The following is a 57671-nucleotide window of genomic DNA, read 5'->3' as shown; positions in this document are numbered from 1 at the left end:
ACAGGATTAAGATATAGTTGAGGTGGTATTATATGATTAAAGTATTGTTTATTTGTTTAGGAAATATTTGCAGATCTCCAATGGCCGAAGCGGTATTTCGTCATATTGTCAAGGAAAAGGGAGTAGAGGACCAGTTTGTAATTGATTCAGCAGGGTTAGGTGATTGGCATATAGGTAATCCTCCACATCAAGGAACAAGAGCAAAACTAGATGAATTAAATATTTCGTATCATGGACAAAAAGCGAGACAAATTCAAGCAAATGATATAGAAGACTTTGATTATGTCATTGCAATGGATCAGCAAAACATGGATGATTTATCACAATTTTCGTATCAAGCATCTGGTGTGACTGTGAAAAAATTGATGGACTTTGTGGATCAGCCCAAAGAACAAAATGTACCTGATCCATATTTTACAAAGAACTTTGATTACACGTATGAGTTAGTGAAAGAAGGCTGTGAGCAATTATTTACCTGCATTTCCAATAAACATAATTTAGACATCAAGTGAGGCATCCATAGTAGTGAGCGATGAAAAACTAAGATCAGAAGGGTTGAGAGGTCATGGGAAAAGAAAGGTTACTTAAAGGTATACTTGCAGGAGCAATTGTTGGAGGACTTATTACATTAAGTGATCGCGAAACACGATCATATGTGACAAGGAAGCTACAGGTTTGTGGCAACAAGACAAGCTATTATGCTAAAAATCCAGCAGATGCCATCCATCAATTAAACTCAAATTATGCCAGATGGTCCGAACAGCTTGCTACAGGACTAACCTCTGCATTAAATATGCTCCATCAATTACAAGAACTGACAGAAAAAATAGACAAACGAGATGACAATGGTTAAGAATCCATTTGTAAATAATCGTTTAGTTCGTTTTATCAAGCAATTGATAGAGCGAATAACGAGAGACGATGTACCGGGCTTAGCGGCGCAATTGTCTTATTTTTTTCTGCTATCGTTATTTCCTTTTATGATTTTCCTCATAACATTAGTTGGTTACTTACCATTTGATGAAATTAATGTCATGAATTTTGTTGCCACGTATGCACCAGAGGAAATTGTAACCATGTTAAATGATAATCTCGGACAAATCATGAACAACCGTAATGGTGGCTTATTATCAATTGGGATAATTGGTACTCTTTGGTCTGCTTCGAATGGGATTAACGCATTAGTGCGCTCGTTTAACAAGGCTTATAATATTGAGGAAGAACGTTCTTTTATAGTAATGAGAGGGATATCGATTATCTTAACAATCGCGATGTTACTTGTCATAGTTGTCGCCTTTTTATTACCGATTTTCGGAAAAATGATCGGAGTGTATCTCTTTTCATTTTTCGGATTATCACAAGGTTTCCTGGATATGTGGAATACCTTAAGATGGGTCATTTCCTCGATTATCTTCTTTATAGTTTTAACGATGTTATACCGAATGGCGCCTAGTAAGCGTGTCTATTTTAAACATGTCTGCATCGGAGCCATATTTGCTACTATTTGTTGGCAACTGACATCACTCGCATTTTCTTACTACGTAACATCGATGGGCAACTATTCAGCTACATATGGTAGCCTTGGGGGAGTTATTATTCTGATGATCTGGTTCTACCTCTCAGGAATGATTATCATCGTTGGAGGCGAAATCAACGCCCAAATTGAAAAGAGGGAAAGGAACAGATAAATCAAAATTAAATATCCATTGTTGAAAAATGGGACTGTTTCACACGAGTTCGTTTATTGATTCCAATTGTTGAATCGTGAACTGACAGTGTGACAGTCCTATTTGTTTTTTTAGAATATTGTTCAAGAAAAAAATGGAATATAACAGTAATATAAAAATATATGAAACAGATAGTAAAAACATTGAAATAATAAAAATAAACTGTTATCTTTTAATAGAGAAAAATAATATAACAAAAAAACAAAGGGGTTGCGTTTTAAGATGAGGAATTTATTGCTGTTATTCAGTTTACTCACTTTTATTAGTTTGTTTGTAGCGTGTGGGGAAGGTGACGAGAATCAGACAGCTTCAGATGACACGAACGCTACAGAAGAACTCAAGTCAGAAAAATGGGATGAGATTCAGGAGAAAGGTGAGATTGTAGCAGGCACATCAGGTACTTTAATTGGTGCTTCTACATATGACGAAAATGATAACTTAACAGGTTATGATGTCGAGGTTATGAGAGAAATAGCAGAGCGTCTCGACTTAGAGGTTAGTTTTGAAATAATGGGAATTGACAGTATGTTACCAGCGGTGGAAAGTGGTAGAATTGATGTAGCTGTTAATGATATTGAAGCAACAGATAATCGAAAAAAACAGTTTACTTTTTCAGAACCATATAAATATTCTTATTCGACTATGGTAGTACGAGAAGAAGATAATTCAGGAATAGAAAGCTTGGAAGACTTAGAAGGTAAACGTGCTGGTGGTGGAGCGACAACGATTTACAGTCAGATCGCTGAACATTTTGGTGCAGAAGTGGTTACTTATGGAAATGCACCAAATGAAGCCTATTTACGAGATGTGAATAATGGACAAACTGACGTAATTGTCAATGATTATTATTTATCTAAATTTGGTGTAGGAGGCTTTCCTGAATTTGATATTCATCTGCATCCGAATTTAAAGTTCCACCCAACAGAACAAGCTGTAGTGATGGATTTAGACGCAGAAACATTACAGCAAAAAATTAATGAAACATTAGCAGAAATGAGAGAAGACGGAACTTTAACTGAATTAGCGATAGAGTTTTATCAAGAAGATGCTTCACAAAAACCAGAGGGCGAGATTGAAGAAATAGAAGGTCTTGACCTATAAGGTGTGATATCATGGGTGATTTTTTTGATGTGAAATTAGCGATAGAGAATTTACCACTGATTTTAAGTGGCTTACCGATGACATTGGTTGTATCGTTTGCAAGTATGGGATTAGGGCTCGTGTTAGGATTATTTATATCTTTGGGACGAAGCTCAGATTTGGTACTTTTACGTTATCCTGCCAGAGTGTATATATCGTTCATGCGCGGGACACCAATTTTAGTTTTTTTATTTATTTTATATTATGGCTTACCAATGATAGACATCAAAATGCCAGCAATCATGGCCGCAATTTTAGGTTTTGGTTTGAACAGTGCCGCCTACATTGCAGAAGTTATTCGGTCATCTATTAATAGTGTGCCCAAAGGCCAATGGGAATCTGCTAAGGCGTTAGGTTTTGGCTATTGGCAATCACTAATGAAAATTATCTTGCCTCAAAGTACAAGAATTGCGTTACCACCATTGACAAATGTCTTTTTAGATTTAGTTAAGGCAACATCTTTAGCGGCAGTCATCACCGTGCCAGAGCTTTTCCAAAAGGCGCAAATTGCCGGTGGTCGCACCTTCGATTCATTGACCATGTATGTGTTAGTCGCACTTATTTATTGGCCGGTTTGTATCCTAATATCGGTTTTTCAAGAACGGTTAGAAAACAAATTCAGCAAATTTATGAAGTCAAATCCGTAGAGAAACTAATTCTCTACGGATTTTTTCTGGAAAGGTAAGAAAGTATATAAACATTGGTATCACAACTTTTATAAGCAAGTATGATAGGAAAAGGTGATTCATCACGTATATTTTAAGAAGCAAGAATAGCTATACATATGGAGTTGCCATTTTGAAAGCTAGCTTGTGCAAGGCAACCGCTCCGGCTGCCCGCTTCCCTTTCCGTGGGGTTATACCTTCAGCTAACTTTTCCAAGCAAAAACCGCTTGAAAAAGTGGATCTTCAGGTAAAACAGTTCCCACAGGAGTTGAAGCGGGCGGCCTCCGCTATAAAGCAGCTCTACAACGTATGTGACAGCTAACTTTTTTAGGTTTTATACACTGTGAAATAAAAGACGTAATGTCGTACGTTAAAACAATGTAGAACGTTATTCAGCGTAGGCGTCCACTGTGACTCCTGTGGGATCAGCGTGATCTTCTTTACCAAAGTTAGCTGAAGACACGCTCTACGGATAGCGAAGTGAGCAAACCGCAGCGGTTGTTACGTTTATTATTCATGTCAAAATAACTACTTTGGGCTTTCCCAGTTTTTCTTGTAAGATTAAGAAAGTATAAATTTTGCGCAGATGTCTAGCTCCGAGCGCCCAGAAACTAGGCGACTTCACGAATTGCCCTACGATAAGTCATCATCGGTTCGTAAACTCACCGTGCTTCCTTTATCTCAGTTAATTCGTTCCAGTCGCTACGTTTCTAAGCGGGCGCTCTGCGCTTTTCTTAGAATTGACCATGAAATATATATTCAGTGAACACTTCGGTAATTGAACAATGCAATATATGTCTTCGAGAGCCACGCCTACGAGGACTGACTTTAGCTAGAAATGAAAGAGATGCTAAGTTATCTTCTTATAACGTAAAAATAGTAAAAATCATGTAAAAATTCTGAATAACCTTCAACATTATTTAAAGACAATGTTAATATGAATATTATAGGATTTTTATTTTAAATGTTATAGAAGAGAAGGTGGGAGAAGAATGAAGATTATTGTGGCAGGAGGAGATGGCTTCTGTGGATGGCCAACTGCTCTCTATTTATCCAAACAAGGACATGAAGTTTCTATTATTGATAACTATGTAAGAAGAAAAATCGACAATGAGCTGCACTCTAATTCATTAACACCTATTGCTTCATTAGAAGAGCGAGTAGCAAAGTGGAAAGAATTAACTGGTAAACAAATTAATTTATATGAAGGTGATTTAACACATTACGACTTTTTAAAAGAAGTGTTAAAACAAGAACTACCAGATGCATTTGTTCATTTTGCTGAACAACGCTCTGCTCCCTATTCGATGATTGACAGGGAACATGCGGTCTACACGCAGGAAAATAATGTGACGGGGACATTAAATGTACTGTTTGGTATAAAAGAAATCGTCCCGGATTGTCATTTAATCAAATTAGGTACACTAGGGGAATATGGAACACCAAATATTCCAATTGAGGAAGGTTACCTTGAAATAGAACATAAAGGTAGAAAGGATACCCTACCATTTCCGAAACAGCCAGGTTCTTTCTATCATTTATCTAAAGTTCATGATAGTCATAATGTTATGTTTGCTTGTAAAATCTGGGGTATTCGAGCAACTGATTTGAATCAAGGTATTGTGTACGGGTTAGAAACGGACGAAACGAAATTAGATCCAGTTCTTACTAACCGTTTAGATTATGACGGTGTATTCGGTACTGCTTTAAATCGCTTCATTATTCAGGCAACTGTTGGACAAGATTTAACAGTGTATGGAAAAGGCGGGCAAACGAGAGGATTTCTAAACATTAAGGATACCGTTCGCTGTATTGAGATAGCAGCGGAAAATCCGGCAGACCATGGTGAATTCCGTGTATTCAATCAATTTACTGAACAGTTCTCGGTAGGAGATCTAGCAGAAAAAGTACAAAAAGTTGCTCAAGAAGAAGGTTTTGATACAAACATAGCACATTTAGAAAACCCACGTGTTGAGTTAGAAGAACATTTTTTTGAAGCAGCTAATACAAAATTAAAAGATCTTGGATTAGAACCTTATCTTCTTGACGAAAATGTAATAAGAGAAATTCTACGAACGGTAATAACATATAAAGATCGAGTTATAGAAAATAATATCTTACCACAAGTGAAATGGAAATAATTGAACTAGAAGAATAAGGGTGATCTAGCAATGCACATACTCATCATCACGGAAACATTTCTACCCTCTACAGATGGTGTGGTAACAAGGTTAACAAACAGTATTCGCTATTTCTTAAAAAACGGACATCAGGTGACAGTAATTGCGCCGGATTTAGGTTTAAATGAATTCGAAGGGGCAAAAGTAATCGGGTTAACAGCTCGTAAATTGCCGTTTTATCGCTCGAAAGCTTTTGCCTTACCTAGCCAACGCGTGAAAAAGCTAATCATGCAATGTGATCCAGATGTTGTTCACGTAGTCAATCCGGCGCTACTTGGCGCCACAGGTGTTCACTTTGCCAAAAAACTTGGCTATCCGTTAATAGCGTCATATCACACACAGGTCCCCAAGTATGCTGAGTATTATCATTTATCGATATTTAAAGGGATTCTCTGGTGGTATTTTCGCAAATTACATAATAAGGCTTCGATTAACCTCTGTACATCAAATGTCGTAAAACAAGAATTAGACCAACAGCAGTTCCATAATGTACATGTATGGAAACGAGGTGTAGATACGAACCTTTTTCATCCAGATAAGTCGGACTCAGATATGCGAACTCGATTAACAAATGGAATCGATGATAAAAAGCTATTATTATATGTTGGCAGACTTGCGCCAGAAAAAGAAATAGAAAAGATCCGAACAGTTTTAGAACAATCCGACCAATTCGTATTAGCGATTGTAGGTGATGGACCTCACCGAGCAGAATTGGAACAACATTTTCAAGGGACAAATACGGTATTTACCGGATTTATGCATGGGGAAGAGTTGGCGCAAGCCTATGCTTCTAGTGATGTGTTTGTATTTCCCTCTACAACCGAAACATTAGGTTTAGTACTAATGGAAGCAATGGCATCAGGTTTACCAATTGTTGCGGCTGACAGCGGACCAACACGTGAACAAATCGAACATGAAAAACACGGCTTATTATATAACTCTGAACGACTAGAAGGCTTTAAAGACACTGTATTACGATTAGAAGATGAAGCATTGCGTAATAAACTTGCGGAAAAAGCTTGGCAGGACATTCATGAAATGGGATGGGATGATCAGTCCAAACAAGCGTTAGCTTTTTATCAGCAAGTGATTGATTCACACCATATAGACTTCGATAAGAAGGAATGTTCATGAAACGAAAAAGTGGTCACTTTCAATTTTTTCAATTTAGTATTATTGGCGTCAGTAACGCACTGATTGATATTGGTGTGCTTAACTTACTGTTATTGCTATTCCATACTGAAAAGTCTGCTATGCTTCTTTTATACAATAGTATCTCCTATTGCCTGGCAATTTTAAATAGTTACATCTGGAATGCTTCCATTACCTTTAATCGCACTTCTAAAGGTAGTTCTTATCAACGTATTGCTTTTTTTGTCCAAGCTTTGATTAGTTTAGGAATTAGTAACCTCGTTTTCTTGGGGGCTAATTCCTTATTTGCTATACTAGAAATACCAAATTGGTGGCGATATAATCTTTCCAAAGCCTTAGCTATGGGGTTATCCTCTTTCGCAAGTTTTTTCATGATCAAGTTTATGGTATTTAAAGATTACAAAAAATGAATACTACACTAAAGGAGGAATTGAGATGGACTTTAATTTATCAGAAGGTGGCGTTCGGACCATTTTACCATTCGGAGAATTAGACATATCAGGAAATGAAGAATTGGGCTACCGCCCATTCCAATTAATGGTCGCTTCTATTGCAGGGTGCAGTGCTTCGGTATTTCGCAAAGTACTGGATAAAAAAAGAATTACGATTGATGATTTAAAGATATCAGCAGAGACCGAAAGATCACCAGATGAAGCAAACAAGATTACATCAATTCATCTTCGGTTTGTTGTAAAAGGTGTGGGTCTGAAAAAAGATCAAATCGAAAAAAGTTTAGAAATTGCACGAAAGAATTGTTCGATGATTCGAACGATTGAAGATAGTGTGAAAATTACAGAAACTCTTGAAATCGTGAATTTAAGTAATTAGTACGCATAGTTTTCGTTTCTTTTGTAACACTAAGGAAAAAAGGAGCGAAAACAAATAATGGAGAAACTCGGTCTTTCTGTCATTTTATGTTTAATGATGCTAACTATCCCGCTAATTGCAGAGTCCAAAGAGGACAAGCAAGAAGATCTCAAATCAATCGAAAATGAAAACACCTATAAACAAATGTCGGAAGAAGATACGTCGATTGAACCGAGTAAATTAGTAAAGGAACTCTTAGAGGATGTAAATGTGGAGGTAGATAATCCACTGTTAATCAAATCGTTGAATGAATCGACCATTAACCCGTCACCAATTGCTTTTGGCTATCGTGCCAATGTATATCTCGGACATTGGCCCTTATCGTATCAGTCAGAATCCTCTGAGATCAATTGGGACTTTCAAACGGTTAATACGAATGAAGTAAATAATGTCAATGGTGAGAAGAATGAGGAGATTTTTTATTATCAAATAGAGGAAAAACACGTGGAAGGTGCACTGACAGCAAAAGTGGACCAAACTGATCAGATTAAACAAATGATTTTACAAAAAGCAAGAGATCAACATGACCTTCCTCTAACCTTTCATGCGGTGGTTGGAAAAGAAACAAAGCTTAGTAAGACATATACTGTTCCAACTTCAAAAATCGGGATTTTAAAAGCCAACATGCCGGTGGTAAAAGATGAAGGAAAAGTCATACTCGGTGAAGTATACCTAGAATTAAAAGGCTCAAAAAAGAATCTCGTCATTAAAAATGTTACTAAACAGGAAATAGGGGCGTATATTCCGATTGCAAATCATCTCACTTTTACATTTGAGACGAAATAACGTATGATGCATGCATTTCTCATAATAAAAAGAGGGATGCATGCATTTCTATTTGTAATAAAGTAAAAAATATATATCCCTAGCCATTATCGTAAAATGTGCACTAACTTTGATGTGGTAATTTTGAAATGCTGATTTAGTAAATACCACCACTCCGGCTGCCCACTTCCCTTTCCGTGGGGTTTTCCCTTCAGCTAACTTTTTCGAGCAAAAACCGCTCGAAAAAGTGGATCTTCAGGGAAAACGGTCCCACAGGAGTTGAAGTGGGCGGCCTCCGTTAGATATTCACTCTATAACTTCAGTATCAAGTAACATGCGGGCTTTTTATTTATATCAATCATTATTGCATTGTTAAATAAGACAAAAAAACATCATGCTAACTGTAAAAAGCGCTGTAGAACAAATCTAAATCGGAGGAAAAATGTGGAGACTCCTACTGGAATAGCATTAGCTGAAGCCATGCCAGTGGAAAGCGAAACATTTATCTGGAGCTTCTCCTAGCAGTCACAAACTTTCAGAATGATTGCTCGGACTAACAGATAGTACCTTATGTGTACTACTTAGGATTTAGACTACTTAGGGAGAGGAAGTATAAAATTCGGGTGTTTGTCTAGCTCCGAGCGCCCTACGCTTTTCTTATTAGGAAAGTGCTAGACATGTTTGTTTTTTTCAATTAGGATGAGTAGGGGAAGTTGGAAAGGGGTGTTGTTGTGAGCAACGGAGAGAAAATAAAAGAGCTTCGCATGCAGCTCGAGCAGTTTATGGAACGTTTAGATCATTTGGATCCGGAACAGACGTCAATTGAAGATGTTGATCAGCTCATTCAGATGATCGAGAAAATAGAAAAAGATCTTGGTTAAAGAAAAGAGGGAGAGGGGAACAGTATGGAATGGATAGTTGTCGTTTCAGTTATTGTCATGCTTGCCCTAAGTTTGTTAAGAGTTCATGTTATTTTTGCGATTATTATTGCTGCGATAGTAGCTGGGCTGATGGCAGGTATGAATATTCAGGATACGGTTGACATGTTAATCAAAGGTATGGGTGAACAGGCGGAAACGGCATTAAGTTATATTTTGCTAGGTGTATTCGCGACTATGATCAGTTATACCGGGATAACTTCCATATTAGTACAATCGTTAATTAAAGTACTTACAGGTAAGAAAACCATGCTTGTGTTAGTTCTCGCAGGAATTGCATCATTTTCTCAAAATATTGTACCGGTACATATCGCATTTATTCCGATTTTAATACCACCTTTATTGAAATTGTTTGATCAAATGAAATTGGACAGACGTGCAGTGGCAACTGCTTTAACATTCGGTCTTAAAGCACCTTACCTTATGATTCCGGTAGGTTTTGGGCTTGTTTTCCATCAAACTCTACAAAAAGGAATGAGCAGTAATGGTGTAGATATTACGATTAAGGAAAGTGCCCTATCTATGTTATTACCTGGTATTGGTATGGCTATTGGTTTATTGATCGCTGTCTTTATTACCTATCGCAAGCCTCGCGAACCAAAGAAATGGTTAGCATTTGAAAGTGTAACAAGTGATATTCAAGAAAAAGTAACATTTAATTATAAACACGCTTTAACACTAGTTGCGATATTTGCGGCATTAATTGCACAAATTATCACCGAAAGCCTTGTGATTGGCGCATTGACAGGTATTATTGTAATGGTGTTACTATTTGCTGTACCATTACGTGAGGGTGATACATTTGTACAGCAAGGAGTCAGTATGATGGGGACTATTGCGTTTGTTATGCTTGTTTCAGCAGGATTTGGAGAGACTCTCAAAAATACTGGTGCAGTTGACGCGTTGGTAACATCTTCCTCTGATATGTTAGCCAGTAATCAAGCCATTATCGCCTTTATTTTATTGTTAGTTGGATTAGTCATTACATTAGGAATAGGTTCTTCCTTTGGTACGATACCGATTATCGCAGCACTCTATGTTCCGATTTGTATGGCAGCAGGATTCTCGCCAATGGCTATAGCCGTATTGATTGGTACTGCCGGTGCACTAGGGGATGCTGGTAGCCCTGCCAGTGATAGTACATTAGGTCCGACATCCGGATTGAGTGCTGATGGGAAACACCACCACATCTGGGATACATGTGTACCAACCTTTTTACACTTTAATATTCCATTGTTTTTATTTGGATGGATTGCCAGCATTATTTTATAAAATCATAGGATATGACCACCATTTTTACTTAAACTAAAAATAAAAAAGGTGATCATATGAAGAAAATAGTTGTAATGGTGATGTTATTCTTGCTGGTTATCCCTATGGAGGCTGGAGCAGTCAGCTATGGTTGGGGATATAAAAAAGGTACGAATCAACAACCACCGGACGTAGGGTTGTACAAGCAAATATTAGAAAAGCATCAAAGCTATTACATGGATCCATCTGGTGACAAACATGTTTATTTAACATTTGATAATGGTTATGAAGCTGGTTTCACCGAGCAAATTTTAGATGTATTGAAAGAAAAAGAAGTACCAGCAACCTTTTTCTTAACTGGTCATTATGTCAATGATCAACCGGAATTAGTTCGCCGTATGTTGGCGGATGGTCATATCGTTGGAAATCACTCTGACGGTCATCTCGATTTTACCGAGATATCAAAAGAAAGGTTTGCGAAAGATGTCACCGACTTAACAAATAAAATTAAGAAATTAGATGATTCAGCAGTAGTTCAATATATCCGCCCTCCTAGTGGGACTTTTAATGAAGATTCTCTTAGCTGGGCAAATGAACTAGGATATACCCATATTTTTTGGTCATTAGCATTTGTAGATTGGAATAAAGGATCAGAAAAAGGCTGGAAACATGCTTATGAACAAGTGATGAATCAGATTCACCCTGGTGCAATCATCTTAATGCATACTGTTTCAAAGGATAATGCTGATGCATTGGAACATTTGATTGAAGATTTAAGTGAACAAGGCTATCAATTCAAAAGCTTAGACGATCTCATGTTAAAACAGATGCTTCCTGAGGAACTAATCGGATTCACTAAAAGTGCCCGATAAAGAGGAAAAAGTGCCCGATAACCGTTCAAAAGTGCCCGATAACAATCAAAAAGTGCCCGATTAAAACGAAACCCCGTTTGATTTATGCAAACGGGGTTTCGTTTATTCCTCATCTTCTAATACATTATAGGCCATATCGAATAACATTAGTTGGCTATCCAGTAAAGTACCACTTGTTTGATATCTAACACGTGAATAGCTGCCATCTTGTGCCTGGACTCTTGTTTTGGCAGTGTCCTTAAGTGTAATGTCAAGAATGGAAAGAATTCTTGATTTGATTCTCCCTTCAAAAATCGGGAACATTAATTCTACACGCTTGACCATGTTCCTTGTCATTAAATCAGCAGAAGATAAGAAGATTTTCTCTTCTCCATTATGATGGAAATAGTAAATACGACTATGTTCTAAAAACCTGCCGACAACACTTTGGACCTCGATATTATCACTGACACCAGAGATTCCCGGACGTAAACAGCAAATTCCTCGTATGATCAGATTGATTTTTATTCCAGCCTGAGACGCTTGATAAAATTTTTGAATCAATGGTTTATCCGTTAATGAATTCATCTTCACAATAATCCGACCATTTCCATGACGTTTATGAAATTCAATTTCCTTGTCAATGTAATTCATGATGTCGCTGCGGATATTAAAAGGTGACATCGATAGATGATGGTAAGTCGGTTTTTCAGTATAACCACTTAAATAATTGAAAAAATTAGTCGCATCTACACCGAATTTCCGTTTAGTCGTGAGATAGGACATATCAGTATAAAACTTTGCTGTTTGGTCGTTGTAATTACCTGTTCCTAGATGAACGACGCGTTCAATTCCTCGTGCCGTCTTACGGACAATAAGTGTGATTTTGCTGTGTGTTTTTAATGAAATCATACCATAAATAACATGACAGCCTGCTTTTTCTAATTCCTTTGCCCACTGGACATTATTCTCTTCATCAAATCGTGCCTTTAATTCGACTAGAACGGTAACTTGTTTACCGTTTTCTGCCGCTCGCTTTAATCCTGCTATGATCGGGGAACCACCACTGACACGATACAATGTTTGCTTAATCGCTAATACTTCTGGGTCATCCGTGGCATCACGAATTAAGTCTACGACTGGTTCAAACGATTCATATGGATGATGTAAAAATAAATCCCTTTTTTTCACTGCCTCAAGGACATCTTCATCCTCATGAATATCCTGAGCAGGTTGAGGGATTAATGTTTCGTATATTAAATGCTCGTATTCTTTTTTTACATGACCATAGAAATCCTGTAAAAACGTCAGATCGAGCGGTCCATTGATAATGTATAAATCTTTTTTATGAATTTCAAGCACATGGAGTAGAAATTCAACCATATCGGGGTTATTTTCGCGTGCATCTACCTCAAGGCGGACAGCAGCTCCCCATTTTCTTTTCTTTAACTCTTTCTCAATTTCTTTCAAAAGGTCACGTGCACCCTCTTCATGAATGGTCATATCAGCATTTCGAGTGATACGAAAGGTGGTGGTAGACAGCACATGGTAACCAGTAAAAAATTTATGGATGAAATAACGAATCAAATCTTCCAACAATATATACTGTTGATTATCCCCAATTGCAATGAATCGATCTAGTAAAGCGGGAACTTGTACAATCGCTGTTTTTACTTGCTGATGTTCCAAATCGTAGACATCTTCAAGTTGTACGGCGAGATTTATTGATTTATTTAATAGCATCGGGAAAGCTCGATATGCATCAATCGCCATTGGAGTTAGTACTGGGAATATTTCTTCTTCAAAGTAATTCTCCAATTTATTGATTTCTTGGGGGGGTAAGTCCTCCATATCTACAATGTAAATCTGTTCCTTCTTTAGCTGTGGTAATAGCTCTTTATATAAATCATATTGTTGTTCAACAAGTTCATGGTTAAAGCTAGAAATTCTCGATAATTGTTGTTTCGGCGTTAATCCAGATTTATTATCTGGCCGGTTGAACCCAGCTTTCACTTGGTCTTTTAAACCTGCAACTCGTACCATGAAAAATTCATCTAAATTAGAAGAAAAGATGGAAAGGAAACGTAACCTCTCTAATAAAGGATTCGTTTCATCATCGGCCTCTTCAAGTACTCGTTTATTAAAGGAGAGCCAACTTAACTCACGATTGTTGTAATAAGCTGGTAGTTCTAAATTCCTTTCTTGTTTGACAGTTGACATCAATCATCATCCTTTTTCGACAATCTCTACCATTATCATAACGTTTCACAACCATTATTTTGTTAATGAAATGTAAATTTTTTGTAAATTCATCTTTTACAATACAAATTTCAACTCAACATCTTTTTTAATCGCCTTCTCGACATGTTTCTTTTGTTTCTCAGATTGATACTCTTCGGGCTTGGCATCACCATCACAATGTAATGTTATCGTCAAGGTATCATTATCGTTGTCACAAGTTATTTGTTTAACTACCTGACGCCTGGTGGCATCTAAACAATAACTAAATTTTAATAGTGCCCCTAAATGACGCAGCTTTTTTCGTTCTTCCTTTAGAAACCATTTTTTATAAGGTTTGATAAATTGTTTAAATACCGTTTTGTTTTTGTAGGAAGCAATTAATGCCAGTTGTAGGCGGTCCTTGTGCATTAACCCATCGATAGTTCGATTAGCTAGTAAGTAAAAGGTGTGCTGTGCGCTTGATTCGGCATCGATATATTCACCGAGATGGCATAAATAACTTGCTTTTTTTAATAATGTCCAATCTTTATTCGTTAAATGCAGAAGACCATTATCTTTTAAATAATCAAAAAGGATACGTGTAAGATATTGAACATGCAAAATTTGTTTTGGATCTAGGTCAAAATCATTGATCAGCTCTTGAATACTATCCTCTAACACATTAGGAAAAAGGATAGATCCCATCTCCTTTGATAGTTGCTCATAGAAGACACCATCACGAAGACCTTTTCGACTTAAAATAAAACAGTCTGCCTGAATCATTTTATATAAATTGTGGAACACTTCAATAGCAGGTATAATAATGTCTGCCCGGTCTTTTGATAATCCTTCAACTTTTGGTAACTTATCCGGCTTAAGCGATGTTAAATAGTTACTAACCTGGATAATGTCCGTATCATACATTTTATATTGATGGAGACCAGCCAGCGGGTATTCTTTCAAGTTTTGATCAATTTGCACTAGGTTCCGGGCACTTCCCCCGATCGCTATTAGCGGGACCTCGCGATTACGTAACCAAGGTAATGTGGCAAATTGTTCTGTTAAATAATTTCGCAATGCTTGCAATTCATGGTTAGTAGGGATTTCTTTAGCAAAGAATTCTTTTAAGGTTAAAGCTCCGAAAGGAAAACTATGTGACTCAATTAATTCTCGATTTTCAAAATAGGTAACCTCTGTACTGCCACCACCAATATCAACGGTGATGCCTGTTTCGATAGAGGTGGAATTGACAACTGCCAAATAGCCGTAATAGGCTTCCTCTTCTTCTGATAAGATCCTGATTGTCAGGCTTGTTTGTTTTTCTACTTGGATCAAAATTTCCTCTTGATTCTCTGCCTGTCTGATCGTCGCAGTCGCGACACAAACGACCTCCTGCAATTCATATGTTGCTAATACATCTTGAAAGCTCTGAAGTGTTGCAATTAATCGTTGGATACCAGCCGAATTCAACGTATTATCTGATTCTAAAAATGTACGTAGTCTGGCAACTGCTTTGACGTTTTCTACTTCTTTTAATCTGCCGCCTTTTTCTCTTAAATAGATTACTAGTCGCATTGTGTTAGAACCTATGTCGATGATGGCGTAATATTGTTTTTGCATGTTATCACCCTATTATTGTTGTGAATTTTTCTATATTGTACCATAATAGAGTGAAAACTCTGAAATATTGGAAGGAGTTATGCTAGTGTGGCAAGATAAAATAGAACTTGCAATGCCTTATGATTTCGATTATTTACTATTTCGGTTAGAAATGGATAAATTGAATTATGTCGATTTCAAGAAGCGATCCGTGTTAGTACCATTAAGAATTGGTCAGGAAAAACATGTCGTAACCGTGACAGCAACTGGTACAACAGCAAATCCCAGTTTTTTAATAGAAGGACAAGACAAAGCACGAAAGAAAGAGCTACTTGTCCAAATAGCTGATATATTTGCTTGGGATCAGGATTTGCGAGTGATTCAGCAGTTTTTCGCCGAAACAGATTTAGCGGGCTTGTTTGAAGCCTATCCAGCAACACCATTGATTCGAGAATTTGATCCGTTTAGTAATTTGGTTAAAACGATTATTCATCAGCAACTAAATATGGCGTTTGCCCAAACGTTAACCGCAAGATTTGTGACAACCTATGGCGAGCAAGTTGACGGTGTTTGGTTTTATCCGACAGCTGATAAGGTAGCAACCATTCCTTATCAGGAACTGCAAGATATGCAATTTAGTAGGCGAAAAGCAGAATATGTTATTGATACCGCGAAGAAAATTGTTGCAAAAGAGCTCAATCTAACTTCATTTTATGACAAAAGTGATCAAGAAGTGATGCAACAATTAACTAAAATTCGCGGAATTGGCGCATGGACCGTCCAAAATTGGCTGATGTTCTCACTGGGTAGACAAGACCTTTTTCCATCGAGTGATATCGGCATTCAAAACGCATTAAAACTTCATTTTGGCCTGGAAACTAAACCAACTGCAGCCAAACTTGACGAATGGAATCAAGCATGGAAACCTTACCGATCTTATGCGGCCATGACGTTATGGCGCAGTATTGAAGAAGGTTAAGAAGGTATGTTGACCATTAATTGTTTATATGTGTTTGCTTGTTCCTTATCTCCCTTTGCTAAATAGCTTTTGTAAAGGTATTGAATCGGAGCAGGATCTTTGGGCGCTAATTCCATTTCCCATTCAAAACAAGCAATTGCTTGGTCATACTGTTCGAGATCAAAGTAGATTTCACCTAAGGCAAATTGCTGGTCTGGATTATCTGTTAATTTTTCCATTTTCCTTAACTTCTGTATGATTGGTAGCTCTGTATCTTGTAGTGATGTGATGATTTCGTTTAAAGGGAGATGCTGCAATAACTTTTTGATCGTTAAATGGAGAACTCTTTCCAGCTGTGCAGTATCCTCTTTGTATAAGGTCAGTAAAGTTTCTAATAAGGGCTGATAATCCTTTGCTAATTGCTCGGTAGAAACAGCGTCAAGTGCCTTCTCGAACAGTTTTCGATCTTCAATTGCTTCGTCATGGTGAACATAGTACCGTAATATGGCTTGATAACCATCCAGCTTTACGAGCTTTTCAATGATTTCTTTTGGTTCAGGATATTCAACTAATAGTTGTTCCCATAAGCTAATTTGCTCTTGTTTAGCAAGCTGTTCTTGGGCTAACTCATCGATTTTTTCTATAGCCTTTAAGGATGAACAATTCGTGTATAGGAGGCAAAGTTGATCAAATTTTCGATTATCTATATGATATTGTTGGATCATAGAATTTATGACAGTGTTAGGGAAATTTTGCTCGAAATAAACAGATTCTAAATAGAGAGGGTCTGACCATTCGATTGAAAGTTGATCAATGTTTTGGTATTGGTCTTTATATTTTTGGAAGTCAAAATGATGTAGCATATCTTTGGCAAACGTGTCGTGTGGACGTACTTGCCCATAGTTGACAAGAATTCGGAATGCTTTCTTTAGCTGACCGTTTCTTCGGTAGTTGTAAAATGTCTTCTTGCAAAGGGCCTGGATCTTCTTTTCATTGACATAGTTATCGAACATCGCCAGTACATAGAGCATTTCTATTTCGTTATATTTGTTAGTTAGTTTTTGTACCATTTGATTATTGGAAGTAAGGCGATATGCATGGTCTTCATTAAGCAGTGCTTTAGTTAATGGATGATCAGCAGAAAATGTATGGCCGTGTTGGAGAGCATTTTTTAGAAAGGATTGCAATCGTATAGAAGTCGTTTTTTTTGCGTTAATATAGCGGTCTTTGTAAAAAAATAAATAATAAGATTGATTTTTTTGACCGGTAGCTTCTACAATTTTTGCTTGTTTATATATGGTCAATTGTACTACATCAAAACGCATTGTCTTTTTATTATGCATTAGCTCGATGGTTGTCATCAATGAAACAACTCCTTTTTATTACGGATTAATTCTAGTGTAGCATAAATCATCTGATGGCAAAAGAATGTTGTGAATGTAAATTCTTTGTAATGATTTCTTGCAAAGTATAAGCAGTTGTCTCGTAGTATGATATGATGAACGAAAAGCTCACTAGGAGGATCTCTGTGATAAAAGAAATTTTATGGTCGATACTCTTAGCCATATTGCTTGTGTTTATTCCTTTCGGTACTGTGATATAAAAAAATATAGAAGAAGCGTACAATCTACTTTTGTGGGTTGTTTTTTTATTTGTTAACAATTTTTTTGAGCAAAGATCTTGAAAGTCAAAAAAGGTCAGATTATAATAATAGACAAGTAAAGGTCAAATATAGTCAAAGTCAAAATTGACCTTAATAAAAAATTGAAGGAGGAATAACAAATGAAATGCCAACAATGTGGTATTCATCAAGCAACGATAAATGTAAACCTTCGATTTAATGATCAAACCGAATCTTTACATGTTTGTGAATCATGCTTTCAAGATATAAAAAATCAAATGAAAAATCCATCTGGTATGTTTGGGGGACAAGACTTTGAAAACTTCTTTGCCGGAGGAGCAAATGGCTCCAACCAAGCACAAGCCAAAACACATACAAGACAAGGCAGAAAAGGTAATGGTCTTTTAGATCAATTAGGTAAAAACCTGACAGATGCAGCAAGAGCAGGACTAATTGACCCAGTCATTGGACGTGACCAAGAAGTTAAACGTGTGATTGAAACGTTAAACCGTCGTAACAAAAACAACCCGGTCTTAATCGGGGAACCTGGTGTTGGTAAAACGGCAATCGCAGAAGGATTAGCCCTAAAAGTAACAGAAGGAAACGTGCCAACAAAACTATTGGACAAAGAAATTTATATTCTGGATGTGGCGTCATTAGTCGCGAATACCGGAATTCGTGGCCAATTCGAAGAGCGTATGAAACAATTAGTATCCGAACTTCAAGAACGTCAAAACGTCATTCTTTTTGTTGATGAAATTCACTTGCTTGTAGGTGCTGGAACGACAGAAGGTTCTCAAATGGATGCCGGAAACATCTTAAAACCAGCATTGGCACGAGGCGAATTACAATTAATCGGTGCAACGACATTAAAAGAGTACCGTCAAATTGAAAAAGATGCAGCATTAGAGCGTCGTTTCCAGCCTATTATGGTAAAAGAGCCATCATTAGATGAAGCAGAGCAAATTTTGCAAGGCTTGAAAGAACGCTATGAAAAATATCATCAAGTAAGTTATTCTGATGAAGTATTACATGCTGCCGTTACGTTGTCTAAACGTTATATCCAAGACCGCTTCTTACCAGATAAAGCTATTGATTTAATTGATGAAGCAGGTGCACGTCTCAACCTTGATGTAAGTGAGTCAGATCACGAAGCATTGCAGAAACGTCTTGACGAAATCGGCCAAGAAAAAATGGAAGCAGCTGAAAAAGAAGACTATGAACGTGCAGCTAACTTAAGACATCAAGAAATCAAACTAGAGAAAAAATTAGCAGAAACAAAAGAAGCACCAAAGGCAGAAGTAACAGTCGAAGATATTCAATTAATCATTGAAGAGAAAACCGGAATCCCAGTTCGCAAAATCCAGGCAGACGAACAATCTAAAATGAAAAACTTAGCGGGCAACTTAAGCCAGAAAGTAATTGGCCAACAAGTTGCAGTTGATAAAGTAGCCAAAGCAGTTCGCCGCAGTCGTGCTGGTTTGAAATCTAAACATCGTCCAATTGGTTCCTTCCTATTTGTTGGACCAACTGGTGTAGGTAAAACAGAATTAACAAAAGCATTAGCTGAGGAACTGTTTGGTACAAAAGATGCGATGATTCGCCTTGATATGAGTGAATATATGGAAAAACATACCGTATCAAAAATTATCGGTTCACCACCAGGCTATGTAGGACATGAAGAAGCAGGACAATTAACAGAAAAAGTTCGTCACAATCCGTACAGCTTGATTCTGTTAGATGAAATCGAAAAAGCACACCCAGATGTACAGAACATGTTCCTGCAAATCATGGAAGATGGTCAGCTAACTGATAGTCATGGCAGAACGGTAAGTTTTAAAGATACCGTAATTATTATGACAAGTAATGCCGGTACCGGGGTGAAGAAAATTACGGTTGGCTTCAACAGTGACAACAATGAAGCTGTTTCAACACTAGAAAACTTAAGCAGCTATTTCAAGCCAGAATTCTTGAACCGTTTTGATGCGATTATTCCATTCAATGAATTAGAACAAGAAGATCTACTGGAAATTGTAGACCTTATGATCGCAGAATTAAGCGAGCAATTAGAAGAAGCTGATCTTACCATTACCGTAAGTGATGAGGCGAAGAAATTCCTAGCTGATAAAGGCTATGACCCTCGCTTTGGTGCACGTCCACTACGTCGTGTCATCCAAGATAAAGTAGAAGACGGCATCACAGATCTTGTCTTGGAAGAAGAGGAAGTAAAACAAATAGAGATCGTGTTTGAAAACGAAGATATCGTTGTGAAGAAAAGCGCTAGCTAGTATTTAGCTAGTGCTTTTTCTTTAAAATAAGAAAGTATATAATCAGCTCAATGACCGTGTTTAACGAAGTAGTTATTTTGACATATTTTATTTGTGGTTGACAACGCTCCGACTAATTACTTCGCTTTCCGCGGGCACGGCCTCAACTAACTTTGCAAAGAAAAACACTTTGCAAAGTGGATTTTCGGCTCGCGCTATTCCCGCAGGAGTCTACGTAATTAGTCTCCGCTATAAGAGATGCAACAACTATTGTGATAAGTAATAGGTTGCTTTTTTTACAATGGACCGGCGGGGGTTCCCGTTTTTCTTACTAGGAAAGAAAGTATAAAATTGGTTGCCTGTCTAGCTCCGAGCGCCCAGAAACTAGGCGACTTCACGAATCGCCCTACGATAAGTCATCATCGGTTCGTAAACTCACCGTGATTCCTTTATCTCAGTTGATTCGTTCCAGCCGCTACGTTTCTAGACGGGCGCTCTGCGCTTTTCTTACGTAAAGTTTTGATGAAATTATTTAAAAATGTATTGCTTCTCTTTTACAAAAGATTCATACTAGGCCTAAAGTTACACGTGTGGGGGGAAAGAGTTGAATAGAGAGATTCGAACTGCAGAAAAGTTGCTAGTCTTAGGCTTGAGTTTAATTCTTATTTTTATGATTGTTCAGGATTTAGTTCCGCTTGGTCCACTTAATGATGTTGATGCTATTTCGGCGGATCGTAGTTTCAATGAAATATTGACTGTTACTTTAATAGGTGCTGTCCAAATTTTAATCTTACTAAGTATTGTACTAATATTTATCGGCAAGAGGTACCCGATTTGGATTAGGCTCTGGTTAATTATTCATCAATCTTTTATTTTTGTCGGAGCACTATTGGATTGGTGGATTCCATATTTTTTTGGTTATGGAGCAGAGGAGAGAGTAGATAGGTACCAGCAAATGTTAGGAGATACACACTCATTTTTGCCGGAAATCAATGGAATTGTTCCGAATACACTTCATGTTATCTTTCATTCGCTTTTATTGCTTTGTATTATCATAACAATCTATATTAGCTTCACAACTAAGAAAAAAAATCATCTCGCATAAATGTGGGGTGATTTTTTTGTTTACATAATTGGAAAGTGGCCATAAAACCATGAAAAAGTGGCCATAAAAATCTAATCCATCCAAACTTTTTGTACTTCTCTGCGTCTAATAGATAAGATAGAGAAAGAAAAGGGGGCAGTGTAATGACTGATGTCACCAAAAAGGATTTTCGCAAAAACAATGATGCGTTCGTGTACATCATCACTATATACCGTGCAGATTTGTTTCGCACTGCGATGGCCTTTTTGAAAAATAAAGAAGAAGCATTAGAAGCGATACAGGAAGTAACTTTCCGTGCTTATAAGAAACGTAAGCAGCTAAGAGACATTCGTTATGTCAAAACATGGTTGATTCGGATCATGATTAATTACTGTAATGATGTCTTGAAAAAATCCAAGCGACTAACAGATGACCGCATGCTTGAACACAAAGCCTCCGTAGACAATTCTAAGAGTATTTGGCTAGAAGATGCGATTCATCATTTGAAAAAGGCAGATCAAGAACTGATTTATTTAAAGTATTTCCATGGTATGACATTTCCAGAATTGGCTGAGCAATTAAAGATACCAGAAAGTACTGTAAAAACTAGAATTTACAGTGCATTAGAAAAGTTAAAACGTCAATTGGCAGACGAAGGAGGGGAGCTATGATGAAAAAGAAACTGGACGAGTGGAAAAAGCAATATGATGTTTTAGAAGTAAGAGATCATGAGTTGGATCAAGCAATTGAGGCAGGTATGCAAAAAGCAGTAAAGCAACAATTTTGGAAAAGGTGGGGGATTACTCCAGTTGTAACAGTAGCGATTATCTTACTATCATTTATAACGATCATTAATGCATCTCCTACGTTTGCCGCACAAGTAGCGAAATACCCCGGAATGGATAAATTGATCGAGCTCGTTCAATTTGATAAAGGACAGAAAGCAGCGATCGAGAATGACTATTTTCAAGTGATCGATAAGTCCGTAACTCAAGGTGATCTTACACTAACAGTAGATGGAGTGATTAGAGATGAAAATGGGCTTGTTCTGTTCTATACAGTTTCAAGTGAAAAAGAGCTAGATAGAGTTCGACTCGAAGAAAGTCTGATTACTAATGTTAATGGAAGAGAACTCGCATACCAATCTAAGGGTTACAGTCCTCAAGATGAAAACCGAGGAACTGTGGAATATTATACAGATGAACCTATCCGATCTGATGATTTTACCTTTACAACAGAAGTAGTTGGAGTCGAAACATTAGATAATGGTGTCGGCAATCAATTAAGGGAAACTATTTCGATTGATTTCCATGCGGAAAATACTAAAGAATCGATTCAGTATCAGGTGGACGAAACAGTCAAGATAGAAGGTCAGAAGATCCATATCGATTCTGTAACGATTCAACCACTTCGAACAACGGTTAATCTCTATGCAGATACTGAAAATGATATGCGAATACTTGCCATTGATGATATTGCACTTGTTGATGAAAAAGGAGAAGAATGGACAGGTATCCAAAATGGTATGACAGCAATCGGAACCATCGAGGATGAGAATTATGAAGTCTATTTGCAAAGTAATTATTTTGAACAGCCAGAATCATTATCACTTACTTTTTCTAAACTACAGGCAGTTAATAGAGATGAGGATTATTTTCGCTTTGATTTGGAAAAGGAACAAATTCTTCATGACCCATATGATAAGTTTTATGACCTGACATATGAAAGTGGGTGGCTGTCGATCTCAATGGATAAAATCGAAAACTATTATATGGATCCTTTTGGTGAGATCTTGGACTTGGATGGAAACGTAATGGAGCAAATTAGATCAAGTTCCAGTCATCAATCAAACCAAAAAACAACTATCTTTAAAAAAGCAATCCAAACTGATGAACGAATTATCGATATAAAATTATCTGGCTACCCCAACTGGATAGAGCAGAAAGTGGCAATACCACTCAATTAATCTATAAAGAAAAAGCACGATTGGCAGTCTATTGACGAACCAACCGTGCTTATTATCAGGATATTACTTTATCTGTATGAAAGAACGAATCATTTGATTACTGAAACATTACTTTAAATGTTAAAATGATGCATGTGAACAGGTTCGGATTTTTTCTTTTGGGGCGATTCATGAAAAGATCCTCCTTAATAAGTATTTATTGAAATATAAGCTTAAATGTTAAGATAACACAAGTAAAAATGTTAGGGTTTTGCATTCTTTTACTATTCAATGTAATACCCTCCCGCCTTGTTTTTTAGATTATAGTAAGACTAACACGGTCTTTTTCACTGGAAAACGAACCTGTAAGAACATGTAACAGACTTTTTCTTAAGAATGAATGAATCTAAATTAGGTATAATAATAAATAAAAAAAGGGAGCGCTTTTCTCCATGATTTTTCAGCAAAATGAATATGATCGCTTAAAAAGAGTGATTGTCTGTCCACCTAAATACATGGAAATCAAAAATGTTATCAATGAAACGCAAAAATTTTATGAAGATGAAAATATTGATGTCAAAATCGCAATGGAGCAGCATGAACGTTTTGTTCAAACATTGAAGCAGTTCGATATTGAAGTGATCGAACTAATGACAGATTCTAAGCTGAACGAACAAGTCTTTACGAGAGATATTGGATTTGCGGCGGGGGATACATTATTTACTTGTGAGATGGGGCGTAATATAAGAAAGCCTGAAATAGATGTTTTACAACTATTCCTTGACCATGAGGATTTGCCTTATACTCCATTAACGACACGTTCCATTGAAGGTGGGGATGTGGTTGTTGGCAATGAAAAAGTTTATATAGGGAGAAGCCTTCGCACCACAAAAAAAGCGATTGAAGATTTGCAAAGACAGTTACCAGATAAAGAAGTTGTTGCTGTTGAAATTCGTGAAGATATTTTGCATTTGGATTGTTGCTTTAATTTAGTAAGTGACAAGGTAGGACTTATTTATAATGATGCCTTTAATGAGCAGGAATGTAACATGCTTCACAATGAATATGATTTGATTGAAGTCACCGATGATGAACAGTTTACGCTTGGTACCAATGTTTTTTCTATCGGAGATGGTAAAATCATTTCATTGCCCGAAAATAAACAGGTGAATAAGCAGTTAACGGAAAAAGGGTTTGAAGTAGTAGAAGTACCTTTTTCTGAAATTATTAAATCTGGAGGTTCCTTCCGCTGTTGTACACTGCCAATACAACGACAAAAATAATTAAAAATATGCCGTTGTCGTAACGGATTAGCTATAGGGGAGAAAGCAAAAAGGAGTGCAAATCGATGTTTTTTCGCACTCTTTTTTTTATTGTTTTAACATGATAATTCTAATTTTTATTTTTGGTGGTTTTACAAGTGAAAAGCTAATAACGGATAGTATGAATCTCTATAAATTACACAACCTAAAATTAATTATTTTAGGGAGGTTTAATTATGCCAGAAAAAGCATCAATTACGTCATCAGAATTAGGAACATTATGGCTTACATATCAAGAAAAAACAATGATTTTACGAGTGTTAGAGTATTTTATAGCAAAAGCAGATGATGAAAAAGCTAAGGATATTATGACAAATTTGCATGAAGAACTTGAAATATATGTTGGTAAAATAGTTCAGATATTTGAAGAGGAAGATGCTGTTATACCAGTTGGATATACAGCACAAGATGTAAATAAGGATGTCCCAAAGCTATATGATAATGGGTTTGACATTATGTTTGTCCGCCTTTTAAAAGAGATCAGTATAGGATTACATTCATTAAATATGACAATGACGTTTCGAGAAGATATAAATATGTTTTTTGAAGACCTTACTGCTCTTACCCAAAAGTATTTCAGGATTTGCTCTCAATATTTGCTTGAAAAGGGGTTACTGATTAGAACACCTTACGTTTCAATGCCAAAATCAGTTGAGTTTGTTAAAGATAATAGTTATTTAGGTGGATTAGCTCTCAATCCATTTAGTCAAAAAAGAACATTGAACACGGTAGAAGTTTCTCACATTCATAAAGCTATTGAATCAAATCTTACAGGTTTACAATTGATTTTAGGTTTTGGACAGTGTGCAAATGATGTTGAGGTAAAAAAATACTTTAATGAGGGTGCAGAGCTTGCTAAAGGCATTATAAAAGAATTGAGTGAAGTAATGCTTCAAACAAACCTTCCAATTCCTCAAACTCCAGGAGGGAATCCAACTCGTTCAACGGTAGCACCGTTTTCTGATAAGTTAATGATATATTGTACAAGTCTTTTTTGTAGCTTTTCTATGGGAAGCAATTCACTCGGAACTGCTTTTAGTTTACGAAATGATTTGCCAACAAAAAATACGATTTTCATGAAAGATATTTTTGAATATGCTCATAAGGGTGCGAAAATCATGATTAAAAATGGTTGGATGGAAGAGCCACCTCAAATGGAGGACCGTAAACAAAAGATGAATTGAGTGATATTGGGTGAGCGGTTATAAGAAACCTAAAAAACATGAGGCTTTACTATGGAGCATAGCATTTCCAGGGTTTGGTCAGTTCTTAAATAGAAGGTTAATTAAAGGGAGTATACTAATTCTTTTAGAATTTCTTGTAAATGTACAAAGTAACTTCAACTTAGCAATTTTATATTCATTTACAGGAGAAATACAAAAAGCCATTTATGTTACAAATTTTCAATGGCTTATGTTTTATCCTTGTTTGTATATGTTTTCCATGTGGGATGCATATAGGGATGCAGAAGGAGAAATAAATCCATATTCGTATATCCCCTTTGTATTTGGTGCTTTTTTTATAACAATTGGGTTGATTTTTTCAACAAAACTAAAAATAATGGGTGTCGTATTGGGTCCAGTAATTCTACCTATACTTTCTTTATTACTAGGTCTAACGATAGGATTTATCATTTATCACATTGTTCTAATTATTAATTATAGAAGACACTAACTGAAGAAGGTATGATTTTAAAAGCTTCCTATGTATGATACTGTGTATTAACCAACAATTATTCGTACTAATTTTGTGGAATAATGTACTTAAAGTAAAGGGTAGCTTTAGTTGAACAAGACAATATAAAAAACAAAACGATTGGGTATCATAATATCTAATCGTTTTTGTTTGCTATTTGTACTGTTTATTTATGGTGCTAAACAAACTATCTTTTTGTATGTTAGTTCATCTGTTTTTTGACATCTCCATGGAAACAGAGTTAGTTACCGTTATAGATATGCTTATTTATGGGCTTTTGGGATTATGTTCACAAGATAAGATTAGGTATCTAACCAACAATTTTCCACTTACAATGAATTAATAAAATTATGAAACTCTCTCTATATATAAAACGTATGTATCTTTAAGGAGGTGACCAATATGGACGTCATCATGATGCTTGCTCCGTTAATTATTATTCAATTTTTATTAATGATTGTCGCAATTATAGCCCTCTTAAAAACAGAACAAACAAATGGCCCCAAGCCAATGTGGGCAGCGATTATTATTCTAATTGGTTTTATTGGTCCGATTTTATTCTTTATTGTTGGAAGGAGACAATATTAAATGACAGTAATTGAAGTCGAAAAACTGACAAAGGCGTTTAAAGGCAAACCAATTGTGAAAGGACTTGATTTTCAGTTAGAAAAAGGCAGGTGTGTTGCACTGCTCGGTCCGAACGGTGCGGGTAAAACAACAACATTAAGAATGCTCTCTGGCTTGTTGAAGCCGACTTCAGGAATCATTAACTTTTCTCGGTCACAAAAAGGAGAAGATATTCGAAAATATATCGGCTATCTTCCACAATATCCGGTTTTCCACCCATGGATGACAGGGAAGGAATTTCTCGTTTATGTTGGTCAACTCGCACACTTAACAAAACAAGAAGCAGCAGAAAAAGCAGACCAACTCCTCAAAAAAGTAGCAATCTATGAATCTCGTAATCAACGAATCGGTAAATATTCAGGTGGGATGAAGCAACGTCTAGGGATAGCACAAGCGATGATTCATAGTCCACAACTTCTTATGCTGGATGAGCCAGTTTCCTCACTAGATCCGATTGGACGTCGCGAAGTATTAACATTAATGGAAGAATTAAAAACACAAACAACGGTCCTTTTCTCCACACATATATTAGGAGATGCAGAAGAAATTTGTGATGATTTATTATTGATGCATCAAGGAGAAATACTGGAATCAGGATCGATTGATGCATTACGACAAAGGCATCAATCCGCTAAATTTGAAATCGCATTGCGAGGTGATTCTGCTACATATTTGGAAACGCTCCATGCTCTTTCATCAGTACAAGATGTTTTCCAAGAAAAAGGAGAAGTCCATGTTGTCGTAGAAGATATCGAGTTAGCCAGAAAAGAAATATTAACGAAAGTATTAGAAGAGGACTGGCCGCTTGAGAAGTTAGCGCTAAGTAAGACAACACTGGAAGATTTATTTATGAAAGTGGTGAAAAAATAATGCAATGGATCACAATTTTTAAAAAGGAATTAGTAGAAGACTGGCGCAATTTCAAATGGGTTTGGGTACCACTCGTGTTCATCATCATTTGTATTATGGATCCATTGTCAACTTATTATTTGCCGCAAATATTAGATGCGGTTGGTGGTGTGCCAGAAGGAACCGTGATTGAAGGGCCGGAGTTGGGACCAACAGAGGCGATTATGTTCAGTTTGACAGAAGTTAGTATGCTTGGTGTTCTTGTCATTGTGGCGATCTCAATGGCAGTAATTGCAGGTGAACGAAAAAGTGGTGTAGCAGAATTAGTATTAGTTAAACCAGTAAGTTATTTCACCTATATTTCAGCAAAATGGGCAGCGAAATTACTATTAGTTTTTACAGCTTATTTAATAGGTATGTTAACAAGCTGGTACTATGTGAATCTTTTATTTGGTGATCTAAGTGCGTCACAATTCATAGGGCTGTTTTTGTTTTATTTTATTTGGTTGATTTTTGTAGTAACATTAACTTTTCTTTATAATACGGTAGTTAAAATACCTGGTCTTGTATTAACACTGTCGATTATAACGATTATGGCAATGTCAGCGATTAATCAGATTTTTTCTTTCCGGATGCCATGGTTTCCCAATAGTATTAGTGAGCACATCACTACTATGCTGGCAGAAGGAGCAATCCCGAATGACCTATGGGGAGCGGCTGGCATTACATTAGGGTTGTCGGTCATATTACTTGTCGTTTCTAATTTTATTTTAAAAACGAAAGAAATGGCAGATTAGAGTTCGTGCATTCGGACTCTTTTTTTATTATAATAGAATCATGAAATACGGGGCATTAGCTCAGCTGGGAGAGCATCGTGCTGGCAGCGCGAGGGTCAGCGGTTCGAGCCCGCTATGCTCCATCAATTAATCGGCGGACATTTATTCCGTTATTTCTATAAAAACACCTAGATTTTAAGGTGAAGTGGACATCTGTTCCGCTATTTTGGCAAAAAACGTTAAATAGAAACATAAATATGGTGAATAAAGGAATAGATGTCCGTTATAACCCATATATCCCCTTTTATCTGCTGTATAACGGAATAAATGTCGGCTCGGTAAAGTTGTGTTCATTTCCGTGAACCAATCCGTTGCATCTTGAAGTGTGTCATGTAGAGGTCTAAAAGTGATATCTAGTGCTTAACTTTTCTGAGGAAGCTCTTATTTCCAGCTCTTTGGATAAGTCTTTCAAGTGTACATGGTGTCCTGTAACTAAATAACATTCACTCATACTCACTTTTGTAATAGCCGCAACCAAACCATCGCTTTCGCAACATCCCTAACGTCAACTAATATCAATACTGCCATTAATGTTTCCTGAGAGGCGTTTATGCAAAAAATCCAATATATATTTACTACAGCTTGTAGGCGCTGCATTCATTAATCTTCTAACTCTTGAATATCCTTTTACTAGTATTACTGCTACTTGTGTATGATTAATTTGACACTGTATTCTTTTACTAATTCAAACAATCGAAGCGTATTGGATATCTGAAAAAATAAATGAACTTTTCACGATTAGTATTATTTTTTACTAAAAAAGGGAAAACGAATAATAAGAAGTTTTCATATCATACTAGCAAAGAGAAGGTAGGTGAAATGATGAAAATCGGTGTACCTAAAGAAATTAAAAGCAATGAAAACCGCGTGGCGATCACACCTGCGGGGGTAATGATGCTGACAGAAGCAGGTCATCAAGTGAAAATTGAAAGCGGTGCTGGACTTGGCAGTGGTTTTGATGATCAAGTATACAAAAACGTAGGAGCGGATATTGTATCTTCACCAGACCAAGTTTGGGCGCAAGAATTAGTTGTTAAAGTAAAGGAACCTCAACCATCAGAATTTTCCTTTTTCCGTAAAGATCTACTACTGTTTACTTATCTACACTTAGCTGCTGAAAAAGAAGTAGCAGAAGCTTTATTGGAAAATAAAACGACAAGTATTGCCTATGAAACGATTCAACTAGCAAATGGTGCCTTACCTCTGCTTACACCAATGAGTGAAATCGCTGGACGGATGTCTGTGCAAGCTGGCGTTCGATTTTTAGAAAAAATACATGGCGGAAAAGGTGTTCTTCCTAGTGGTGTACCGGGGGTTTCACCAGCCAATGTTGTCATTATTGGCGGCGGTATAGTAGGTACCAATGCAGCAAAAATGGCGGTTGGATTAGGAGCCAATGTTACGCTATTAGACATCAATATTGACCGTTTACGTCAATTAGAGGACCTATTCCAAGGCAAAATTCGGACCTTAGCATCCAATCCATATAATATTGCTGAACAAGTAGAAAAGGCAGATTTACTAGTAGGTGCCGTTCTGATTCCAGGTGCAAAAGCGCCGAAATTGGTAACAGAGGAAATGGTAAAAACAATGGAGCAAGGATCTGTCATTGTGGACGTAGCCGTCGATCAAGGTGGTTCGATTGAAACGATTGACCGGGTTACAACACATCAGGATCCGGTTTATGTTAAACATGGAGTTAATCATTATGCAGTAGCTAATATTCCTGGTGCGGTGTCAAAAACCGCCACATATGCACTAACAAATGTAACGACACCATATGTTTTAAATCTGGCCAACAAAGGCTTAAAAGATTATGCTCAATCAGATAAAGCCTTTGCAAAAGGTATTAACACGTACCAAGGAAAAGTCGTCCATGAAGCTGTCGCAAAGGCACATGATAAAAGGTATATCGATATCGACTCCATTTTTGAATAGAAACAAAGTGGTCCCATAGTAGTAGGGGCCACTTTTTTAATGGAAAAAAGCCAATTCTTCTTCAATCGCCTTTTTAATTTTCCCCAACGTTTCCTCTGGAGTCTTCCCGTGGATTCGGCGATTATTTACTAACGCGTAGGGCTTGAGTCTGCATAACCCACAGAAATTCAAGCAATCATTAATTAGCACTGCAACCTCTGGATATTCCGTTTCAATGATGTTTTCTATATCAAATGTGTTCATTAAATTACTGTCACATATTTCTACTACGACGATTCCCATCCAATCACCTTCCATCTGCGCCTGTATGATTTTTATCACAGACATTTAGAGAATCATTTTATAAACTAACTCTATCATATCTACTTTGTCAACATATAAGTTTTGAAAGAAGAGGTGAAGCAAATGGTCAAGGAACAATCTACCAGAGCTATGATTCTAGAATTATTAAAAAAGAACCAATCACTGTCTGTCAATGGAATTAGCAACTTCTTAAATATTACCGAAATGGCGATCCGAAAACATCTGATAAAACTAGAAAGTGAAAAATTAATAACCTCCCGTACCGTTCGACAACCGATGGGGCGCCCTGTTATCTATTATTCATTAACGACAGCTGGTGAAAATGTTTTTCCTAAAAGTTATGACCTGCTAACAATGGAGTTTTTGCGGGATATTGAAGACACAATAGGGATGGAAGCAATCGATCAGCTATTTGAAAGAAGGGAAGAGCGTTTACGTCAGAAATATCGCAGACGGATTTTTATCGAAGACCCCATTGCAGAAAGGGTAAAAGCATTAGTGAAGGTACAAAGTGACAATGGCTATATGTCAGAATTCCATGAAGAAGATAATGATAAACTATCCTTTGCTCAATATAATTGTCCGATAGCTGCAATAGCAGACAAATATGATAAACCATGTGACTGTGAATTGAATTTGTTTAAATCGGTACTTGGGACTGAGAAAGTTAAGCGTGTCGAATGCATCGCAAAAGGTGGTACTGCATGTAAATATGTCGTAGTAAAATAAAGCTGTAGAGCACAAGCACTCTACAGCAGAGCTAAAAAGAGCGGCACTAAAAAGGATACTACAACTGCACTAATTGTCATCGACAGTGCACTGACCGCACCATCTAGTTCACCTAATTCTAATGCCTTGGAAGTGCCAATCGCATGTGAAGCCGTTCCAATTCCAAGACCTCTTGCAACAGGATGTTGAATTCGAAGTAATCGGACAATGACTGGCCCGAACATCGCACCACTAATTCCAGCAATCATAACGAAGACAGCAGCAAAGGATAAATTGCCGCCCGCTGTGTCGGTAATACTTAATGCTACAGGTGTAGTAACCGACTTTGCTGCCACAGACTGAATAATCCAATCTTCAAATCTGAGCGTTTTTGCACCGGCAATTCCTGTAACGATACCGATGATAGAACCAGCAAATATGCCAACAAAAATAGTTCGGGTATATTTTTTGATTAAGTCAAGCTGGCGATATAGCGGTAATGCCAAGGCGACCACGATTGGTCCAAGAAACAGATCAATCCAATGTCCACCAAGCATATACGATCGATAGGATAGATCGCTGAATCCTAACAATATGATTAAAAATCCAGAGGTTAAGAAAATCGGCAAGGTAAATGGATTAGGATACTTACGATAGATCCTTTTTGCTACCCTGTAAACAGCTATTGTAATGATTAAAAAGATGATTCCAATCCAGACGTTAATCATGAGTATCTACTTCTTTCTTCAACAACAATGAGGTAATCCAGCCGCTGATACCAATAGTTAAAAAAGTGCTAATTATGACAAGCAGAATCATTAAACTCCCTTTTCCATAAAAGAAGTCTAAATATTGTACAACGCCGACTGTAACGGGAACGAAGAATATCGGCATATCTTTGATCAATAAATCGATTCCGTCAGCAACCCATTCGACACGGATTAGTTTAAAAGTTAACAACGCAAAAAAGAGCAACATGCCAATAATGCTACCCGGTATAAATAAAGAAAAGGCAGATTGAATTGCTTCGCCAATGTAATAAAACAAAAATAGCACACTAATCTGTAAGATGATTTTTAGATATTTCATAATAAGTCCTCCGCTCTTATCACGGTGCTAACCGTCCGTAATCCCCCGTAACACTAGGAAGTATACACCTTGATAAGTTTCGCTAATGATCAGTGCAATAAATCCTTTACTGATCAAAGTCTTACTTTATCATACGTCTTACAGAAACATGTGCGCAAGTTTAATTATTCACCTAGTTCTTTTTGCAAGCATTCCTTACAATAGACAGTGCCATACTCTTGATAATATTTCTTTACATTAGTGATCCCCAGACTATCTTGTAATCTACTATGAAAGAAATATTCTTCATTAAATTGTAATTGTCGTGAGCATTTGTCACATTTTATTTTTGCTGTAAACATTTTCATCACCTGCCAGCTATAGATTAACATATTCACAAGGTTATCAACAGTCAAAAACAACTATGACAGCTGTAAGTCCATTTATCCACGCTATCCCCATTGAAGCAACCTATCTAGGGACTGAATAACTGTCCTTATTAAAACAAGATCCACAAACCTTATGCACATTATGCACAGATTTGTGGATAACTGATGTGGATAGTTACATGGCTTCTTCGCCTTCTGTAACAGTTTCTACATGTGAGAAATAATTTTCTTTCGTAATTACATATAAATCATAAACAGGTTCTTCCTGTGAGTTAATTTTTTCAAAAACTTCAGGATAGCTTTCATTACCATACATGACGAAAGGGATTTTTAAAATGGCTTTTAAAGAGCGTACATTCGTACGTCTGATTTTAATAAAAATTGCGTCGATGTCATGATGATAAAACAGCTCTTCGAAAAAAGCGTCTTTTGCTAATTTATTATAGCCTTTGCCAAAGTATGGCTTACCAATCCATGTCGCCAAAAATCCAGCCTTATTTTCTATATCAAATAAATTGATCGTCCCGATTGGGCTAAAATATTCATCGACAATGGTGCGGGAGATCAATTCACCGTGTTCTTCGGCTTCCATTGTCTGTTTCGTTAAAAAGTAAAATTCGTCACTGGAATAAGCTTTATGTCTTACGTATGGAAATACTTCCGGATCTGACATGAGATCAAATAACACAGGCGCATCCTGGACGTCTCTTTTTTTAAGCATAAAAAATCCCTCCTTAGGCTTTGGAGGGTGAAAAGAAGACAGAAACATGGTGTAGCTGTGTCCTTACCACCCTCGAATTTTTATCAAAGTTTAAACAAAAATTCGGGGTGGGAATCGAACCCACTAGAACCAGTTTACTTCCGCTGGTGGCGCACCATTTGCCTTCCCTTATATCAACTGCTCGATACCCTTATCTTACACAATAAACAAGATAGTTGTAAATAGGAAATCACAAAAAAATACGAAAAAAATTTAAGTAAAATGAAGGAATATTAAGAAAATTTACTTTAAATTAATATAAACGTCACAAACGACCGTAAATAACCTATTAAGACGATTAATTGTAAATTTCGGCTAATGCTTGCTCGATGGTAGCGTGGTAAAAATGATAGCCTGATTCGATTGCTTTTTCGGGTAAAACTTTTTGTCCATCCACAACTAGTATACTCATTTCACCTAGAAGTGTTCTTAAAAGAAAGCTTGGTGTGCGAAACCAGCTCGGCCTGTTCAAGGTTTGCGCAAGTGCTTGTGCTAATTCTTTATTTTGAACAGGGCTTGGGGCAGTGAGGTGTAAAGTGCGTTCAACATGTTTATGATCGATTGCATATAACAAGAGACCAACGACATCCTTAATATGGATCCATGATACCCACTGTTTACCGGAACCAATTTTCCCTCCGGCGAATAGTCGAAACGGGATTGCCATTAGTGGTAAGGCACCTTCTTCACCCAAGACGACACCAAGTCTTGCCACAACCGTTCGGACACCAAATGATCTTGCTTGTAATGCCGTTTCTTCCCAAGCTTCCGTCACTTCAGCAAGAAAGTCATTGCCTTGCTCTTCTGATTGTTCCGTAAAAGTTTTCGTGTCTGACGTGCCAAAGTAGCCGATAGCTGAAGCATTAATAAGTACTTCAGGCTTTTCTGACAGTTTGCGAATTAAGTCGATAATCGCATAAGTCGCATTAATTCTACTTTGATAGATTTTGTCTTTCTTTGCTTTGGTCCAATAACCAAATAGGGAATCCCCTGCCAAATTAATGATGGCATCAAGCTTTGGTAAATGTTGTTCTGGATGAAAATAGTCATGTAGCCATCCAATATAAGATACTTGTTGATTACTTTTATATTTGTTGGGAGATCGGGTCAAAATGTAGACGGAATCACCGCGTTCGGTTAATGCTTTTGTTACATGTTTTCCGACAAACCCAGTTCCTCCAGCTATTGCGATGTTCATTATAAGCCCCTCCATTTCGTTTGTAGAACAAATGTTTGTGTGCTAAAATAATAGTGAGGTGATAATCTTGCCCGAAATAGCTAAAATAACGACGCAAAAGAAATCGAAGCACCGTTATAATATTTTTTTAAAAGAAAATGAGCAAGAATACTATGGTTTTAGTGTTAATGAAGATATTTTGATCGAATATTATCTTCGAAAAGGGTTGTTCCTTACTCCTGAAATGATCGAGCAAATTCAAGAAAAAGATGAGTCCTATAAAGCCTATACCCTTTCTGTTAAGTATTTAAGTTATCGAATGCGTTCTGAGCAGGAATTAATTGACTACTTACAACGTAAAGAAGTTGACGATACTTATATCGGCGAAGTGATCTCTCGCCTGAAACAGGAAGGTTTGGTGGATGATGTTGCTTTTAGTGAGGCATTAGTCAGAACGAAAATGCAAACATCCACTAAAGGACCCTTAATGGTAAAGAAGGAATTAGTCGAAAAAGGTATACAAGCTCCTAATATTGAACAGGCATTATCCCTCTATACATTTGAGAAACAATTTCAAAAGGTAGAAAAATGGGCAAAAAAGAAATTACAAGCCTCCAGTAAAAAATCTCGCCAGCAACAAATCGACAGTATTAAACAGTCGCTATTACAAAAAGGGTTTTCATTCGATGTTATTACAGAAGTGTTAAATAATATTGAATTGGAGCGAGACGATGATGAGGAGTACGAAGCTGTCGTATTTCAAGGTGAGAAATTGGTGACTAAATACCAGAAAAAAGATAGTGGATATGGATTGAAACAAAAGGTGAAAGCAGCTTTATATCGCAAAGGATTTACAGCTGATCTAATTGACCGTTTTATAGATGAGTATCTAAGTGAGCACTGATTAACTTGTGCTCACTTTACCTTGGATAAATTCAATTGCCTCAAATACGTCATCAACAACGTGTGTTGCTTTTTGTTTAACAGCCTCTGGTGCTGTTACCATTGCAAAGCTGTTATTCGACATTTCAAACATCGGAATATCATTGAATGAATCACCTATTACAGCAATTTCTTCTGGATTTATATTTAAGTATTCTGCTAATGCTGTTAACCCTCGTGCTTTACTTACACCTTTTGGTACGATATCCACACAGTGCGGATCAGATAAATACGATTCACTCACCTCAGAAAATGCTTCGTCTATCTTTTGCTGGAAACCAACAATATCCTTTTCGTCGCCAAGCAGCATGTATTTACTAGGTAAGAATGCTTCATTATAGTCATCTGCAAAATCAACACCTTCTACCAGTGGGAAATAAAGAATGTCTTCCATAGCTTTAATTTCTGGTGTTTTAAAAGAAATATATGATTCATCCGCCGTTGTAATGCAGAATGGATTCGGAAAAGCACTGACTGCATGATGTAGGGCACGGCTTGTTGCAGCATCAAACGTTTTGGTGAAAATTTTTTGATTATCTTTCGTGTCGACAAACGCACCATTTTGACTGATGCGGTGTGCATCATGATTTATTTCTGAACAGATTTTCACGATATCTCGTTCCATTCTTCCAGTAGCAACGGCGAAATCAATGCCGTGTTCTTTTAAACGATGAATAGCATCTATATCTTCTTGTTTGATGATGTTGCCAGGTTTTAATAGTGTTCCATCTAAATCTGTCGCAAATAATTTTATCAAGCTGGACCATCCTTTTTTGTAAGATTACCCTCATTATACAGGGGAACAGGCTGTGTACGAAATAATATAGCACCGGTTTACGATATTTTAACATTAGCCAAAGTAATGGTAAAATAAAAGTAGAAACTAACATGGTGGTGTAGTAATGGAGCGCAGATATAGCACATATACGGTTGAGGAGTTACGAGCAGAAGTAGCAGTATTAAAGGAAAAATTACAAAAAGCAGAACAATGGGGAAATGTCAGTGAATATGAGATCCTCCAACGAAAAATGCAAATGGCAGCCGCTTATCTCGTGAATCCGGCTGATTTTGAGAAAGGTGAGCGCTATGAGCTAGCCGGAGATCCAGGGCAAACTTTTGAAATTACCTATATTAATGGTGTGTTTGCCTGGGGACATCGTGTCAATTTACTAGGTCAAAAATTTGAGGCAGAAGAAGCAGTGCCATTATCAATATTAGGGGATAAACAATCTTAATATAAGCGGGGGAAGTAGAGATGCAAGAAGAGATTCAAAGACTAGCAGAGGAATTACATCAAAAAAATCCATCTTTAACCTTGCTTGAGGCAAGAAGTTGGGTGGAATTACTTTGGGAAGATTTTGAATCGACAAGAGCGAAAGCAGGCAGGAAATACGAAGGAGTCGAAGTAACAAAGAAGATTGTACGCCACTGGATCGCACAATATGGCGATAAATTAGATGACTTCGCAACAAGATACCCAAGATATCAGAAATTAATCAATGGTGAAAATACAACCTTACATTAAAGAAAGCTTGGCTAATCGCCAAGTTTTCTTTAATTGGAGGAGTCCTTCTTTTCCTTGTACAGTAGGACTTTAACAACTTGATGAAGGACAGAAAAAGTAAAAATCAGAAAAAAGTGTCCATCATAAAGGCGATGAAGGACAAAAAAAGTAAAAATCAGAAAAAAGTGTGCATCATAAAGGCGATGAAGGACAAAAAAAGTAAAAATCAGAAAAAAGTGTCCATCATAAAGGCGATGAAGGACAAAAAAAGTAAAAATCAGAAAAAAGTGTCCATCATAAAGGCGATGAAGGACAAAAAAAGTAAAAATCAGAAAAAAGTGTCCATTATAGAGGTGATGAAGGACAAAAAATGCAAAAATCAGAAAAAAGTGTCCATCATAGAGGTGATGAAGGACAAAAAATACGAAAATCCCAAAAAGTGTCCTTCATAACAAGCTGAAGACTAAATATATCAAAGATTCTTCTTCCTTTTCAGTGATTTGATTAAAATCTTCATAAATTTTGTATTTGTGAGTGAAGAAATATCTCACACTGTATTACCATCCAAATTTAATTTATCCTGTAATTTTTTCTCGGAGAATACCCAGCCTGTATAAGAATTCATAATTCTCATATTGTCATCAATTTGAACGACCGCAACAAAGGGATAATGCCCTTCCGAACGGTAACGTAGATCAATGAATCGTACCTCGGTAAAGTCATCATACATATTGATTTCCCAACGGTAGATCGGTGAAAAAGATAGAAACGCAGAAATGTTTTTATCTTTCATCGCAAATTTTATAATCGGCTCATCAGGTAGTGGTACCCGATAAAATTTATCATCAATTTCGATATGACCATCTTTCACTTTTCCAACAAAAAAGTGTTGATCAGTTGTTAAGGCGATTCGCCAGACATTTTGCTTGATAGTCGGAGAGGTAGCAATCTGTTCGACATGGTCAAAATTTTCGTGAATCATCTTTACTATTTCCCGCTTGTCGATATACCGTTTAATGTAATACAATACAATAATAAAATAAATCATTAACCAGGTGTAGCCAGGATTAGCTCCAAGCAACCATGCAATGATCCCGATAACGTGTAGACTGAAAATGTACGGATCAAAGGTGCTGATAAAGCCATGCGCTACCCATTTTTTTGTAAAGGGCCGATACGCTTGTGTACCGTAAGCATTGAATATATCAACAAAAACATGCAGGAAGACGGCTAGAAATGTCCATAGCCATAAATGAATAAAACTAACTTCTGGGACAAACGAATGAATGATCGCGGAAATAAGGATACCCCAGAAAATAACAGCCGGGATGGAGTGGGTAATACCCCGGTGATGCCGGATATATGTGGCATTATCACGCAGTTTTAGTACGGTATCAAAGTCTGGTGCGTGTGACCCTATTATCGTTCCAACCATTACTGCGGTAAAAAGGGTCGTATCTTGTTGTACAATTGGATCTAATGTTGCAATGCCCCCTAAGGCTATACCCATTGTAATATGAGTACCAGTATCCATCATAGCTGCCCCTTTCTTGTCTTATTTAAATATTGTATCACGAAGGATGAATAACTGTGAAATATACGTCTACTATCAATATACCCCAATTTCAAGAGGATTTAATCACATGGTTTGAGAGAGAACAACGACAATTACCATGGAGAGAGAATCAAGACCCGTATCGAGTATGGGTGTCAGAGATTATGTTACAACAAACAAAAGTTGATACGGTTATCCCATACTTTCAAAACTTCATGGAGCATTTTCCGACTTTAACAGCTTTAGCGGAAGCTGATGAGCAAAAGGTATTAAAAGCATGGGAAGGCCTTGGCTATTACTCTCGTGCTCGTAATTTACAAACTGCCGTGAAAGAAGTAGTAGCACAATATGCTGCTAAAGTACCGGATAATCCAAAACAATTAGGTGACTTAAAAGGTGTTGGTCCGTACACAAAAGGTGCGATATTAAGTATTGCATTTAATAAGGCAGAACCAGCAGTTGATGGTAATGTCATGCGAGTTCTATCACGTGTTTTACGTATTGAAGAAGATATAGCCAAGCCTAAAACAAGAAAAACATTTGAAGCAGCGGTCCGGGATTTGATTTCAGAAGACAACCCGTCTGCCTTTAACCAAGGTTTAATGGAACTGGGTGCATTAGTGTGTACACCGAAAAATCCGAGTTGTTTATTATGCCCGGTGCAAGAACATTGCATCGCATTTCGTGAAGGTGTGGAACAGTCATTACCAATTAAGAAGAATAAAATAAAACAATCATCGCATACTTATTTTGTACTGGTTATTCAAAATGATACAGGTAATTATCTTTTGGAACAACGACCAGATCAAGGGTTATTGGCTCAATTATGGCAATTCCCAATGGTGAAAGCGGAGGAAGTGGATGAAAAACACCTATCAGCATATATACAAGAGAAATTTCAAGTAGAAGTAGTAGAGACGAATGATCTCGAGCCGGTGAAGCATGTCTTTTCTCATCTAACATGGTTTTTGAATGTGAAATATATAACTGTAAAAGGTGAAATGTCAGCACCTGGACATATGGAATATTTAACGAAAGAGGAAATTAAACAATATCCATTACCAGTATCTCATCAAAATATTTATAAACAATTATAGCAAAATATGCTGATTGTAAAGGAAACTTCATAATAGAAAAGTCGTTCTTAACCTCCACAAAAAAAATGATGTTTTTTGGATAAAATGAATCATCATGGGTAAATTAATGTTCGTGGAGGTGATATTGATGGCTAAACGTAACAATAACCAAGCAAACCCAAGCAAAACAAATGCTGCTGAAGTAAAACGCCAAAATCAACAAGCTGCACAAGGTCAAGGACAATTCGGTACTGAGTTTGCTAGCGAAACTGATGCACAAGAGGTTCGCCAGCAAAACCAAAAGTCTCAACAAAACAAAAAATAATGATACAGTCTTAAAAAAACTTGGCTCTTCCATGTGGAGAGTCAAGTTTTTTGCGTCTAGATAACAGTGTGCGAAATACATATAGTGATTCCTCTCAGCGCGGAAGATTCTAGAAGCACTCTCGAGGACAAAAAGAGGGAAAATCAGCAAGAAGTATCTTCGAGAAACTTTTCCCAGAACAATTAAAACGAAAGAAGTGCCGTCCACTAAAACATGGAGAGATAAGCCAAGTCTTTATCATTAGTAGAGAAAGTCTAGCTCGCCCGACTGTCAAAAACTAGCAGACTTCCTGTGAGCGTTCTTACTACCGACAACCTTCCCCCACTACTAAATGCACCATTCCAATTGTATTATTTTCAATTGTAAATATTTATCGTTATAATTAGTATTACTAAATATAAGAAAGGAAGATACGAATGGATGGCCTTGAACCAGGAAAATCAATTCAAATACAGAGCTATAAACATAATGGTCAGCTCCATCGTGTCTGGGATACAACAACGGTATTGAAAGGAACAAGTAATCGCGTGATTGGAGCAAATGATAAAACATTAGTTACGGAAAGTGATGGTCGCACGTGGATAACGAGAGAGCCGGCAATTTGTTTTTTTCATTCGAAGTATTGGTTCAATGTAATCGGAATGTTACGCGATGATGGCATATATTATTACTGTAACATTAGCTCGCCATTTGTCTTCGAAGACCGGGCCGTGAAATATATAGATTATGATTTAGACGTAAAAGTATTTCCAGATATGACATATACGCTATTGGACGAGGATGAATATGAGTTGCATAAAAGTCAAATGAATTATCCAAAAGTTTTGGATAAAATATTATGGAACAATGTCGATCATCTCCTACACTGGGTAAGACAGCGAAAGGGACCATTTTCACCAGAGTTCGTGGACCAATGGTATGAATTATATTTAACCTATCGCTAATCGCAACATCGAAAGAGGTGAAACAGGTTTGGACAGTATAAAAAGATATATGCAATTTGTCTTCCCCTATAAGTGGAAGATCTTAGTTACGGTATTGATAGGGATCGTGAAATTCGGTATCCCTCTTTTAATGCCTTTAATTGTGAAGTATGTAATCGATGATATTATCGGCGCTGACGGGTTAACCCCTGATCAAAAATTATCACAATTATTTTGGTTAATGGGAATCGCTGCAATTTTATTTATCGTTCTTCGTCCGCCAATTGAATATTATCGTCAGTATTTAGCACAATGGACAGGGAACAAAATTTTATATGATATCCGAGAAAAATTATTTGATCATATTCAACGTTTAAGCTTGCAGTTTTATTCACGCACGAAAACTGGCGAAATTATTTCCAGGGTAATACACGATGTCGAGCAAACCAAGAATTTTGTCATGACAGGTTTAATGAATATTTGGCTTGATATGATTACGATCTTGATTGCGATCGGAATTATGCTATTCATGGATGTATGGTTAACAATTGTAGCAATAGCGTTATTCCCGCTCTATGCCATATCCGTGAAGATTTTTTATGGAAAATTACGGAGTCTGACGAAACAAAGGTCCCAAGCATTAGCTCAAGTACAAGGTCACCTCCATGAGCGTGTCCAAGGAATACCTGTCACACGTAGTTTTGCATTGGAAGACTATGAAGAAAAAGAATTCGACAAACAAAATCAGAATTTCTTAGATCGTGCAATTGATCATACGGCATGGAATGCGAAAACATTCGCCGTTATGAATACTATTACAGATTTGGCGCCATTGTTAGTCATTGGGTTTGCCGGATATTTTGCGATTACATCTGATTTATCAGTAGGTACAATCGCGGCATTTGTCGGTTATATGGATCGTGTTTATAGTCCATTGCGAAGATTAATCAGTTCATCAACTGTACTAGTTCAATCGATCGCGTCCATGGATCGTGTTTTTGAATTTATTGATGAAAAGTATGATATTAAAGATAAACCGAATGCAAAACCATTGAATCAAGTCGATGGAAAAGTCGAGTTTGACCATGTATCTTTCCGCTATGAAGAAGAGGAAGAAATAGTCTTACGGGATATTTCTCTAGATGTTAAGCAGGGAGAGACAGTTGCTTTAGTTGGTATGAGTGGCGGTGGAAAGTCAACGATTATCAGTTTGATTCCACGTTTTTACGATGTAACAGGTGGCCGGATTCTTATTGATGGTCATGATATTCGTGATGTGCAAGCACGCTCACTAAGAGATAAAATTGGTATGGTGTTACAGGATAATATTTTGTTTAGTGAGTCGATTGCGATGAACATTCGAATGGGTAAACCTGATGCAACTGATGAGGAAGTAATAGCGGCTGCTAAAGCTGCCAATGCCCACCGGTTTATTACCGACTTAGCGAATGGTTATGATACGTTAGTCGGTGAACGAGGGGTAAAACTGTCAGGCGGACAAAAACAGCGAATTGCTATTGCCCGTGTATTCTTAAAAAACCCGCCATTATTGATTTTAGATGAAGCAACGTCAGCACTTGATTTAGAAAGTGAGCACTTAATTCAGGAAGCATTGGAAAAACTAGCGTCAGACCGAACTACTTTTATCGTCGCCCATCGATTATCGACGATTACCCATGCTGATCGAATCGTATTAATTGAAAATGGTGAAATTGTTGAAGAGGGGACACACCAGCAGTTAATGCGAGAGCAGGGTCATTATTATAATTTATATCAAGTGCAAGAATTAGATAATGATTAGAACCATCCGTAGCAAGCGGATGGTTTTTTCTATGGGTAAGGAAGTATTTTTCTGTTTTTTCTCTTAAAGTTAAAGTCGAGGTGCTCGTGAAATCTTTGATAACTATTTAATATTCGCTGGAGATGGAGGATTTCTTTATGATATTCCATCAATCGCGATGCAAGCGGTAATAGCGAAAGCCTATCTTTATCATCTTGTTCATATACATGTATAAGTGTTTCGACAAGATGTGGAATATTAGGGTCGGTAATTTCTTCTATCGATTTCGTAGGATTCTTTTTTATTTTACCCATCGCACTTAGTAACAAGCGTTCATGGGAGTAGATGATTTTATCTAATTCATCCACTAATACATTTTGGAATTCTCTCGGAATATTTTCGACTTTATCATCGTATTGATGGAATGCGTATAATGTAGCTAATGACTTTTTCGATGTATTAATCATTTGCCTAAAAATAATTAATTTCCGCATTTTTGGCATTCTAGTTTTTCTGAAATATATTCTTTCTTCACTAAACAATAAGTATGTATGATCGATATGACGTATTTCAGTTTCAATCCGGTCAATCTCAGTACGTAAAGCAGGATCATCTGATAAGTGTCTGGTAGAAATCCGTAACCATTGTAAAATATCAGAGGTGATCTGATCGATCGACTTGAATAAACGCAATTCATATTTTGGTGGTAAAAATAACATATTCACCATAAATGCTGAGAGGATTCCTAATGTTAATGCAGAAAAACGAACACCGGCAAAGTGTAATAACAACATTTCCGTTGTTTCCATTACCGCAAGAACAGCTATAATAGCTAAGGCAATTGTATTCTCATTCATTTTAAAATACATACAAAGAGCAATAACAATAATAATGGCAAAGCCAATTACAACAGGGTCATTGCCTAGACCGAATACAACCATAGCTCCAATACCGACACCAAAAATATTAGCATAAATTTGTTCGAGCATGGTTTGAAACGAACGATATATATTTGGCTGGATCGCAAAAGCGGCAGCAATCCCAGCATATGTAGCAGCTTCAATTCCTATTAAATCAGCAATATATAGTGCAACAGTGATTGCAAAACCAGTTTTCAGGATCCGAGCACCAAGCTTCATAAAAACCCTCCTTCTAAAATTTGTCATCATCAGTATAACAGTTTCCCTATTTTCGGTGAAATAAAGTGAGACTTCGACCTCTGATGGTTAATCACGTAATAAAGTACCGGAAAAATCCAAGTATGAAAAATGAGTGGAAGTGAACAATAGACATAGTACAATATAACCGTAGGATGGAAGGGAAAAACGTGAAAGAAAAAAAATTAGATCTCATTGCATTAGCATCAATACCACTAGTGATGACATTGGGCAATTCCATGTTAATCCCAATTCTTCCGATTATCGAAAAGAAAATAGATATCACATCTTTTCAATCAAGCCTGATTATAACTGTATATTCGGTTGTGGCCATTCTTCTGATTCCATTAGCAGGTTATTTATCTGATAAAATCGGGCGGAAAAAAGTCATGATACCGAGCCTTATTATTACCGGCATCGGAGGACTTATTTCTGCTTTTGCAGCATGGAAAATGGCAGATCCTTTTATGGTTATTTTAATAGGTCGTTTTTTACAAGGTATCGGTGCTGCCGGTGCCTTTCCGGTTGTCATTCCCACTGTTGGAGATATGTTTGACGATGAAAAGGATGTAAGTGCTGGATTAGGGATTATTGAAACATCGAATACATTCGGTAAAGTCTTAAGTCCAATCATTGGTGCAGCACTTGCTATTTTTATTTGGTATTTACCGTTTTTATTTATCCCGATCTTTTCGGCAATTTCAGTTCTATTAGTAATGTTGTTGGTTAAACCACCGAAAGAGGATGACGAAGAGGAGAAACAAACATTTAAGAAATTTTTACAATTGATCAAGCAAGTTTTTCACGACAATGGAAAATGGCTGATCAGTACTTTTATTATTGGCTGTATCAACATGTTTGTCCTATTTGGCTTTTTATTTCATTTTTCTACATTGTTAGAAAAGGATTATCAAATGGAAGGAATCATCAAAGGTTCCATCCTTGCTATACCATTGTTATTCTTATGTATTGCATCTTATGTAGCAGGAAAGAAAATTGGCAAAAATAAAATCGTGATGAAATGGGTAATTTTGATTGGAAATCTTATAGGGGGAGTTCCCCTGCTATTTATTAAACCTGATGTTACCATGATGTACATTTCGATCATGTTGTCAATAGCAGGAATTGGGATCGGAATCTCCTTACCAACATTAGATGCATTGATTACAGAAGGTGTAAAAAAAGATGTTCGAGGAACGGTAACGTCATTATACAGCAGCATGCGTTTTTTAGGGGTTGCTGCTGGACCACCGATAATAGCTATTTTTATTGAAAAAAATCCTGACTGGATGTATTACTTTTTAGCGGCACTGAGTGGGATTGCGATTTTGATTACCTTTTTTGCAGTTAAACCGAGTGCAGAGGAAAGCAGCCAATCATAAAACAACCCCGTTTCACTGAGTTGAAACGGGGTTGTTATCTGTTTATCTTTTATTGCTTGGTAGGGATATTGGTGTGTAATGGTGGTGTGACTAACCAACCTTTTTCTTTATTTAATCGCAGCATTTTCGCTCCGGCTTGAGCCTGATTCATATGAAATTGACCAAAAAGCATGGCGATGTCTTCACGTGTAGATTGTCCAATTATGGTACTGCAAGCTACAAGACATTTGGCGATATTTGCTGAGATTGCTGCACTGATCTCCGCATCATTAAATCTAGCTCCAACCGGAATATCCTCTAATGTTGCATATGAGCGTTCCGGTGCAGAAGGTGGTAAGGCAATACCATTTACTTTTAATATTTCCTCAATTCGTTCACTTTCCTGTTTGATTAAGGAAATACCATCATCCAATTCTTTTTTTAAATCTTGATCTCCACAATGGTTAAGGTATGTTTGGTACGCGGCATAGTTACCTTTGGCAGCCAATAAATATGCCCAAATGCTTGAAATTTCACCATAATGTAATGGTTGTTTTTTGGGATCACCTGATAAAATGCCCATGATTTTCCTCCTTTTTAATAGAAACCTACCATCGTAAGCCCCTTATTTGATTATTGACTTAACTGTTGTTGGCATTGCTGACAAAGTTGCTGAATTTGTTGCAGCTGTTGAGCAGCATTGCGTTCTGCTTGAGCCATTCCTTGTTGAGCAGCACCCATGTTTGCTCCAGCTTGTTGTTGAGCTTGTCCCTGTAATTGTTGAGCATTTTGCTGTTCTTGTTGTTCTAGTTGCTGTGCGATTTGTGTAATTTGTTGTAGTGCTTGCTGAACTTGTTGCTGATGAGGCATGTTATGTTCATCCTTTCGAATTTTGATACATAGTTATTTTGTGTATTTGATATGAAACTATGCGTGTGAATAAAAGCTTTTAGATAACAAACAATATGGAGGAGGTGATAAGAGTGATAAGTTTAATTGTCAAAATAGTAACAGTACCAATTGTGTTGCTGCTAGCTATGTTTATGTCGGATAATGTTAATTACGGGGCGATGTGGCAACCGTTTCTGATTATTTTACTATTAATAGGAAGTGGCTTGGCATTAGAATATGCAATGTTGAATAGTGGAACTTTGTGGACAAGTGTTATACTCGATTTAATCACAGCGTTTTTAATTCTCTATTTTATTTCCAATATATTCGCAGGTGCCTACGTTTCATTTGGAGGAGCTCTAGTCGTATCAATCATTTTAGGTGTATGCGAGTACTTGCTACATCGATTCTTAATCCGTTCTGGAAATGTTGATAAAGCTCCAGCTTAAATAATTAGGAGGTGTAGTAGTTCCCACTATACCTTTATCGAGCGGGTTTTGCTCCGTTTTTTCTTCATGTAGAATAGTGTAATAAGTTAAAAAGAAGCTAGTCTAGATATATTATTATCAAATTTCTCCTTAATAAACCAAATGAAGGACAAAAGATGCGAAATCCGCAAAATTTGTCCTTCAAATTTAAAATCAAATAGCTTAGGCCATCTCGCCAAATGCGTGATTAATACATTCAATTGTTTCTTGAATATCTTCTTCCGTATGAGCAATTGTTAAAAACCATGCCTCATATTTAGAAGGGGCGAGATTGATGCCTTGTTTCAACATTAATTTAAAGAATTGTCCAAATTTATCGCCATCTGTAGCCTCCGCTTGAGCATAATTGGTTACTTTTTCTGAACCAAAGTAAAGCGTTAGTGCCCCTTTTAAGCGGTTGACAGTTATATCAATGCTGTGTTTCTCAGCGGCATCAAGCATCCCTTTTTCTAACATCGTACCTAATCGATCAAGCTTGTCGTAGATACCATCTTCTTCTAGTACTTCTAAACAAGCAATTCCAGCTGACATCGATGCTGGATTTCCAGCCATTGTTCCAGCTTGGTATGCTGGTCCAAGTGGTGCGACCTGTTCCATGATTTCTGCTTTACCACCATATGCTCCAATTGGCAGTCCGCCACCAATGATTTTACCCATCGCGGTCATATCTGGTTCAACACCAACAAGTTTTTGGGCTGATCCATACGTAAAACGGAATGCGGTAATTACTTCATCATAAATAACTAAAGCACCAGCATCATGTGTAAGGTCATTTACTTGTTGTAGAAATCCTTCTTCAGGCTCGACAATCCCGAAGTTGCCGACAATTGGTTCAACTAAGACGGCTGCTATCTGGTCACCCCAGTAATTCAGAGCTTCTTTAAATGCTTCTATATCATTAAAAGGTACGGTGATCACTTCTTGTGCAGTCGCTTTTGTTACACCAGCAGAGTCAGGGTTTCCTAATGTAGAAGGACCAGAACCTGCCTGTACTAACACGGTATCAAAATGGCCATGATAGCACCCAGCAAATTTAATGACTTTCTCACGACCGGTGTAGGCGCGAGCCACACGAACAGTTGTCATCACGGCTTCTGTCCCAGAATTAACGAAACGAACTTTGTCTAACGATGGAATCGCTGCTTTTAACTTTTGAGCAAAAATATTTTCTAGTTTCGTCGGTGTTCCGTATAGCACACCATTTTCAGCAGCGCGTTGAATGGCTTCTGTAATATGTGGGTGAGCATGACCAGTAATAATCGGACCATAAGCTCCTAAATAATCGATATATTTATTGCCATCGACATCCCAGAAGTAGGCACCTTCGCCCTTCTCCATATAGACAGGTGTGCCTCCGCCAACTCCTTTATAAGCACGGGATGGTGAATTGACTCCTCCAACAATATGTTGCTGTGCTTCTTTATGTAAAGCTTCTGATTGTGTATATTGCATGAAAAAACCTCCATGATTAAAATGCAACTATTATTATAGCACTTTTAACCACAGAGGGAAAAACAGCTTACATCACATGTTTAATTTTACGAATATACAATCCGCGAATGAAGAAAAAGTAAATGACATATACCAATAAATAACCACTTATCAGTGTGACACTTGGCAGTAAAACAGATGATTCCAACATATTTTGTAATGCCTTAAAAGCAAACCCAGCATGAATTACCGCTAGGATAAAAGGTATGAAAAACAAATAGGCAACTTGTTTTGTAGCAATTTTTTTCATTTCACTTATAGTGAGTCCGATTCTGTACAATGCCTGATATTGCCTAATATCCTTATCTAGATCCTGATAAATTTTGAAATAGAGAATCGATCCTGCTGCAAGGAAGAAAAGAACACTAATAAACATTCCGAAAAATAATGCATAGGATAAGGTGTTCCTTAGAACTAGGTAAGAACTCGCTTTATCCGATCCCCTTACAATGTCAGAATCAACTTGTTCTGCATGTTCCCTAATGTATTCTGCATTCGCTACCCAATCATCAACGGTTAGGGCAACATAACGATAATGCTCATTTGCCTCAGCAACAGATGCAAATTGATCATACAGTTGATCACTGACAACGACGGTGTAACTGGTATGGTAGTTGGAATTCACTATAGATAAAGCATTATCTGCTTGCACTGTTTCCTGAAAATTTTCAGATTGTAATGTTAATTCTCCAGCTATCGGATTGGAGAAGCTCATATCATAAAAAAAAGTCAACACCATCGCCTCATCATCTGTTAAATCCCAAGTTGCTTCTTCCTCGTTTAATGCTAACAAAGATTGATAATCTGAATAGGATAGCAGGTTAACCCATGTTTCCCTGTCATTGTTCGTTACCTTTGCTTGGGTAAGGTCAACGGCTAATGATTGATAATCAATATTTTCATCTTCAAGTGCTGTTGTAAATGGCTTGATTTCCTCATTCATCTTTTCAATATTGTCTATCCCTTTACTGATGAAAGAAACATCCTGCGGTATATTAGCTGTTGCTTCCGTTTCGGCACTTTCGAACACACCATACATGACTCCGGAAGCGGTAAAGGCTACAGCACTTAAAATGGTAACGAAAAACAATAGACGAGCATGATCTTTTAATTTATAGCCTAAATCCGAAACAGTCAGCAAGTTTGTCTTATTAAAATAAAGATGTTTATTTTTCTTAAGAAGATGGATAAATAACACCGAGAATTGTGTAAATAACAGGTAAGTACCTGGAATAATCAATGCTAGGATAGGCATCATCCGGTATCCGATCGACACCATATCCGATGTCCATGCTAAATAATAAGCAGCGATGACGAGTCCAATCCCAATGGTAGCAAGTATCCATGAAAATCTAGGTGTTCGTTTCGGCGCTTTGGCACCTTGAAATAAATGAACGATCGAATTAACCCTTAAAGTCCATACAACGATTAATGAATTCAATTCAAACATAATAAAATAGCTGACAAATGTTAAGGCGAGTGCTTTCCATGAAATTTGAAAACCTAATGAATCCTCAAGACCAAGCAGACTGGAAAAGCCCATAATAAATAGATTGGCAAACAGCATACCAACTAGTATCCCTGTAATAATGGATACTAATCCAATTATCGTATTTTCTAATATTAACAGACGGTTTAGCTGGCTTTTACTAATACCAAGTGTCATTAAAATACCGTATTCCTTCTTACGGGATTTAATGAAAGCACCTGTAGAATATAGTACAAACAAAAAAGAAAAGCTGAAAATGATGACTTCAGCAGCTGTAATACCACCCTGGACAGTAGCTTGAAAACCATAATTAGCGATCTCCGGGTGAAACATAATCACCGCATATATAAAGAATACGGCTACCGAAAACATACAACTAAAGAAATAACTGAGATATTGCCGAGAGTTACGTTTAACATTATTAAATGCGAACTGTCTGAAGGTCATCGGTATCTCCTCCTAGCATGGACTGTACATTTAAGATCTCTTGGAAAAAGGATTGCCGATTATCACCTTTATGGAGTTCATTAAATATTTTGCCATCTTTAATGAACAGGATTCGTTCACAGAAGCTAGCAGCGAAAGGATCGTGTGTCACCATTAATGTTGTTGCTTCTTTCTGGTTGTTTAATTGTGATAGAGCGTCCATCACTTGTCTAGAAGCTTTTGAATCTAAGTTACCTGTAGGTTCATCTGCGAAAATAATTGCCGGTTCATGAATAATTGCCCGGGCAATAGCGGCCCGTTGCATTTGTCCACCTGATACTTCAAAGCTGCGATTACGTAAAATCGTATCAATCCCAAGTTGATTAGCAATTTGCGCTAATTTATTCTCCATATCTTTTACTTTCCAACCGTCTAATGTCAGTGGAAGCATAATATTTTCAGCAATCGTTAAGGTATCTAATAAATTGAAATCCTGAAAAATAAAGCCCATTTCCCGTCGTCTGAACATAGCAAGTTTGCCCTTTGACAGACGGGTGATCTCTTCTCCATTAATTGTAAGTGTTCCAGCGGATAAGCGGTCAATGGTTGACAGAACATTGAGTAGCGTTGTTTTACCACTACCAGAAGGCCCCATTACACCAACAAATTCTCCTTTTTCAATCGAAAGTGAAATATTATCGATTGCTTTATGTTCAATGCCACGTTTACTGCCATATACTTTTGAAATATTTGTTGCCTCTAATAGACTCATGATCTGTTCATCCTTTCAGGGAATCATTTATCTCTCATTATAAACAGGTTACCTTCTATCACCTATTGATTATTCTTTCAAAATAAAAAAGAAATCTTACATTTTTGTAAGACTTCTATTGTGAAGGGTCAAACCGAATTGTAAACGTTGTTCCCTTTAATACTTCTGAACTTACTGTTAGTTGATGTTCTAACGAATCACATATTTGTTTAGCAAGGAATAATCCCATTCCAGTTGATTCGCGGTAATGGCGCCCATTTTCTCCAGTGAAAAAAGGATCAAAAATTCGCTTCAAGTCTTGCTTTGCTATTCCGATTCCATGATCGGTAATCTTTAACTCGATGGCACCTTCCCATACAGATGCTTGATAGACAATATTGCTGTTCGTATTACTGGCATATTTAATCGCGTTAGCTGTAATTTGCTCGAGCACAAAGCCAAGCCATTTCGGATCGGAATAAATATGTAATGTTGGTTCAATCTCAACTTTGGGATAGACACGATTACGGATAAAGCTTGATTTATATTCTTGGATAATGGAATGCACTAAATCTTTTAAGTCAATTTTTTCGACATGAAAATCTCGTTCAAATTGCTGTAAGCGAGATTGGTATAAGGCAAGTTGCAAACCTTGTTTGATACGGTCCAGTTCCTCATCCATATCTTGCTTGAATTGTGCCGGCAGATTATGTTCTTCTTTTTCCAATGTTAAGCGCATCACAGATAGCGGTGTTTTCATCTGGTGGATCCATTGTTGCATAAAAATATTCTCTTGTTTTTTCTCGGCATGTAATTGTTCTACTTGCTCTTTATAACTGTTATATTGTTTCTCATAATGTTCTCTTAATTGAGTAGTAAGATAATCAGGAGTATTCGGCAGCCAGGCAGATTCTGTCGCATCATCAATCGTATAACGATAGATGTCACGATATTTAGTGTAACGATAAGTATGATATACAAGCAGGAAAAAAGTAACGATAATGAACATGTAGAGAACATCGCCCTTACTAATTCCTGAATCAGTAAAAGAACTGGCTAGCTGTGCGACAATGATCACGATAATAATTTGAGAATAAAAGAAAATAATCGAACCTATTTGATCTTTTAGATAATCTTTCATGTTCAACGCTCCCAGACTTGTTCTAATTTATAGCCTGCGCCACGAATAGTTTTCAATGCGCCTTCTATTCCTAAATCTGTTAACTTCTTTCGTAGTCTCGTTATATTGACACTTAGTGTATTATCATCAACAAAGTCCTGATCATCCCATAATCGTTCTAGTAAAAATTCCCGTGACACAATTTTTTCTACTTGTTTCATTAGCGCTTGGGCTAATAAGTATTCCTTTTTCGTTAACAAACACTGTTGATCTTGAAACGATAAAATAAAAGTGGATGCATCTAGCTGCAAACCATTGACATCAATCAAGTTTGCATTTTTATCAGCACGATATTCACCGTAAACACGCCGCATCAAACTTTTGATTTTCGCCAGCACGACTTCGAGCTGAAATGGTTTGGTTATGTAATCATCTGCACCATTTTCAATTGCCATGACTTGATCCATGCCACTGTCACGAGCCGAGATAAAAATAATCGGACAATTACTTATAGCACGGATTTTGCGGCACCAGTAAAAGCCGTCAAACCTTGGCAAATTAATATCTAATAATACAAGGTGTGGCTGATAGTCCTGGAATTTCTCTTGGATTTGATCAAAATCGTTCACTGAAGCTATTTCATAATCATATTTTTGTAAGAAATCTGCCAATATATCACGAATTTTTGGATCATCTTCGACAATATAAATACGTCTCATTCGTCATCACTCCTACTATTTCATCGTATACTAAAAATAGGAAAATATAAAGCGAGAGTTTCACAGGATGTTACAGCCCGTGATTAACAGGTGAGGGAGGGGAGTTATGGTTGCAGTTATTTCGATTCTATTAATTGTCATCTTATTAATAGGAAGTTTATATGCATTTATTTTCGGAAAAGCACATCAACGTAGTTATTTTTCCTATGAAATTTTTTATACACTACTTGCAGTTTATTTTACTGTCCTCACCTCATTTGCTTGTTTATATTTCGTCTTATCCTTTCAAGGTGTCTTATTACTGGATGATGGTAAATTGACAAAATTACCGCCATTTGAAACATTAGCGCATTCTTTTTATTTTAGTGGTGTCACCCTAATGACTGTTGGATATGGCGATATAACACCTATAGGCTGGGGTAGGTTGTTGGCACTAATCGAATCATTAATCGGCTATATATTACCGCCGGCTTTTTTTCTGAAAATATGGCAAGGTAAAGGGGAACGTGATGTATATTAGTTGAGACTTCCGCCAATTTCAGATACGCTTGAGATAACAATGATGGATGGAGGGATTTCAATCATGACAGTTGAACTTGGACAAGCTGTACAAGATTTCGAATTAACGAATAATAAAGGGGAACAAGTAAAACTCTCCGATTATAAAGGCAAGAATGTCGTGCTATATTTCTATCCGAAAGATGACACCCCAGGCTGTACGACAGAAGCGTGTGATTTCCGTGATAATTATGAAAGCTTTCAAGACTTAGATGCCGTTATTCTTGGTGTAAGCCCGGATTCAGAAGAAAGTCACAAGAAATTTATCGACAAGCATGATCTACCTTTTGAATTATTAGTCGATCAAGATAAGGAAGTTGCGGAGCAATTTGGTGTATGGCAATTAAAGAACAAATTCGGTAAAGAATATATGGGGATTGTTCGCTCTACCTTTATTATCGACAAAGAGGGCGTCTTACAGAAGGAATTCCGCAATGTTCAAGTAAAAGGACACGTCGAAAAAGCATTAAACTACATTCGGGAAGAATTATAAGACCGAAAAGTGTAAGCATGAATAGTGCTTGCACTTTTTTGTTCTAATATAGAAAAGTATATAATCCGCTGTATCAACGCATTTGTAAGCAGAGTAGCCATTTTGAAATAGCTTGTACAGGAAACCATCGCTGCGGCTGTCCACTTCCCTTTCCACGGGATTTTCGCCTAAGCTAACTTTGGTAAGCAAAGAGCGCTTACCAAAGTGGATCTTAGTCGAAAATCATCCCGTAGGAGTGGAAGTGGACGGCCTCCGCTATGAAATTATTCTACAACGTTTGTGACTGCTAACTTCTCGAGCTTTCTCAACCTGAGTAATAAAATTGGCATCTCAGCGAGTACACTCATTGTAGAGCATTAATTAGCGTAGGCGTCCACTTCGACTCCTGTGGGATCAGCGTGGTCTGAAGATCCACTTTTGTAAAGCGATCTTCTTTACAAAAGTTAGCTGAAGAGACGCCCCACGGAAAGCGAAGTGGGCAAGCCGCAGCGGTTGTTACGCCTATTATTCATGTCAAAATAACTACTTTGGACAGGACCGGGTGGGCTTTCCCGTTTTTTCTTACTTGTAAGGAAAGCATATGTACTATCGCTTTTGGAGCGATGATAAGCACGGGGTTTGCTGGTTTTAATTAACCAAACACCAAAAAAGGAGGGAATATCATGCGTATTTATACAAGGTCAGGTGATCAAGGAGAAACATCGCTAATTTACGGAAAACGTGTTCCAAAAAATGATACAAGAGTAGAGGCATATGGCACATGTGATGAAATCAATGCTGTAATCGGACAAGCAATCAGTTTAATCGAACAGGAGGACTTTCAGGCAAAAGTTACATTAATAGATGAACTTCATTATCTGCAAACGATTCTGTTCCACGTCGGTTCAGAGCTGGCAACACCAGAAGGTAAAGAAGTGACATGGAAGCTGGAGCAACGTCACATTGATGCTTTAGAACAACAGATCGACAAATGGCAAGGGGATCTTCCAGAATTGCGCAATTTTATTTTACCATCCGGACATCCTGCAGCAAGTTCGCTCCACCATGCAAGAACGGTAGCAAGAAGAGCAGAGCGAATGGCTGTCGGATTACTGGATCAATTACAGGACTCACTCGCGCTCAAATATTTAAACCGTTTATCCGATTATTTGTTTGTCGCGGCACGAACAGTAAACCATCAGTTAAACGTCGAAGAAAAACAGTTAAAAGCGGATATCTAATAAAGGACTAGCATAAAATTATTGGTAACTCGTATACTTATATTGACAGACTAAGTAGATAGAGAGTACACTAATTATAAGAATTATAAAGTAATAATTGTGTTAATAGTGGTCCTATTGTAAAATAGTACTAATGAGCACACTGAGATATTACAATTTGTAGGAGAAAGTGAGGTGCATGGCGGTGTCTGAACATATGCTGCAAGAAGCGGTAGATAAATTAAAATCTTCAGGCGTTCGAATTACACCACAGCGTCATGCGGTGTTGGAATATTTGTTGAATGCTGAAACTCACCCTACTGCTGATGATATTTATAAAGCATTGGAAGGAAAATTTCCTAATATGAGTGTTGCAACTGTCTATAACAATTTACGTGTATTTCGCGAAATCGGTCTTGTTCGTGAATTGACATATGGAGATTCATCAAGTCGTTTTGATTGTAACACATCTAAGCATTATCATATTATATGTGATAACTGCGGGAAGATCGTTGACTTTCACTATCCAAGCCTTGATGAAGTCGAGTCATTAGCAGAACAGATTACTGGGTTTGATGTAAGCCATCACCGAATGGAAGTATACGGTGTTTGTCAAGAATGTAAAAAAGAGAAAAATCAAATCGTATAAAAAGAAACACACGATGCACCTTTGCTCGTGTGTTTTTTATCCATCATTATCTGTAAAGTAAAAAAACGTCGCTAGTACTTAGCGGCGTTTTTTCTTTGAATTATAGCTTTCGTCAAATTCTTTTCCTTCTAAGTCCTTATCCAATGTGAGCGGCTGTTTACAATGCATACAAGCATCGACACGCCCGAGCATTTTGGTCGGTTTCTCACAGCTTGGACATATAATAGGTACGGCTCGGGTAGAGAGCATGCCGATCCAAAAATAAACGACTGAACTGAAGATGATTGCCATAGTTCCTAAAATCATAAAGACCAGCATCAGCCATCCGATATTTTTAAAGAGTAAACCAACATACATAATGATGAATCCGATAAAAACTAAAGACAATGCGAAGGTTCTGATTTTATTTATTTTACTTTTATATGTAATATCCGCCATAGAACTTCCTCCAAAACAATAGTGTATATCCGATTGTAGTATAGCATATTCGTAATGAAAATGCTTGCGGTCGAAATACTGATGTCAAATAGTACCTGTTTGCAAGCCCGGCTTATTGGGTAAAAAGTAACAAATCAAAAAAGTTACGATCATTGAAAGGGATTAGCTAATTTATATCGAATTATTAATTATGAAAGGATTAGAGGGGGAGAATCAATTGGAGGATATTTTACGTCCTATTTACCAAGAAAGAGCTAGTAACCGTAACACAATGGGCATACTGATTATGGAGAAAAAGAAAAAAATCAGCCCGGAGACAGATAATTTTGATTCCATTTTGTTGGTAGTTGTAAAAGAACTAGAAGAGAAATGGCTCGTCAAACATTATGAGTTTGGAGAACAATCAGCAGCGTTACATGTTATTGACCGCGATTTATTAGAAGAATGGATTGAGAAGAGTATCTATAGAAGAGCGGTAGAATGGATTATTAACGGAAGAATCATCTATGACCGCAACGAATATTTGGCGAATTTAAAGGAAACATTACGAGTATTTCCATGTGATAACAGAAAATTACGCTTAACGATTGAATTTTCCAAGCTAACAAGAAGCTATATTGAATCGCGAGATCTATTCGAATCTGGTAATTACTTGGATGCGTATAGTAGACTGTTACGTTCCCTACATTATTTAGGGAGAATCACCATTTTGGATAAAGGCTACCATCCAGAAGTAATGGTATGGAATCAAATAAAGCGGATTGATCCGGAAGTGTATAAGTTATATGAAGAATTAGTTCGAAGTACAGAAGAAATGAGTAAAAGAGTAGAACTGATGCTTTTAGCAATGGATTTTGCGATTAAACAACGAGCAGAAACATGTTCAGCCCATTTGTTAGAAGTGATGGGAACACGTGATACACCTTGGGGATTTGGTGAGTTAAAAACACATCCGGATGTAACTCCCTATATGTATGATTTAGTAAGTGTAGTGGAGTATTTAGTTTCAAAGGATATAATCGAAGTAGTATTAGAAGAAACAAAAAGTACAACAATACGTCATCGTAAATATCAAGTTAGGAATAAGTAGAAGCTGTTATGCTTCTGCTTTTTTCTATAATATAATTGACGTTCTTTTTTATGCACACATTATAACGGAAGGCATATACTGTTGATGTTGATGCTAAAGAAGGGCTATAATCACGGAAAAGAATAAGGAAATAAAAAAATGCTGAAAAGTTGTTGACACTTTATTAAAAAGCGTGTTATATTATTAATCGTCGCTGAAACGGCGTAACAAAAAATATCATCTTTCAACAGCAAGCAAAAAAGAAATTTTAAAAAGTTGTTGACATCAATTAGGTGAGATGATATGATATAAAAGCTGTCGCAAAAAACGGCAGTCACATTGATCTTTGAAAACTGAACAAAACA

60 protein-coding genes and 1 tRNA gene are annotated in these 57671 nt (G+C 37.0%); 41 read left to right on the top strand and 20 right to left on the bottom strand.

What is annotated here, in order from left to right; genetic code table 11:
- Nucleotides 1-32: 32 nt before the first annotated feature.
- From GHT08_RS08380 to pdaA, 13 genes are all read left to right on the top strand, one after another.
- Entirely contained in the window at nucleotides 33-512 is a 480-nt protein-coding gene (locus tag GHT08_RS08380; RefSeq protein ID WP_163580980.1) for a low molecular weight protein-tyrosine-phosphatase, read from the top strand.
- Nucleotides 513-565: 53 nt separating this feature from the next.
- Complete coding sequence (locus tag GHT08_RS08375; RefSeq protein ID WP_163580979.1) at nucleotides 566-853, top strand: YtxH domain-containing protein; 288 nt, start codon at nucleotides 566-568, stop codon at nucleotides 851-853.
- Nucleotides 846-1688 (top strand): YihY/virulence factor BrkB family protein, encoded by an 843-nt coding sequence (locus tag GHT08_RS08370; RefSeq protein ID WP_163581049.1) that lies wholly within the window; start codon nucleotides 846-848, stop codon nucleotides 1686-1688. The genes GHT08_RS08375 and GHT08_RS08370 overlap by 8 nt, the downstream gene beginning before the upstream one ends.
- Nucleotides 1689-1949: 261 nt before the next feature.
- Nucleotides 1950-2828 carry a transporter substrate-binding domain-containing protein gene (locus GHT08_RS08365; RefSeq protein ID WP_163580978.1) on the top strand — a complete coding sequence of 293 codons (879 nt, stop codon included), beginning with the start codon at nucleotides 1950-1952 and terminating at the stop codon, nucleotides 2826-2828.
- 11 nt (nucleotides 2829-2839) lie between these two features.
- A complete protein-coding gene (locus tag GHT08_RS08360; protein WP_163580977.1) occupies nucleotides 2840-3514 on the top strand; it encodes an amino acid ABC transporter permease in 675 nt (224 codons plus the stop codon).
- 1010 nt (nucleotides 3515-4524) lie between these two features.
- The gene (locus GHT08_RS08350) at nucleotides 4525-5673 is read left to right on the top strand and encodes an NAD-dependent epimerase/dehydratase family protein (protein WP_163580975.1); all 1149 of its coding nucleotides are present in this window, start codon (nucleotides 4525-4527) and stop codon (nucleotides 5671-5673) included.
- 30 nt (nucleotides 5674-5703) lie between these two features.
- Nucleotides 5704-6846, top strand: coding sequence for a glycosyltransferase family 4 protein (locus tag GHT08_RS08345; RefSeq protein WP_163580974.1), 1143 nt, complete (start codon nucleotides 5704-5706; stop codon nucleotides 6844-6846).
- Nucleotides 6843-7274: a GtrA family protein gene (locus tag GHT08_RS08340; protein ID WP_163580973.1), complete on the top strand. Its 432-nt coding sequence runs from the start codon at nucleotides 6843-6845 to the stop codon at nucleotides 7272-7274. The genes GHT08_RS08345 and GHT08_RS08340 overlap by 4 nt, the downstream gene beginning before the upstream one ends.
- A 25-nt stretch (nucleotides 7275-7299) precedes the next feature.
- Complete coding sequence (locus tag GHT08_RS08335; RefSeq protein ID WP_163580972.1) at nucleotides 7300-7692, top strand: OsmC family protein; 393 nt, start codon at nucleotides 7300-7302, stop codon at nucleotides 7690-7692.
- 57 nt (nucleotides 7693-7749) lie between these two features.
- Nucleotides 7750-8517, top strand: coding sequence for a YfkD family protein (locus tag GHT08_RS08330; RefSeq protein WP_163580971.1), 768 nt, complete (start codon nucleotides 7750-7752; stop codon nucleotides 8515-8517).
- A gap of 710 nt (nucleotides 8518-9227) precedes the next feature.
- On the top strand, nucleotides 9228-9377 hold the full coding sequence (locus GHT08_RS08325; protein WP_018932552.1) for an SE1561 family protein: 150 nt from the start codon (nucleotides 9228-9230) through the stop codon (nucleotides 9375-9377).
- Between the two features lie 24 nt (nucleotides 9378-9401).
- Nucleotides 9402-10706, top strand: coding sequence for a Na+/H+ antiporter family protein (locus GHT08_RS08320; protein ID WP_163580970.1), 1305 nt, complete (start codon nucleotides 9402-9404; stop codon nucleotides 10704-10706).
- Nucleotides 10707-10762: 56 nt separating this feature from the next.
- Nucleotides 10763-11557: a delta-lactam-biosynthetic de-N-acetylase gene (gene pdaA, locus GHT08_RS08315; RefSeq protein WP_163580969.1), complete on the top strand. Its 795-nt coding sequence runs from the start codon at nucleotides 10763-10765 to the stop codon at nucleotides 11555-11557.
- Nucleotides 11558-11659: 102 nt separating this feature from the next.
- Here the strand turns inward: pdaA and GHT08_RS08310 are convergent, their stop codons facing one another.
- Both GHT08_RS08310 and GHT08_RS08305 read right to left on the bottom strand, forming a co-directional pair.
- Nucleotides 11660-13756, bottom strand: coding sequence for an RNA degradosome polyphosphate kinase (locus tag GHT08_RS08310; RefSeq protein ID WP_163580968.1), 2097 nt, complete (start codon nucleotides 13754-13756; stop codon nucleotides 11660-11662).
- Nucleotides 13757-13852: 96 nt separating this feature from the next.
- Complete coding sequence (locus GHT08_RS08305; RefSeq protein ID WP_163580967.1) at nucleotides 13853-15376, bottom strand: Ppx/GppA family phosphatase; 1524 nt, start codon at nucleotides 15374-15376, stop codon at nucleotides 13853-13855.
- 85 nt (nucleotides 15377-15461) lie between these two features.
- Between GHT08_RS08305 and GHT08_RS08300 the strand changes: the two genes are divergently transcribed.
- Complete coding sequence (locus tag GHT08_RS08300) at nucleotides 15462-16334, top strand: DNA-3-methyladenine glycosylase family protein (RefSeq protein ID WP_163580966.1); 873 nt, start codon at nucleotides 15462-15464, stop codon at nucleotides 16332-16334.
- Here the strand turns inward: GHT08_RS08300 and GHT08_RS08295 are convergent.
- A complete protein-coding gene (locus GHT08_RS08295; protein ID WP_163580965.1) occupies nucleotides 16331-17677 on the bottom strand; it encodes a tetratricopeptide repeat protein in 1347 nt (448 codons plus the stop codon). The two genes, GHT08_RS08300 and GHT08_RS08295, sit on opposite strands and share 4 nt — an antisense overlap.
- A gap of 418 nt (nucleotides 17678-18095) precedes the next feature.
- On the opposite strand from GHT08_RS08295, the gene GHT08_RS08290 reads away from it, so the two are divergent.
- From GHT08_RS08290 to ald, 12 genes are all read left to right on the top strand, one after another.
- Nucleotides 18096-20222: an ATP-dependent Clp protease ATP-binding subunit gene (locus GHT08_RS08290; RefSeq protein ID WP_163580964.1), complete on the top strand. Its 2127-nt coding sequence runs from the start codon at nucleotides 18096-18098 to the stop codon at nucleotides 20220-20222.
- A gap of 583 nt (nucleotides 20223-20805) precedes the next feature.
- Nucleotides 20806-21306 (top strand): hypothetical protein, encoded by a 501-nt coding sequence (locus GHT08_RS08285; protein WP_163580963.1) that lies wholly within the window; start codon nucleotides 20806-20808, stop codon nucleotides 21304-21306.
- Between the two features lie 143 nt (nucleotides 21307-21449).
- Complete coding sequence (locus tag GHT08_RS08280; RefSeq protein WP_163580962.1) at nucleotides 21450-21956, top strand: RNA polymerase sigma factor; 507 nt, start codon at nucleotides 21450-21452, stop codon at nucleotides 21954-21956.
- Complete coding sequence (locus GHT08_RS08275; RefSeq protein WP_163580961.1) at nucleotides 21956-23251, top strand: DUF4179 domain-containing protein; 1296 nt, start codon at nucleotides 21956-21958, stop codon at nucleotides 23249-23251. The genes GHT08_RS08280 and GHT08_RS08275 overlap by 1 nt, the downstream gene beginning before the upstream one ends.
- A gap of 431 nt (nucleotides 23252-23682) precedes the next feature.
- The gene (locus tag GHT08_RS08270) at nucleotides 23683-24513 is read left to right on the top strand and encodes a dimethylarginine dimethylaminohydrolase family protein (RefSeq protein WP_163580960.1); all 831 of its coding nucleotides are present in this window, start codon (nucleotides 23683-23685) and stop codon (nucleotides 24511-24513) included.
- Nucleotides 24514-24728: 215 nt separating this feature from the next.
- Nucleotides 24729-25736, top strand: coding sequence for a DUF3231 family protein (locus tag GHT08_RS08265; RefSeq protein ID WP_163580959.1), 1008 nt, complete (start codon nucleotides 24729-24731; stop codon nucleotides 25734-25736).
- A gap of 10 nt (nucleotides 25737-25746) precedes the next feature.
- Nucleotides 25747-26226 (top strand): hypothetical protein, encoded by a 480-nt coding sequence (locus GHT08_RS08260; protein ID WP_163578747.1) that lies wholly within the window; start codon nucleotides 25747-25749, stop codon nucleotides 26224-26226.
- Between the two features lie 423 nt (nucleotides 26227-26649).
- Nucleotides 26650-26835 (top strand): PLDc N-terminal domain-containing protein, encoded by a 186-nt coding sequence (locus tag GHT08_RS08255; protein ID WP_018932566.1) that lies wholly within the window; start codon nucleotides 26650-26652, stop codon nucleotides 26833-26835.
- A complete protein-coding gene (locus GHT08_RS08250) occupies nucleotides 26836-27744 on the top strand; it encodes an ABC transporter ATP-binding protein (RefSeq protein ID WP_163580958.1) in 909 nt (302 codons plus the stop codon).
- A complete protein-coding gene (locus GHT08_RS08245; protein WP_163580957.1) occupies nucleotides 27744-28520 on the top strand; it encodes an ABC transporter permease in 777 nt (258 codons plus the stop codon). The genes GHT08_RS08250 and GHT08_RS08245 overlap by 1 nt, the downstream gene beginning before the upstream one ends.
- Nucleotides 28521-28569: 49 nt before the next feature.
- Nucleotides 28570-28642 (top strand) — tRNA-Ala (locus GHT08_RS08240).
- A gap of 739 nt (nucleotides 28643-29381) precedes the next feature.
- Complete coding sequence (gene ald / locus GHT08_RS08235) at nucleotides 29382-30497, top strand: alanine dehydrogenase (protein ID WP_163581048.1); 1116 nt, start codon at nucleotides 29382-29384, stop codon at nucleotides 30495-30497.
- A gap of 36 nt (nucleotides 30498-30533) precedes the next feature.
- Here ald and GHT08_RS08230 read toward each other — a convergent pair whose 3' ends face one another.
- Nucleotides 30534-30779, bottom strand: a complete 246-nt coding sequence (locus tag GHT08_RS08230) for a YuzB family protein (protein WP_163580956.1) — start codon at nucleotides 30777-30779, stop codon at nucleotides 30534-30536.
- A gap of 123 nt (nucleotides 30780-30902) precedes the next feature.
- Between GHT08_RS08230 and GHT08_RS08225 the strand changes: the two genes are divergently transcribed.
- The gene (locus GHT08_RS08225) at nucleotides 30903-31529 is read left to right on the top strand and encodes a helix-turn-helix transcriptional regulator (RefSeq protein ID WP_163580955.1); all 627 of its coding nucleotides are present in this window, start codon (nucleotides 30903-30905) and stop codon (nucleotides 31527-31529) included.
- A 20-nt stretch (nucleotides 31530-31549) separates the two neighbouring features.
- On the opposite strand, the gene GHT08_RS08220 is transcribed toward GHT08_RS08225, so the two are convergent.
- The 5 genes from GHT08_RS08220 to GHT08_RS08200 form a co-directional block, all read right to left on the bottom strand.
- Nucleotides 31550-32236 carry an LrgB family protein gene (locus GHT08_RS08220; RefSeq protein ID WP_163580954.1) on the bottom strand — a complete coding sequence of 229 codons (687 nt, stop codon included), beginning with the start codon at nucleotides 32234-32236 and terminating at the stop codon, nucleotides 31550-31552.
- Nucleotides 32229-32597: a CidA/LrgA family protein gene (locus GHT08_RS08215; RefSeq protein ID WP_163580953.1), complete on the bottom strand. Its 369-nt coding sequence runs from the start codon at nucleotides 32595-32597 to the stop codon at nucleotides 32229-32231. The genes GHT08_RS08220 and GHT08_RS08215 overlap by 8 nt, the downstream gene beginning before the upstream one ends.
- 164 nt (nucleotides 32598-32761) lie before the next feature.
- Complete coding sequence (locus GHT08_RS08210) at nucleotides 32762-32938, bottom strand: hypothetical protein (RefSeq protein WP_238343530.1); 177 nt, start codon at nucleotides 32936-32938, stop codon at nucleotides 32762-32764.
- Nucleotides 32939-33140: 202 nt separating this feature from the next.
- Nucleotides 33141-33686 (bottom strand): GNAT family N-acetyltransferase, encoded by a 546-nt coding sequence (locus GHT08_RS08205; protein ID WP_163580951.1) that lies wholly within the window; start codon nucleotides 33684-33686, stop codon nucleotides 33141-33143.
- A gap of 337 nt (nucleotides 33687-34023) precedes the next feature.
- Nucleotides 34024-34923, bottom strand: a complete 900-nt coding sequence (locus GHT08_RS08200) for a TIGR01777 family oxidoreductase (protein ID WP_163580950.1) — start codon at nucleotides 34921-34923, stop codon at nucleotides 34024-34026.
- A gap of 67 nt (nucleotides 34924-34990) precedes the next feature.
- Here GHT08_RS08200 and recX point away from each other — a divergent pair, with 67 nt between their 5' ends.
- On the top strand, nucleotides 34991-35806 hold the full coding sequence (gene recX / locus GHT08_RS08195; protein ID WP_163580949.1) for a recombination regulator RecX: 816 nt from the start codon (nucleotides 34991-34993) through the stop codon (nucleotides 35804-35806).
- Here recX and GHT08_RS08190 read toward each other — a convergent pair whose 3' ends face one another.
- Entirely contained in the window at nucleotides 35807-36601 is a 795-nt protein-coding gene (locus GHT08_RS08190) for an HAD family hydrolase (protein WP_163580948.1), read from the bottom strand.
- A gap of 145 nt (nucleotides 36602-36746) precedes the next feature.
- Here GHT08_RS08190 and GHT08_RS08185 point away from each other — a divergent pair, with 145 nt between their 5' ends.
- A complete protein-coding gene (locus GHT08_RS08185) occupies nucleotides 36747-37079 on the top strand; it encodes a YfhH family protein (RefSeq protein WP_163580947.1) in 333 nt (110 codons plus the stop codon).
- Nucleotides 37080-37099: 20 nt separating this feature from the next.
- Nucleotides 37100-37369, top strand: a complete 270-nt coding sequence (locus tag GHT08_RS08180; protein WP_018932581.1) for a YfhJ family protein — start codon at nucleotides 37100-37102, stop codon at nucleotides 37367-37369.
- Between the two features lie 526 nt (nucleotides 37370-37895).
- On the opposite strand, the gene GHT08_RS08175 is transcribed toward GHT08_RS08180, so the two are convergent.
- Nucleotides 37896-38882, bottom strand: coding sequence for a metal-dependent hydrolase (locus tag GHT08_RS08175; protein ID WP_163580946.1), 987 nt, complete (start codon nucleotides 38880-38882; stop codon nucleotides 37896-37898).
- A 56-nt stretch (nucleotides 38883-38938) separates the two neighbouring features.
- On the opposite strand from GHT08_RS08175, the gene mutY reads away from it, so the two are divergent.
- The 4 genes from mutY to GHT08_RS08155 all read left to right on the top strand — a co-directional run bounded on the left by mutY (nucleotide 38939) and on the right by GHT08_RS08155 (nucleotide 43028).
- The gene (gene mutY, locus GHT08_RS08170; protein WP_163580945.1) at nucleotides 38939-40000 is read left to right on the top strand and encodes an A/G-specific adenine glycosylase; all 1062 of its coding nucleotides are present in this window, start codon (nucleotides 38939-38941) and stop codon (nucleotides 39998-40000) included.
- A gap of 127 nt (nucleotides 40001-40127) precedes the next feature.
- The gene (locus tag GHT08_RS08165) at nucleotides 40128-40304 is read left to right on the top strand and encodes a gamma-type small acid-soluble spore protein (RefSeq protein ID WP_018932584.1); all 177 of its coding nucleotides are present in this window, start codon (nucleotides 40128-40130) and stop codon (nucleotides 40302-40304) included.
- 416 nt (nucleotides 40305-40720) lie between these two features.
- On the top strand, nucleotides 40721-41248 hold the full coding sequence (gene ntdP, locus GHT08_RS08160; protein ID WP_163580944.1) for a nucleoside tri-diphosphate phosphatase: 528 nt from the start codon (nucleotides 40721-40723) through the stop codon (nucleotides 41246-41248).
- A 28-nt stretch (nucleotides 41249-41276) separates the two neighbouring features.
- Nucleotides 41277-43028 (top strand): ABC transporter ATP-binding protein, encoded by a 1752-nt coding sequence (locus tag GHT08_RS08155; RefSeq protein ID WP_163580943.1) that lies wholly within the window; start codon nucleotides 41277-41279, stop codon nucleotides 43026-43028.
- A gap of 29 nt (nucleotides 43029-43057) precedes the next feature.
- Here the strand turns inward: GHT08_RS08155 and GHT08_RS08150 are convergent, their stop codons facing one another.
- Nucleotides 43058-44146, bottom strand: a complete 1089-nt coding sequence (locus tag GHT08_RS08150; RefSeq protein ID WP_163580942.1) for an FUSC family protein — start codon at nucleotides 44144-44146, stop codon at nucleotides 43058-43060.
- Between the two features lie 188 nt (nucleotides 44147-44334).
- Between GHT08_RS08150 and GHT08_RS08145 the strand changes: the two genes are divergently transcribed.
- Nucleotides 44335-45546 (top strand): bacillibactin exporter BcbE, encoded by a 1212-nt coding sequence (locus GHT08_RS08145; protein WP_272953888.1) that lies wholly within the window; start codon nucleotides 44335-44337, stop codon nucleotides 45544-45546.
- Between the two features lie 49 nt (nucleotides 45547-45595).
- Here GHT08_RS08145 and GHT08_RS08140 read toward each other — a convergent pair whose 3' ends face one another.
- Nucleotides 45596-46108 carry a DUF3231 family protein gene (locus GHT08_RS08140; protein ID WP_163580940.1) on the bottom strand — a complete coding sequence of 171 codons (513 nt, stop codon included), beginning with the start codon at nucleotides 46106-46108 and terminating at the stop codon, nucleotides 45596-45598.
- 50 nt (nucleotides 46109-46158) lie between these two features.
- Nucleotides 46159-46395: a hypothetical protein gene (locus tag GHT08_RS08135; protein ID WP_163580939.1), complete on the bottom strand. Its 237-nt coding sequence runs from the start codon at nucleotides 46393-46395 to the stop codon at nucleotides 46159-46161.
- Between the two features lie 113 nt (nucleotides 46396-46508).
- On the opposite strand from GHT08_RS08135, the gene GHT08_RS08130 reads away from it, so the two are divergent.
- On the top strand, nucleotides 46509-46865 hold the full coding sequence (locus GHT08_RS08130; RefSeq protein WP_163580938.1) for a DUF2512 family protein: 357 nt from the start codon (nucleotides 46509-46511) through the stop codon (nucleotides 46863-46865).
- A gap of 201 nt (nucleotides 46866-47066) precedes the next feature.
- On the opposite strand, the gene GHT08_RS08125 is transcribed toward GHT08_RS08130, so the two are convergent.
- The 5 genes from GHT08_RS08125 to GHT08_RS08105 form a co-directional block, all read right to left on the bottom strand.
- Nucleotides 47067-48356 carry a glutamate-1-semialdehyde 2,1-aminomutase gene (locus GHT08_RS08125; protein WP_163580937.1) on the bottom strand — a complete coding sequence of 430 codons (1290 nt, stop codon included), beginning with the start codon at nucleotides 48354-48356 and terminating at the stop codon, nucleotides 47067-47069.
- A gap of 67 nt (nucleotides 48357-48423) precedes the next feature.
- Nucleotides 48424-50331: an FtsX-like permease family protein gene (locus GHT08_RS08120; RefSeq protein WP_163580936.1), complete on the bottom strand. Its 1908-nt coding sequence runs from the start codon at nucleotides 50329-50331 to the stop codon at nucleotides 48424-48426.
- Nucleotides 50306-51082 (bottom strand): ABC transporter ATP-binding protein, encoded by a 777-nt coding sequence (locus GHT08_RS08115; RefSeq protein ID WP_163580935.1) that lies wholly within the window; start codon nucleotides 51080-51082, stop codon nucleotides 50306-50308. The genes GHT08_RS08120 and GHT08_RS08115 overlap by 26 nt, the downstream gene beginning before the upstream one ends.
- A 115-nt stretch (nucleotides 51083-51197) precedes the next feature.
- Nucleotides 51198-52202 (bottom strand): sensor histidine kinase, encoded by a 1005-nt coding sequence (locus GHT08_RS08110; protein ID WP_163580934.1) that lies wholly within the window; start codon nucleotides 52200-52202, stop codon nucleotides 51198-51200.
- Nucleotides 52203-52204: 2 nt separating this feature from the next.
- Nucleotides 52205-52900, bottom strand: coding sequence for a response regulator transcription factor (locus tag GHT08_RS08105; protein ID WP_163580933.1), 696 nt, complete (start codon nucleotides 52898-52900; stop codon nucleotides 52205-52207).
- Between the two features lie 106 nt (nucleotides 52901-53006).
- Between GHT08_RS08105 and GHT08_RS08100 the strand changes: the two genes are divergently transcribed.
- The 4 genes from GHT08_RS08100 to perR all read left to right on the top strand — a co-directional run bounded on the left by GHT08_RS08100 (nucleotide 53007) and on the right by perR (nucleotide 55799).
- Nucleotides 53007-53420 (top strand): potassium channel family protein, encoded by a 414-nt coding sequence (locus tag GHT08_RS08100; protein ID WP_163580932.1) that lies wholly within the window; start codon nucleotides 53007-53009, stop codon nucleotides 53418-53420.
- 63 nt (nucleotides 53421-53483) lie between these two features.
- The gene (gene bcp / locus GHT08_RS08095; RefSeq protein ID WP_163580931.1) at nucleotides 53484-53951 is read left to right on the top strand and encodes a thioredoxin-dependent thiol peroxidase; all 468 of its coding nucleotides are present in this window, start codon (nucleotides 53484-53486) and stop codon (nucleotides 53949-53951) included.
- Between the two features lie 662 nt (nucleotides 53952-54613).
- Nucleotides 54614-55171, top strand: a complete 558-nt coding sequence (locus GHT08_RS08090) for a cob(I)yrinic acid a,c-diamide adenosyltransferase (RefSeq protein WP_163580930.1) — start codon at nucleotides 54614-54616, stop codon at nucleotides 55169-55171.
- Nucleotides 55172-55349: 178 nt separating this feature from the next.
- The gene (gene perR, locus GHT08_RS08085) at nucleotides 55350-55799 is read left to right on the top strand and encodes a peroxide-responsive transcriptional repressor PerR (RefSeq protein WP_018932601.1); all 450 of its coding nucleotides are present in this window, start codon (nucleotides 55350-55352) and stop codon (nucleotides 55797-55799) included.
- A gap of 78 nt (nucleotides 55800-55877) precedes the next feature.
- Here the strand turns inward: perR and GHT08_RS08080 are convergent, their stop codons facing one another.
- Complete coding sequence (locus GHT08_RS08080) at nucleotides 55878-56237, bottom strand: YgzB family protein (RefSeq protein WP_018932602.1); 360 nt, start codon at nucleotides 56235-56237, stop codon at nucleotides 55878-55880.
- Between the two features lie 217 nt (nucleotides 56238-56454).
- Between GHT08_RS08080 and GHT08_RS08075 the strand changes: the two genes are divergently transcribed.
- Nucleotides 56455-57327, top strand: a complete 873-nt coding sequence (locus tag GHT08_RS08075) for a nucleotidyltransferase-like protein (RefSeq protein ID WP_163580929.1) — start codon at nucleotides 56455-56457, stop codon at nucleotides 57325-57327.
- Nucleotides 57328-57671: the final 344 nt, after the last annotated feature.

It is taken from the genome of Gracilibacillus saliphilus (genome assembly GCF_010994085.1).
GTDB lineage: Bacteria > Bacillota > Bacilli > Bacillales > Amphibacillaceae > Gracilibacillus > Gracilibacillus lacisalsi.
The sequence above is the reverse complement of the archived record's forward strand: the minus strand, read 5'-3'. Positions and strand labels throughout refer to the sequence as shown.

Bases quoted from the DNA above. Each gene is read 5' to 3' on its own strand.
- GHT08_RS08380 (WP_163580980.1), top strand. From the start codon at position 33: ATGATTAAAGTATTGTTTATTTGTTTAGGAAATATTTGCAGATCTCCA.
- GHT08_RS08375 (WP_163580979.1), top strand. From the start codon at position 566: ATGGGAAAAGAAAGGTTACTTAAAGGTATACTTGCAGGAGCAATTGTT.
- GHT08_RS08370 (WP_163581049.1), top strand. From the start codon at position 846: ATGGTTAAGAATCCATTTGTAAATAATCGTTTAGTTCGTTTTATCAAG.
- GHT08_RS08365 (WP_163580978.1), top strand. From the start codon at position 1,950: ATGAGGAATTTATTGCTGTTATTCAGTTTACTCACTTTTATTAGTTTG.
- GHT08_RS08360 (WP_163580977.1), top strand. From the start codon at position 2,840: ATGGGTGATTTTTTTGATGTGAAATTAGCGATAGAGAATTTACCACTG.
- GHT08_RS08350 (WP_163580975.1), top strand. From the start codon at position 4,525: ATGAAGATTATTGTGGCAGGAGGAGATGGCTTCTGTGGATGGCCAACT.
- GHT08_RS08345 (WP_163580974.1), top strand. From the start codon at position 5,704: ATGCACATACTCATCATCACGGAAACATTTCTACCCTCTACAGATGGT.
- GHT08_RS08340 (WP_163580973.1), top strand. From the start codon at position 6,843: ATGAAACGAAAAAGTGGTCACTTTCAATTTTTTCAATTTAGTATTATT.
- GHT08_RS08335 (WP_163580972.1), top strand. From the start codon at position 7,300: ATGGACTTTAATTTATCAGAAGGTGGCGTTCGGACCATTTTACCATTC.
- GHT08_RS08330 (WP_163580971.1), top strand. From the start codon at position 7,750: ATGGAGAAACTCGGTCTTTCTGTCATTTTATGTTTAATGATGCTAACT.
- GHT08_RS08320 (WP_163580970.1), top strand. From the start codon at position 9,402: ATGGAATGGATAGTTGTCGTTTCAGTTATTGTCATGCTTGCCCTAAGT.
- pdaA (WP_163580969.1), top strand. From the start codon at position 10,763: ATGAAGAAAATAGTTGTAATGGTGATGTTATTCTTGCTGGTTATCCCT.
- GHT08_RS08310 (WP_163580968.1), bottom strand. From the start codon at position 13,756: ATGTCAACTGTCAAACAAGAAAGGAATTTAGAACTACCAGCTTATTAC.
- GHT08_RS08305 (WP_163580967.1), bottom strand. From the start codon at position 15,376: ATGCAAAAACAATATTACGCCATCATCGACATAGGTTCTAACACAATG.
- GHT08_RS08290 (WP_163580964.1), top strand. From the start codon at position 18,096: ATGAAATGCCAACAATGTGGTATTCATCAAGCAACGATAAATGTAAAC.
- GHT08_RS08280 (WP_163580962.1), top strand. From the start codon at position 21,450: ATGACTGATGTCACCAAAAAGGATTTTCGCAAAAACAATGATGCGTTC.
- GHT08_RS08275 (WP_163580961.1), top strand. From the start codon at position 21,956: ATGAAAAAGAAACTGGACGAGTGGAAAAAGCAATATGATGTTTTAGAA.
- GHT08_RS08270 (WP_163580960.1), top strand. From the start codon at position 23,683: ATGATTTTTCAGCAAAATGAATATGATCGCTTAAAAAGAGTGATTGTC.
- GHT08_RS08265 (WP_163580959.1), top strand. From the start codon at position 24,729: ATGCCAGAAAAAGCATCAATTACGTCATCAGAATTAGGAACATTATGG.
- GHT08_RS08255 (WP_018932566.1), top strand. From the start codon at position 26,650: ATGGACGTCATCATGATGCTTGCTCCGTTAATTATTATTCAATTTTTA.
- GHT08_RS08250 (WP_163580958.1), top strand. From the start codon at position 26,836: ATGACAGTAATTGAAGTCGAAAAACTGACAAAGGCGTTTAAAGGCAAA.
- GHT08_RS08245 (WP_163580957.1), top strand. From the start codon at position 27,744: ATGCAATGGATCACAATTTTTAAAAAGGAATTAGTAGAAGACTGGCGC.
- ald (WP_163581048.1), top strand. From the start codon at position 29,382: ATGAAAATCGGTGTACCTAAAGAAATTAAAAGCAATGAAAACCGCGTG.
- GHT08_RS08230 (WP_163580956.1), bottom strand. From the start codon at position 30,779: ATGGGAATCGTCGTAGTAGAAATATGTGACAGTAATTTAATGAACACA.
- GHT08_RS08225 (WP_163580955.1), top strand. From the start codon at position 30,903: ATGGTCAAGGAACAATCTACCAGAGCTATGATTCTAGAATTATTAAAA.
- GHT08_RS08220 (WP_163580954.1), bottom strand. From the start codon at position 32,236: ATGATTAACGTCTGGATTGGAATCATCTTTTTAATCATTACAATAGCT.
- GHT08_RS08215 (WP_163580953.1), bottom strand. From the start codon at position 32,597: ATGAAATATCTAAAAATCATCTTACAGATTAGTGTGCTATTTTTGTTT.
- GHT08_RS08210 (WP_238343530.1), bottom strand. From the start codon at position 32,938: ATGTTTACAGCAAAAATAAAATGTGACAAATGCTCACGACAATTACAA.
- GHT08_RS08205 (WP_163580951.1), bottom strand. From the start codon at position 33,686: ATGCTTAAAAAAAGAGACGTCCAGGATGCGCCTGTGTTATTTGATCTC.
- GHT08_RS08200 (WP_163580950.1), bottom strand. From the start codon at position 34,923: ATGAACATCGCAATAGCTGGAGGAACTGGGTTTGTCGGAAAACATGTA.
- GHT08_RS08185 (WP_163580947.1), top strand. From the start codon at position 36,747: ATGGAGCGCAGATATAGCACATATACGGTTGAGGAGTTACGAGCAGAA.
- GHT08_RS08180 (WP_018932581.1), top strand. From the start codon at position 37,100: ATGCAAGAAGAGATTCAAAGACTAGCAGAGGAATTACATCAAAAAAAT.
- GHT08_RS08175 (WP_163580946.1), bottom strand. From the start codon at position 38,882: ATGGATACTGGTACTCATATTACAATGGGTATAGCCTTAGGGGGCATT.
- GHT08_RS08165 (WP_018932584.1), top strand. From the start codon at position 40,128: ATGGCTAAACGTAACAATAACCAAGCAAACCCAAGCAAAACAAATGCT.
- ntdP (WP_163580944.1), top strand. From the start codon at position 40,721: ATGGATGGCCTTGAACCAGGAAAATCAATTCAAATACAGAGCTATAAA.
- GHT08_RS08150 (WP_163580942.1), bottom strand. From the start codon at position 44,146: ATGAAGCTTGGTGCTCGGATCCTGAAAACTGGTTTTGCAATCACTGTT.
- GHT08_RS08140 (WP_163580940.1), bottom strand. From the start codon at position 46,108: ATGGGCATTTTATCAGGTGATCCCAAAAAACAACCATTACATTATGGT.
- GHT08_RS08135 (WP_163580939.1), bottom strand. From the start codon at position 46,395: ATGCCTCATCAGCAACAAGTTCAGCAAGCACTACAACAAATTACACAA.
- GHT08_RS08125 (WP_163580937.1), bottom strand. From the start codon at position 48,356: ATGCAATATACACAATCAGAAGCTTTACATAAAGAAGCACAGCAACAT.
- GHT08_RS08120 (WP_163580936.1), bottom strand. From the start codon at position 50,331: ATGACCTTCAGACAGTTCGCATTTAATAATGTTAAACGTAACTCTCGG.
- GHT08_RS08115 (WP_163580935.1), bottom strand. From the start codon at position 51,082: ATGAGTCTATTAGAGGCAACAAATATTTCAAAAGTATATGGCAGTAAA.
- GHT08_RS08110 (WP_163580934.1), bottom strand. From the start codon at position 52,202: ATGAAAGATTATCTAAAAGATCAAATAGGTTCGATTATTTTCTTTTAT.
- GHT08_RS08105 (WP_163580933.1), bottom strand. From the start codon at position 52,900: ATGAGACGTATTTATATTGTCGAAGATGATCCAAAAATTCGTGATATA.
- GHT08_RS08100 (WP_163580932.1), top strand. From the start codon at position 53,007: ATGGTTGCAGTTATTTCGATTCTATTAATTGTCATCTTATTAATAGGA.
- bcp (WP_163580931.1), top strand. From the start codon at position 53,484: ATGACAGTTGAACTTGGACAAGCTGTACAAGATTTCGAATTAACGAAT.
- GHT08_RS08090 (WP_163580930.1), top strand. From the start codon at position 54,614: ATGCGTATTTATACAAGGTCAGGTGATCAAGGAGAAACATCGCTAATT.
- perR (WP_018932601.1), top strand. From the start codon at position 55,350: ATGGCGGTGTCTGAACATATGCTGCAAGAAGCGGTAGATAAATTAAAA.
- GHT08_RS08080 (WP_018932602.1), bottom strand. From the start codon at position 56,237: ATGGCGGATATTACATATAAAAGTAAAATAAATAAAATCAGAACCTTC.